The 57671-nt window shown below is 71.3% G+C and carries 43 protein-coding genes and 2 pseudogenes (1 of these 45 running past the window's edge); 22 read left to right on the top strand and 23 right to left on the bottom strand.

Translation table 11 applies throughout. The annotated features are described in order from the left end of the window. Positions 1-152 precede the first annotated feature (152 nt). Positions 153-581, bottom strand: a complete 429-nt coding sequence (locus ACYVOO_RS27710) for a hypothetical protein (protein WP_461018442.1) — start codon at positions 579-581, stop codon at positions 153-155. Between the two features lie 258 nt (positions 582-839). Between ACYVOO_RS27710 and ACYVOO_RS27715 the strand changes: the two genes are divergently transcribed. Beyond that, positions 840-2270, top strand: a complete 1431-nt coding sequence (locus ACYVOO_RS27715) for a hypothetical protein (protein WP_461018443.1) — start codon at positions 840-842, stop codon at positions 2268-2270. Further along, positions 2271-2879 carry a YdcF family protein gene (locus tag ACYVOO_RS27720; protein ID WP_461018444.1) on the top strand — a complete coding sequence of 203 codons (609 nt, stop codon included), beginning with the start codon at positions 2271-2273 and terminating at the stop codon, positions 2877-2879. A 162-nt stretch (positions 2880-3041) separates the two neighbouring features. Here ACYVOO_RS27720 and ACYVOO_RS27725 read toward each other — a convergent pair. Beyond that, a pseudogene (locus tag ACYVOO_RS27725) lies at positions 3042-3944 on the bottom strand (non-reducing end alpha-L-arabinofuranosidase family hydrolase); the annotation flags it as partial. Positions 3945-4643: 699 nt separating this feature from the next. On the opposite strand from ACYVOO_RS27725, the gene ACYVOO_RS27730 reads away from it, so the two are divergent. Beyond that, the gene (locus tag ACYVOO_RS27730) at positions 4644-5663 is read left to right on the top strand and encodes an alpha/beta fold hydrolase (protein ID WP_461018445.1); all 1020 of its coding nucleotides are present in this window, start codon (positions 4644-4646) and stop codon (positions 5661-5663) included. 15 nt (positions 5664-5678) lie between these two features. On the opposite strand, the gene ACYVOO_RS27735 is transcribed toward ACYVOO_RS27730, so the two are convergent. Further along, positions 5679-6263, bottom strand: coding sequence for a dihydrofolate reductase family protein (locus ACYVOO_RS27735; RefSeq protein ID WP_461018446.1), 585 nt, complete (start codon positions 6261-6263; stop codon positions 5679-5681). Positions 6264-6297: 34 nt separating this feature from the next. After that, a complete protein-coding gene (locus ACYVOO_RS27740) occupies positions 6298-6903 on the bottom strand; it encodes a TetR/AcrR family transcriptional regulator (RefSeq protein ID WP_461018447.1) in 606 nt (201 codons plus the stop codon). On the opposite strand from ACYVOO_RS27740, the gene ACYVOO_RS27745 reads away from it, so the two are divergent. Further along, positions 6902-7390 carry an SDR family NAD(P)-dependent oxidoreductase gene (locus tag ACYVOO_RS27745; RefSeq protein WP_461018448.1) on the top strand — a complete coding sequence of 163 codons (489 nt, stop codon included), beginning with the start codon at positions 6902-6904 and terminating at the stop codon, positions 7388-7390. The genes ACYVOO_RS27740 and ACYVOO_RS27745 overlap by 2 nt on opposite strands. Positions 7391-7467: 77 nt before the next feature. Here the strand turns inward: ACYVOO_RS27745 and ACYVOO_RS27750 are convergent, their stop codons facing one another. The 6 genes from ACYVOO_RS27750 to ACYVOO_RS27775 form a co-directional block, all read right to left on the bottom strand. Then, a complete protein-coding gene (locus tag ACYVOO_RS27750; protein ID WP_461018769.1) occupies positions 7468-11703 on the bottom strand; it encodes a discoidin domain-containing protein in 4236 nt (1411 codons plus the stop codon). Positions 11704-11914: 211 nt separating this feature from the next. Further along, positions 11915-13522 (bottom strand): glycoside hydrolase family 13 protein, encoded by a 1608-nt coding sequence (locus tag ACYVOO_RS27755; protein ID WP_461018449.1) that lies wholly within the window; start codon positions 13520-13522, stop codon positions 11915-11917. Between the two features lie 103 nt (positions 13523-13625). Next, positions 13626-14582, bottom strand: coding sequence for a carbohydrate ABC transporter permease (locus ACYVOO_RS27760; protein WP_461018450.1), 957 nt, complete (start codon positions 14580-14582; stop codon positions 13626-13628). Next, positions 14582-15616 (bottom strand): carbohydrate ABC transporter permease, encoded by a 1035-nt coding sequence (locus ACYVOO_RS27765; protein ID WP_461018451.1) that lies wholly within the window; start codon positions 15614-15616, stop codon positions 14582-14584. Before ACYVOO_RS27765 ends, ACYVOO_RS27760 begins: the two co-directional genes overlap by 1 nt. 6 nt (positions 15617-15622) lie before the next feature. Next, entirely contained in the window at positions 15623-16981 is a 1359-nt protein-coding gene (locus ACYVOO_RS27770; RefSeq protein ID WP_461018452.1) for an ABC transporter substrate-binding protein, read from the bottom strand. A gap of 124 nt (positions 16982-17105) precedes the next feature. After that, the gene (locus tag ACYVOO_RS27775) at positions 17106-18149 is read right to left on the bottom strand and encodes a LacI family DNA-binding transcriptional regulator (RefSeq protein ID WP_461018453.1); all 1044 of its coding nucleotides are present in this window, start codon (positions 18147-18149) and stop codon (positions 17106-17108) included. Positions 18150-18274: 125 nt separating this feature from the next. Between ACYVOO_RS27775 and ACYVOO_RS27780 the strand changes: the two genes are divergently transcribed. The 5 genes from ACYVOO_RS27780 to ACYVOO_RS27800 all read left to right on the top strand — a co-directional run bounded on the left by ACYVOO_RS27780 (position 18275) and on the right by ACYVOO_RS27800 (position 26187). Continuing rightward, a complete protein-coding gene (locus ACYVOO_RS27780) occupies positions 18275-18733 on the top strand; it encodes a YchJ family protein (protein WP_461018454.1) in 459 nt (152 codons plus the stop codon). 171 nt (positions 18734-18904) lie between these two features. Further along, the gene (locus ACYVOO_RS27785) at positions 18905-19711 is read left to right on the top strand and encodes an SGNH/GDSL hydrolase family protein (RefSeq protein ID WP_461018455.1); all 807 of its coding nucleotides are present in this window, start codon (positions 18905-18907) and stop codon (positions 19709-19711) included. A gap of 459 nt (positions 19712-20170) precedes the next feature. Further along, positions 20171-21808 carry a DUF6345 domain-containing protein gene (locus ACYVOO_RS27790; RefSeq protein ID WP_461018456.1) on the top strand — a complete coding sequence of 546 codons (1638 nt, stop codon included), beginning with the start codon at positions 20171-20173 and terminating at the stop codon, positions 21806-21808. A 610-nt stretch (positions 21809-22418) separates the two neighbouring features. Beyond that, positions 22419-23915, top strand: coding sequence for an amino acid permease (locus tag ACYVOO_RS27795; protein ID WP_461018457.1), 1497 nt, complete (start codon positions 22419-22421; stop codon positions 23913-23915). Between the two features lie 115 nt (positions 23916-24030). Then, the gene (locus ACYVOO_RS27800; protein WP_461018458.1) at positions 24031-26187 is read left to right on the top strand and encodes a glycosyltransferase family 39 protein; all 2157 of its coding nucleotides are present in this window, start codon (positions 24031-24033) and stop codon (positions 26185-26187) included. A 97-nt stretch (positions 26188-26284) separates the two neighbouring features. Here ACYVOO_RS27800 and ACYVOO_RS27805 read toward each other — a convergent pair whose 3' ends face one another. The 3 genes from ACYVOO_RS27805 to ACYVOO_RS27815 form a co-directional block, all read right to left on the bottom strand. After that, complete coding sequence (locus ACYVOO_RS27805) at positions 26285-29074, bottom strand: glycosyltransferase (RefSeq protein ID WP_461018459.1); 2790 nt, start codon at positions 29072-29074, stop codon at positions 26285-26287. A gap of 196 nt (positions 29075-29270) precedes the next feature. Next, entirely contained in the window at positions 29271-31370 is a 2100-nt protein-coding gene (locus ACYVOO_RS27810) for a neutral/alkaline non-lysosomal ceramidase N-terminal domain-containing protein (protein ID WP_461018460.1), read from the bottom strand. Positions 31371-31616: 246 nt separating this feature from the next. Next, entirely contained in the window at positions 31617-32207 is a 591-nt protein-coding gene (locus tag ACYVOO_RS27815) for a TetR/AcrR family transcriptional regulator (RefSeq protein ID WP_461018461.1), read from the bottom strand. Between the two features lie 122 nt (positions 32208-32329). Here ACYVOO_RS27815 and ACYVOO_RS27820 point away from each other — a divergent pair, with 122 nt between their 5' ends. Beyond that, positions 32330-33298 (top strand): alpha/beta hydrolase family protein, encoded by a 969-nt coding sequence (locus ACYVOO_RS27820; RefSeq protein WP_461018462.1) that lies wholly within the window; start codon positions 32330-32332, stop codon positions 33296-33298. 76 nt (positions 33299-33374) lie between these two features. Here the strand turns inward: ACYVOO_RS27820 and ACYVOO_RS27825 are convergent, their stop codons facing one another. The 5 genes from ACYVOO_RS27825 to ACYVOO_RS27845 form a co-directional block, all read right to left on the bottom strand. Then, on the bottom strand, positions 33375-34316 hold the full coding sequence (locus ACYVOO_RS27825) for a DUF3048 domain-containing protein (protein WP_461018463.1): 942 nt from the start codon (positions 34314-34316) through the stop codon (positions 33375-33377). Between the two features lie 155 nt (positions 34317-34471). Next, a complete protein-coding gene (locus ACYVOO_RS27830) occupies positions 34472-35734 on the bottom strand; it encodes a saccharopine dehydrogenase family protein (protein ID WP_461018464.1) in 1263 nt (420 codons plus the stop codon). 5 nt (positions 35735-35739) lie between these two features. Further along, complete coding sequence (locus tag ACYVOO_RS27835) at positions 35740-36609, bottom strand: Fpg/Nei family DNA glycosylase (RefSeq protein ID WP_461018465.1); 870 nt, start codon at positions 36607-36609, stop codon at positions 35740-35742. Between the two features lie 220 nt (positions 36610-36829). After that, positions 36830-37255, bottom strand: coding sequence for an OsmC family protein (locus tag ACYVOO_RS27840; protein ID WP_461018466.1), 426 nt, complete (start codon positions 37253-37255; stop codon positions 36830-36832). Positions 37256-37493: 238 nt separating this feature from the next. Next, positions 37494-38543, bottom strand: a complete 1050-nt coding sequence (locus tag ACYVOO_RS27845) for an LLM class flavin-dependent oxidoreductase (RefSeq protein ID WP_461018467.1) — start codon at positions 38541-38543, stop codon at positions 37494-37496. A 234-nt stretch (positions 38544-38777) separates the two neighbouring features. On the opposite strand from ACYVOO_RS27845, the gene ACYVOO_RS27850 reads away from it, so the two are divergent. The 5 genes and pseudogenes from ACYVOO_RS27850 (at position 38778) to ACYVOO_RS27870 (ending at position 42770) form a co-directional block, all read left to right on the top strand. After that, a complete protein-coding gene (locus ACYVOO_RS27850; RefSeq protein ID WP_453346114.1) occupies positions 38778-39377 on the top strand; it encodes a glycoside hydrolase family 25 protein in 600 nt (199 codons plus the stop codon). A gap of 176 nt (positions 39378-39553) precedes the next feature. Next, positions 39554-40375, top strand: coding sequence for a GNAT family N-acetyltransferase (locus tag ACYVOO_RS27855; RefSeq protein ID WP_461018468.1), 822 nt, complete (start codon positions 39554-39556; stop codon positions 40373-40375). Between the two features lie 171 nt (positions 40376-40546). Next, positions 40547-41014: pseudogene (locus ACYVOO_RS27860) on the top strand (lysophospholipid acyltransferase family protein); the annotation flags it as partial. Positions 41015-41322: 308 nt separating this feature from the next. Then, complete coding sequence (locus ACYVOO_RS27865) at positions 41323-41814, top strand: hypothetical protein (protein WP_461018469.1); 492 nt, start codon at positions 41323-41325, stop codon at positions 41812-41814. Between the two features lie 47 nt (positions 41815-41861). Next, the gene (locus ACYVOO_RS27870) at positions 41862-42770 is read left to right on the top strand and encodes a DUF1707 SHOCT-like domain-containing protein (protein WP_461018470.1); all 909 of its coding nucleotides are present in this window, start codon (positions 41862-41864) and stop codon (positions 42768-42770) included. A 65-nt stretch (positions 42771-42835) separates the two neighbouring features. Here the strand turns inward: ACYVOO_RS27870 and ACYVOO_RS27875 are convergent, their stop codons facing one another. Then, complete coding sequence (locus ACYVOO_RS27875; RefSeq protein ID WP_461018471.1) at positions 42836-44593, bottom strand: CoA transferase; 1758 nt, start codon at positions 44591-44593, stop codon at positions 42836-42838. Positions 44594-44782: 189 nt separating this feature from the next. Here ACYVOO_RS27875 and ACYVOO_RS27880 point away from each other — a divergent pair, with 189 nt between their 5' ends. From ACYVOO_RS27880 to ACYVOO_RS27895, 4 genes are all read left to right on the top strand, one after another. Continuing rightward, positions 44783-46063, top strand: a complete 1281-nt coding sequence (locus tag ACYVOO_RS27880; RefSeq protein WP_461018472.1) for a WD40/YVTN/BNR-like repeat-containing protein — start codon at positions 44783-44785, stop codon at positions 46061-46063. A gap of 71 nt (positions 46064-46134) precedes the next feature. Next, a complete protein-coding gene (locus ACYVOO_RS27885; protein ID WP_461018473.1) occupies positions 46135-46830 on the top strand; it encodes an endonuclease V in 696 nt (231 codons plus the stop codon). A 191-nt stretch (positions 46831-47021) separates the two neighbouring features. Beyond that, on the top strand, positions 47022-47963 hold the full coding sequence (locus tag ACYVOO_RS27890) for a dihydrodipicolinate synthase family protein (protein WP_461018474.1): 942 nt from the start codon (positions 47022-47024) through the stop codon (positions 47961-47963). A 74-nt stretch (positions 47964-48037) separates the two neighbouring features. After that, positions 48038-49699, top strand: a complete 1662-nt coding sequence (locus ACYVOO_RS27895) for an MFS transporter (protein ID WP_461018770.1) — start codon at positions 48038-48040, stop codon at positions 49697-49699. 130 nt (positions 49700-49829) lie between these two features. On the opposite strand, the gene ACYVOO_RS27900 is transcribed toward ACYVOO_RS27895, so the two are convergent. From ACYVOO_RS27900 to ACYVOO_RS27915, 4 genes are all read right to left on the bottom strand, one after another. Then, on the bottom strand, positions 49830-51383 hold the full coding sequence (locus ACYVOO_RS27900) for an oxidoreductase (RefSeq protein WP_461018475.1): 1554 nt from the start codon (positions 51381-51383) through the stop codon (positions 49830-49832). A gap of 79 nt (positions 51384-51462) precedes the next feature. Next, entirely contained in the window at positions 51463-52260 is a 798-nt protein-coding gene (locus ACYVOO_RS27905) for a DeoR/GlpR family DNA-binding transcription regulator (RefSeq protein ID WP_461018476.1), read from the bottom strand. Between the two features lie 41 nt (positions 52261-52301). Beyond that, positions 52302-53150 (bottom strand): class II fructose-bisphosphate aldolase, encoded by an 849-nt coding sequence (locus ACYVOO_RS27910; RefSeq protein WP_461018477.1) that lies wholly within the window; start codon positions 53148-53150, stop codon positions 52302-52304. 113 nt (positions 53151-53263) lie between these two features. Beyond that, the gene (locus tag ACYVOO_RS27915; protein WP_461018478.1) at positions 53264-54160 is read right to left on the bottom strand and encodes an SIS domain-containing protein; all 897 of its coding nucleotides are present in this window, start codon (positions 54158-54160) and stop codon (positions 53264-53266) included. Positions 54161-54678: 518 nt separating this feature from the next. On the opposite strand from ACYVOO_RS27915, the gene ACYVOO_RS27920 reads away from it, so the two are divergent. The 3 genes from ACYVOO_RS27920 to ACYVOO_RS27930 all read left to right on the top strand — a co-directional run. Continuing rightward, positions 54679-55896, top strand: coding sequence for a CaiB/BaiF CoA transferase family protein (locus ACYVOO_RS27920; RefSeq protein WP_461018771.1), 1218 nt, complete (start codon positions 54679-54681; stop codon positions 55894-55896). After that, complete coding sequence (locus tag ACYVOO_RS27925) at positions 55893-56918, top strand: LLM class F420-dependent oxidoreductase (protein ID WP_453346126.1); 1026 nt, start codon at positions 55893-55895, stop codon at positions 56916-56918. Before ACYVOO_RS27920 ends, ACYVOO_RS27925 begins: the two co-directional genes overlap by 4 nt. A gap of 109 nt (positions 56919-57027) precedes the next feature. Then, positions 57028-57671, top strand: partial view of an acyl-CoA dehydrogenase family protein gene (locus ACYVOO_RS27930; protein ID WP_461018479.1) — the 5' portion only. Its footprint extends 499 nt past the window's final position; only the first 644 of its 1143 coding nucleotides appear in the window; the start codon lies at positions 57028-57030; the stop codon falls past the right edge of the window.

Raw genomic sequence — 57671 nt, forward strand, 5'->3', positions numbered from 1 at the left:
TCAGCTTCACCGCACTGCTGCGACAGCACAGCGGCGAAGGTCTCTCACCTCCACTCGGAAAATCAGCGCCTCACGGCGCACGCGCACCGCGTCCCAGTCGCGTCCGGCGGGCCGCATCTCCCAGCGCATCCGTCCGGGCGGAATCTCCGGCCTCACTGCCCGGCCCCGTCCTCGTTGTCGCGGGGCCCGTGCTCGGCGCGGATGACGGCGTCGAGCACCACGTACAGCAGTCGTGCGTCGGTGAGCCCGTGCTCGGCCCAGCCCCGTACCCAGTGTGTGAAGCCCGATCGCGTGCACCAGCCGGGCGGAACCGTCACGTGCTGCGTAGTGCTGAGCAGTTGCACCCACGAGGTCTCCGGCACCACCCACCCCCGCGTCGCACCGGGCGGCACCAGCCACGTCATCCGGTGCCCGTACGGGTCCCGGATGACCGCCCCCGACTCCCTCCCGAGCCGGACCAGGACCCGGTCCCCCAGATACGCAGGCAACTGGCAGGCGTCCCAGTGGACTCCCGCAGGCTCCAGCTTGGAAGCAACCCCAGAAGGCGGAGCCCACGACGGAGTGCTCGTCACAATGCTCACCGGCCCGCTCCTGCAACAGAGTCGGACGGGGTATTAGCCTTCGGCATGTTGACGCTCCTCAATAGCGTTGGCCACGCCCCCGGACCGATGCCACGGTCGCGGGGGCACCTCGCTGTGATGCGGATGTGTCCTACGAGCATCAGGACGGCCATACCTTGAGAGAACCGCGCACGGGGTACCCCTGGCGCGGTTTTGGGGTACCCCGTGCGGCCAGCGGGGTACGCTTGAGGAATATCACTCCCGCCCTGGTAGGTGGCCATGGACGAACGAGTTGCGCGACGAGACGGCTATCCGCTAACACTTCCTGACGAGTTGCTCAACAGTGAGCCCATGCGGCGCGCTTGTGCCACACAGAACTTTCAGGAAATTTTTCGCCTGGTGAACAGGCGCACAGGCTCAAGTTATGCGGTCATGGCAGCAGCCATTGGAAAGATGACTAGCTCGCGTATCGGTGACGTGATCCGAGGAGTTCGACGTATCCGTAGCCAGGAAGTCATCCAGCGTATCGCTGATGGTTTCGGCATTCCTGGTGCAATGTTGGGGCTACCGGTTCGACCATGGGAGAGTTCCGACTTAAGTGCTGCCGATGCTCCTCTCAACCATTCTTATATGCCGCAAAAAGAGGAGGTGAACTCTGTGGACAGGCGCGGATTCGTCTCTTTCGGCACTGCTGCACTGGCAGCCAGCCAGTTGGGCCGAGGCGAACGTGTCATTGAAGCTTTAGATGTAGTCAATGCCGATAGCCCCAGCGCGCTTGCGGAAAGTCTTGGCGGAATTATCGAACACTACGCCTTGACGGTTTGCGCCACATCCTCGGAAGTTGTGTACGATGAAATTCTCCAGGTCAGGTCGTATGCAAGCGGAATTCTCAACCGTTCAGCAGCTCTTCGGCAGCGCAAAGATATTCACCTAGCTATCGGTTGGTTGTCTTGTCTGCTCGGAATCGCTGCAAGCGACATGGGGGCACACGCAGCGGCACATGTCTGGTGCGCCGACGCTGAGCGCCGGAGCCAGGACGAGGGACACCCGGAGCTGGCCGGATGGGGCATCCTGACGAGGTCCATGATTTCCTTCTACCAGGGGCGACCGCAGCAGTCTGTGATATTGGCTTCTCAGGGGAAGAATTCCACTGAGATGGGCACAGCGGCCCATGCCAAGCTAGCCGCACAGGAAATGCGGGCGGCAGCGATGACGGGTGACGCTCACCGGACGGAAGAGGCCAGGAAGCACGCCGCGAAGGCAATGGCGAAACTTCCTTCTGATAGCAAGACGATTGGTGCTTTCTCGATTCCTCCGGGAGAAGAGCCACCGTACACTGCAACGTCCTTGATGCTGCTCGGTCGTTTTCGAGAGTCTGTTTCTGCGACAGGCCGGGTAATCCAGACCGTCTACCAGTCCGAGGCGCGTCAACGCGGAGAGAATCCGTCCGGCTATTCGCGAGCACTGCTTATTCTTGCGCTCGCGCAAGCCGGAACCGGCAACCTCGATGAAGCAGTTTCTGCTGGCCATGCCGCCCTGGCCGGTAATCCCACATGGCCGACCTTGGCTCTCGCCGACAAACTCAATCAGACACTCGAACGTGACTTCAGCAATGCTTCCCAAGCGCAGGAATTTCACGCCCGGTATCTGGATGTGGCCCACAGTATGATCGGCGGCCATCCTCAGCCAACTCAATCTCCCGAGGGTTAAATGATCGACGAAGACCTCACTAGCGAGCAAATTGATGAGTTCACGGCATTCGTGGATATCGAAGCGCTGCCGCCTGAAGGTGAACCAACCGCGCACCTTATCTTCGGAACCTGCCAGGCTCAGCCCATTGAGATTGTGGCTGCGCGATACCATCAAGGGCTGGCACCCCTGATTATCGCGACCGGCGGCGTCAACCGCCACAACGGGGTTGTAGAAGGGCGAGAATTTCACAGACTGCTCATTGAACGTGGTGTTCCCGACACGGCTATCCGATATGAGGATACGTCTGCCAACACATGGCAGAACGTCGAGTTCTCCCTACCGTTCCTGCGTGAAGCTCTACAGCGCGGGTTGAAGATCACGGCTGTCAGCAAGTGGTACCACCGTCGCACTCTTCATGCCCTCGCAACCCTGCTGCCCGATATTGGTCCGTTCTACGGAGTCTCCTGGGAACCCGTTTATGCGGGCAAGCCAGTTACACGGGCTGATTGGCCATTTATCCCGGACGGCAAGCGCAGGGTTCTCCGCGAACGGGAGGAAGTGTCACGCGGCGTAGACGACGGCAGCTTCCGCGCGGCAAACCGTGTTGCAGGTGCCTGGCGCTGCTGAACTCTCGGGTCGGGCCGAGCGGTACCTCGCTGGCACCGGAGGGCCGTCCCAGCTCCGTGTCGAGGTTCCGTAGGCCTCGGTCTCGGCTGGGCGCGGGCAGCCCGCGCCCAGCCGATGTGCGGTCACCGTGGATCAGGCGTCAGGCGTCAGGCGTCAGACGGATCAGCGTTGCAGGGTGAGGAGGCCAGGGCGCCAGGGGAGTTGGTCGTAGGGGCCCCCGGCCGAGGGGGACTTGCCCTGGTAGAGGAACTGGAGGTTGCAGGGGTCGATGGTCATGGTCTGGTCGGGGTTGTTGCGGACGAGGTCGCCGTGGCTGATGTCGTTGGTCCAGGTGGCGCCGCTGTTGGCCTTGCCCGCGAAGGGGTTGCTCTCGCTCGCGGCCTGCGGGGTCCACGAGCCGTTCAGGCTGGAGGCGGTGAAGGAGCGGAAGTAGCGCCCGTTCGCGCCCATGGCCTCGACGATCATGAGGTACTTGTTCTGGCCCTGGAGCTTGTAGACCTGTACGCCCTCGAAGAGGTTGGCCTTCGTGTCGCTCATGACCGTCGTGTACGAGGAGCCGAAGCTGCCCGGGAAGTTCCCGATGGGCATGCTCGCCCGGTAGATCTTGCCGTTGTCACCGGCGAAGAACAGGTACATGTTCTGGCCGTCGGCGATCAGGGTCTGGTCGATCGGGCCGGTGTCGGAGCCGGAGATGCTGCCGGTGAACAGCGGCTGCGGCGACGACCAGCCGTTGGGGTTGGTGGGGTCGCTCGACGTGCGGTAGATGAACGGCCACGCACCCCACTGGTACGCCAGCACCCAGATGTTCTTGGGCGCGAAGTAGAACAGCGTGGGCGCCACCGCGGCCTGGTTCATTCCGGCCTGGTTGGCCGACGCCATGTCCGACCAGTTGCTGAAGGGGGCGAACCGCATCGAACCGTAGGACGATCCCGACACGTTGGACGCGTAGACCAGGCGTTTGCCGTTGTACATCACACTGGTGAAGTCCTTCAGGGAGACCCACCCGTTCGCGGGCTGCGCCAGCACACCCGTCGACGACCACCTGTACGTCGACGGGAGGGAGCACGCGGTGGTGGACGCCTGGGCCGGATTGTTGGCGACGAGCATCGCGGCTAACGAGACCAGGGCCGTCACCACGGCGGCGAGCACCCCTGGAAGAGCTTTGCGGCGGAGACTTCTTCTGCGCATGAGGACCTCTTGCTTCTTGAGTGAGCGGTTCCGGTCGGCCCTGCCAAAGGCTGTCCGGACTGGCGATGCCGAATTGGACCGTGGCGGTGGGGTCCTTGATGCGGGCGGTGTGAGCCGACGATGCCCTGTTGTGCGGGTGAAGCAACTTCGACACATGTTCGTCATATCGAACATGTGTCGAAGTGTCGAGCAATCTGGATGATAGGGAACCGGCGAACGGCGTCAATGCCTCTCGCGGAATTCGCGGGCGGCGACGCATCGGCGCCCGAGTCCGCCCGAGTCCGCCTGAGCCCGCCCGAGTCCGCCCGAGTCCGACCGCGCCTCCGGGCGCCCGCCTGCGAGGCTTGAGCGCGCGTACGCGGAGTGCCCGTGGCCGTGTTCGCGGTTCGCGACGTGGCACAGGCGTCACCCGTGACCTCCACGGCCCGCCCTTCGCGGCCGTATCCCGGGCGAAACCCGGTGGAAACCCCTCGTGTCCGGACAGCGTCCTACGCTCGGATCAGGGGCGTGTCAGGGGTGTGCCCGGGCGATCAGGCGGCCGGGGAGCCGAGCCGGGAGGCGACCAGAGTGGGGTCCGTGCCGAGAGCGGGGCAACTGCGGCCGGTGGCCGAAGGAGACGTCCGGCTGCGGCACCGGGTGGTGCACGGCTACCGCCGCGCGTACCGCACGGCGGGGGAGGGGCCCGCGATGGTGCTCCTCCACGGCATCGGCGACTCCTCGGCGACCTGGACCGGCGTCATCCCAGGGCTGGCCAGACGGCACACCGTCGTCGCCCCCGACCTGCTGGGGCACGGCGCCTCCGACAAGCCCCGCGCCGACTACTCCGTCGCCGCCTACGCGAACGGGCTCCGCGACCTGCTCGGGGCCCTCGGGATCGACCGCGCGACGCTGGTCGGGCACTCACTGGGCGGCGGTGTCGCGATGCAGTTCGCCTACCAGTTCCCCGAGCGCACCGAGCGGCTGGTGCTCGTCAGTACCGGCGGGGTGGGCGTCGAGGTCAACCCCGCGCTGCGCGCGGTCTCCCTGCCGGGCGCCGATCTGCTGCTGTCGGCACTCACGCTGCCGGGGATGCGCTGGCAGACCCGGGCGTTCGCCTGGCTGACGCGGCTGCTCGACACCGATCTCGGACAGGACGCGCCCGACCTGCTCAACCTCGTGGACGCACTGCCCGACGCCTCGGCGCGCAGCGCCTTCATCCGCACGCTGCGCGCCGTGGTCGACTGGCGCGGGCAGGTCGTGACCATGCTCGACCGCTGCTATCTGGCCGAGGGGATGCCCACGATGCTGCTGTGGGGCTCGCGGGACAGCGTGGTGCCCGTACGTCACGCGTACAGCGCGCACGCGGCGATGCCCGGCAGCAGGCTGGAGATCTTCGACGGGGTGGGCCACTTCCCCTTCCACACCGACCCGGCGGGTTTTCTCGCCCTCGTCGAGGATTTCGTCGATACGACCGACGCCGCCGACTGGAGCGCGGAGCGCTGGCAGGAACTGCTGCGCGCTGGCCGCCCCGGCACGGCGGCGGGGCGGCCCGACGACGCGTACAACCGCGCCGTCGAACGTGATCTGCGCGAGACGAGCGAGCGCAGCGCGACCTGACGGAACCGGGCCCCGTCAGCGCTCCCGCCCGTACGTCCGCACCGTCACACCGTTGCCGAAGGTGCGGACGGAGCCGAGGGTGAAGCGGTCGAGGCGGAAGGGCGAGGTGAACATGGGCAGGCCGGAGCCGAGGATCAGCGGGTAGGTCTTGATGACGAGTTCGTCCACCTCGTCGCGCAGTTCGCCCGCGAGGCGGGAGCCGCCGCACAGGTAGATGCCGAGTTCGCCCTCCTCGGCCTTCAGCTCGCGCACCTTCGCGGCCACGTCACCGGAGACGATCTCCACCGCCGGGTCCGGTGACTCCTTGAGGGTGTGCGAGGCCACGTACTGGCGCAGGTGCGCGTACGGGCTGGTGACGCCGATACCGAGGGCCAGGTCGTAGCTGGCCCGCCCCTGGATGATCGTGTCGAACCGCTTGTTCTCCAGCTCGTCGATGCCCAGTGGCTGCCGTCCGTGAGTGGGCAGGGTCTCCGGATACTCGGAGGTGAGGAACCCGAAGAACTCCTCGTCCACGTACTGGGTGAAGAACTCCGCGTCGCCGTCCGGGTCGCCGATGAACCCGTCGATCGAAGCGGCGATGAAGTAGCTGAGCTTTCGCAAGCCGGGCCCCCTGTGCTGTTGTCGTGGCTCCATATTAGAGAGCTTCGCCTCCGGAGGATGCCGCCTGTCGCCTGCCGCCGGTGTCCGTGACCATGCGGACGAGGGTGTCGACCAGCTCGTCGGGAGTGGTGCGCATCTTGTCGGTGCCGAGGTGGCCGCTCAGCTCCATGTCCGCGATGCCGTGGGCGCCGGCGAGCAGCAGCGCGCCGTAGTGCGGTGCGTTCCGCTCCCCGACGAGGCCGGTGACGATGGCCAGGAACTCGTCCTGGAAGCGCCCGGCCGCGCGGGCGCGGTCCGCGGTCGGGTCGTCCGCCGGGCCGCACAACTGACGGCGGACGCGGCCGAGTCCTTCGCCGAGTTCTTCGGGGCGGTGTCCCGGGCGCCTGAACAGCATCTGGTACAGGTGCGGTTGGTCCCGGCCGACGCCGATGAGGATCCGGAGAGCGCCGCGCAGCCTCTCGGCGGCCGACAGGGCGGTGTCGGCACGCAGGGCGTGGACCTGGTCGGCGATCCGCTCCCAGCTCTCGGTCGCGACGGCTGTCAGCAGGCTGTCCTTGCCCGTGAAGTGCCGGTACGGCGCCCCCCGGCTCACGCCTGCCCGCGCGCCCACCTCGCGCAGGGGCGGCGGCAAGTACGCCATGGCCACATACGGTGCTTACGCGGGCGCGAAGTTCGCCCTGGAGGCCGTCAGCGACTCGCTCCGCCGTGAGGTGGGGCCGCTGGGCGTACAGGTGGTCGTGGTCGAGCCCGGCGGCGTCCGCACGGAGATCGCCGCCCGAGGGGCCGCGACGGCGAACGACCTGGCGGCCCGGATGACACCGGAGCAGCACGAGCGCTACGGCGGTCTGGTCCGGGCGAACAACGAGCTGATGGCCTCGGGCACCGCGTCGGGGCTGACCGCCGACGCCGCAGCGCGGGTCATCGTGAAGGCCGTGACGGCCCGTCGGCCACGCACCCGCTACACCGCGGGCCGGGACGCCGCCCTGATCATGCGCCTGGGCCCGCTGCTGCCCGACCGCGCGCTCGACCGCGTCCTGGCCGCCAACCTGCGCCGCCACTCCCCGAAGGGAGCCTCGGAGCGCCCCGCCTCGCACTCCGCCGCGAACTCCGCCTCGCACCCTCGTTGACCCGGGCGCACACCGCCGCCCGGCCCCTTCGCGGGGACCGGGCGGCGGGGTGCTGTCGTGCGGAGCGCGCTACGTGCTCACGGGTTGATGGTGATTTTGAAGGTGGAGGTGGTGTTCTTGACGTCCTGTGCGTTGCCGCTCATGCGGAGGCCGTTGAAGGTGACCTCGCCCACCGCCGGGCCCTGCCCCGCCTCGGGCATCTCGTTGGCCCAGATGCCGAAGCCGGACTTGGCGTCGTACGCGTCGCCGCTCTTGCGCGCTCCGGTGATGGAGATGTCACTGAACACCGTGTCCTTGACGGGGAACTGCGGTTGCCCTCCCACGTAGTTGGTCTGGAACATGACGCCGTGGTACGTCGGATCGACGATGTCCACGTTGTTGACGCGGATGCCCTGGAACACCTTCGAGGCCGAGAAGCACCAGATCCCGGGGAAGGTCTGGGAGCCCCAGAAATGGCCGCCCGCTCTGACGATCGAGATGTTGTCGAAGGTCGTCGGATCGGTACCGAAGCCGTTCATCGGGTAGCCGAAGTCCAGTGAGCTGATGGTGATTCCGGAGTACACCAGCGTGTCCGCGATATGGATGTTGCGGAAGGTGTTGTTGTAGCCGCCGTAGACGGCCACACCCGCCGCGCGCCAGGTCAGGACCGACGTCAGGTTCTCGTAGACGTTGTCCTTCATGTCGGCCCCTCCCGCGTCGATCGCCGAGAAGAGCGCGAAGCTGTCGTCACCCGTGGCCCGCGCCTCGTTGTTGGAGACGAGGTTGTCGGTGCTGCCGTTCGTCATGTTGATGCCGTCGGCGAACATGTTGCGGATACGGGAGTTCTTGATCGTCACCTTGTCGGTGTTCGCGCCCCAGTAGAGGCACACCATGTGCTCGTTCCACACGTTGTCGATGACGATGTCGGAGACGTTGGAGAAGTCGAAGACCTTCCCCGGGCCGTCGATGCGTGAGGTGTAGTTGCCGAAGTAGGCGAAGTCCGAGAACGAGGACCCCTTCGCCGTGTTGTCGGCGCGGAAGCCGATGTCGGTGTTCTCCTGGCCCGACGGGGCGTGGAAGCGGGTGTACCACGGTCCGGCGCCCACCACCTTCACGGCCTTTCCGTAGACCTGGAACTTGCTGGACGTCTGGTAGTCGCCCGCGGGCAGGTACACCCCGACGAGCTTCCCCGTGGTGTCCATCCGCACCCGGTCCAGCGCGTTCTGCACGTCCTGGTGGCTGAACCCGGCCGGGACCGCGTACGCGGCGGGGTCCGGGTTGGGGTTCTGCGTGGCCTGTTCCAGGCTGACGAAGTCGATCGCGTACTTCGAGGTGTTGGCGCTGTCCTTCTGGAGCTTGATCTTGCTGCCCGCCGGGACGGTTTTGCCCAGCTTGACGTTGGCCTCGTCGTAGATGTGCCGTGCCGGGCCCGCGCTCGGTGAGTTGCCCGGACCGGCCTCGGCCCCGTACAGCCAGGCGTACTTGGAGGTGAGGTCGATGGACTTGAGGAACGTGCCGTCGACGTAGACGTTCAGCGTCGCGTCGATGCCGCCGCCGCCCGGAGCGTCCGGGATGGAGTAGCGGGTGACCAGCGTGTTCGTGGCGGCCTTGGCCGTGAACTCCACCGACTCTCCGGTGTTGTTCAGTGTCACCGCCTTGCGCCCGGACGCCTCGCCCGCGACATCGCCGACGGTGCGGTTGGGCCCGACGACCTTCGCGCCGCCGCCCGTCGCGCCGTCCTCCGCCTCGTATGTGTCGTACGGCATGTCGGCGCCGCGCCCCACGAAGAGGGACTCGGTGCGGGTGTTGTTCTCCCGCTTGACCGGCAGTTCGTTGGCGTCGTCCGCGACGACCGTCTTCACCGAGAACTTGCCGTTGGCCGCCGTCCATGTGCCCAGCCGCACCGGCTCCGTTGTGCTGCCCTCGCCGATCGTGCCCGTGTGGGAGCCGGTGAGGGTGCGCACGCTCTGGCCCTTGTCGTCGAACACCTCCAGGGAGATGCCGTGTGCCCCGTCGGCCGAGGCACGTGTGCCCTGGTTCTTCAGCGCGACGGAGAAGGTGACGGTGTCACCGCTCGACGGCGAACCCGGCGACCAGCTCACCTGGGGGACCAGGTCGGAGCTGGAGACGGGCTTGACGACCAGCGGATCGGGGCTGGTGTAGGTGTTGTTGGTGTCGTTCTGCTCGATGACCTCCTCCGCCTCGTCCACGACGGCGCTCAGCGCGTAACTGCCCGCCTCCCGCTCGCCGATCTCCTTGCTGACGGTCGCCGACGCACCGGCGGCCAGCGCGCCCACCGAAGCGGTGCCGACCTTGGTGTCGCCGAGCCGGAAGGCGACATCGGTCGCCGGGGACGCCTCGGTGCCGCTGTTGCGCACCGTGGCCGACAGGGTCACCTTGTCCGTCTCGACGGGTGCCGAGGGCGAGGCGGTCAGACCGGTGATCTCCAGATCGGGGTTGGGCGCGGCCACGCCGTTGACCTGGAACTCCGCGATCTGCCCTGCCGGTGCCCCGCTGTTCGCGGTGAACTTCAACTGCACGTCGGCGACCCGCGCCCCGACGGGAACCGTAACGGTGTTCCCGCTGGACGGCTTGAACGCGTACTCCCTCGCGGCCACCAGGCCGCTGTACGTGGACGCCTTCTGCTCGCGGCCCAGCACCTGGATCGTCTGGGTGCGGTCGCCCCAGGCACTGTCCGGGTTCAGCTTGAGCACCAGTTCGCTGACGTCCGCGTTGGCGCCCAGCTTCACGGTGAGCGTCTGCGGATAGCTGCCGCCCGCTCCCTCCCAGTACGTCGAGGTGCTGTTGTCGTTCGCGTTCGACGCGACGTAGGTGTGCACGTACGACGACGCCGTGATCGGCTTGCCGACGGCCAGGTTGGAACCCTCGCCTGAGGACCCGGTGCGGGTGACGGTGTTGCTCTCGGGGGAGACGTTGCCCGCCGCGTCCTTGGCGCGCACGTGGTAGGAGACGGTGGTGCCCGCCGGCTGGGTGGTGTCGGTGTACGTCGTCACCTCGCCCGCGACACTCTTGAGCAGTTTGTTGTGCGCGTAGATGTCGTAGCCGGTGACCTTCACGTTGTCGCTCGACGGCTGCCAGCTCAGCTTGATCTGCCCGGCGGCCGGTTCGCTGAGGGTCAGCCCCGAGGGTGCGGTGGGTGCCTGCGTGTCACCGCCCGAGCCCTCGCGGGTGACGGTGTTGCTGTCGGGGGAGACGTTGCCCGCCGCGTCCCTGGCCCGTACGTGGTAGGAGACGGTGGTGCCCTTCGGCTGGGTGTCGGTGTACGTGGTGACATCGCCGCCCACGCTGGTGCGCAGCTCGCCGTTGGCGTAGATGTCGTAGCCCGTGACCTTCACATTGTCGGTGGCGGCCTCCCAGGTGAGCCTGATCTGCCCGTCGGACGGCTCGGTGTACGCCAGCTTCGCGGGCGCGCTGGGCGCCTGGGTGTCGCCGCCCGTCGGGCCGTAGACCTCCAGCTCGGCGAGCTGCCCGGCGTGCTGGACGGTGTTGGCGCTGACCTGCACGCGCACGTAGCGCGTCGTGGTGGTGTCGAAGGGGATCGTCACCGTTCCCTCGTTCGAGGGCTCGAAGGTGTATGCCTTCGAGGCCGACAGATCCGTGAACGTCTCCCCGTTCTGGCTGCCCTGGAGCTTCAGCGTCTGCTCGCGGCTCTCCCAGTGTGCGGGCAGCCGCAGGGTGACGCGGTCCACGCGCACCGAGGCACCGAGGTCGGCCTGGATCCACTGGGGGAGGTCACCGTTCTCGCTCTCCCAGTAGCTCTTCCGGTCGCCGTCGCCCGCGTTGGCCGCCGCATAGGTCTGGGTGACGCTGCTGGCCGTGAGCTTCTTGCCCTCGGCGAGGTTCGCCGTGGACTCCCCGGCCCCGTGCACCTCCAGCTCGGCGAGCTGCCCCGCCTTCCAGCCCGTGTTGGCCGTGATGTTCAGCCGTACGAAGCGGGTCTGGGCCGCGGGGAAGGACACCTTCACGGTATTGGCCGCACCGGGGGTGAAGGAGCGCTCAGCCGAGGCGTCGAGGGTCGTGAAGCTCGTCCCGTCGGCGCTGCCCTGCACGGAGAGGGTCTGCTTCCGCGCCTCCCAGCCCGGCGGGAGCTTGAGGACGACCTCGTCCACGCGGGTGCTACGGGCGAGGTCGGCCTGCACCCACTGCGGGAAGCCGCCGCCCCCGCCCTCCCAGTACGTCGACGGGTCGCCGTCGGTGATGTGCGCGGCGCCGTGTGCGCTCTCGGAGCTGCTCGCCGACGCCTTCTTGCCCGCCGCGAGGTCGGGCCCGCCCACGGCAGAGGCGGTGAGCGCGGGCACGCAGAGCAGGGCCATGCTCAGCGCGACGAGTACGGCAGCCGCCCGCCGCCGTACTCCCGGGGACCGCCGGAGCCGTTCACCCGGCCGTTGTCGTTCCGGGGGAGGTCCGCTCGTTGGTCGTCTTCGCATCTGTCTCTCCTCCTGTTCGCCGTGCGGGAGTGATCCGTGCTGTACGGGGGGCGTCCCGGCGGTCCGGCCGGTCCCGGCGAGTTCCCGGCGGGACGCGTCAGGCGCGGAGCCAGGCCGCCGTGTCCCGGGGGAGGCGGCCGTCCTCGTCCAGGGGGCCGCTCGTGAGCAGAACGCCGGTGTGGCCGGGGAGCGCGGCGGGCTCGTCGGCGAGGTTGACGACGCAGACGAGCCCTTCGGTACGGGTGAAGGAGAGGACGCCCCGCTCGGCGGGGAGCCAGCGCAGCGGCCCGTCCCCGAAGCCCGGTTCCGTGCGCCGGATGCGCAGGGCCGCGCGGTACAGGCTCAGCATCGAGCCGGGGTCGGCGGCCTGCCGGTCGGCGGCGTAGGACGGCCAGTCCTCGGGCTGCGGCAGCCACGGCTCGTCCGTCGAGCCGAACCCGGACCAGGGCGCGCCCTCGTTCCAGGGCAGCGGCACCCGGCAGCCGTCGCGTCCCGGGTCGGTGCCTCCGGTGCGGAAGTGCATCGGGTCCTGGATGCGGTCGCGGGGGATGTCGGCCTCGGGCAGGCCCAGCTCCTCGCCCTGGTAGAGGTAGACGGAGCCGGGGAGGGCGAGGGAGAGCAGCGCCGCCGCACGTGCCCTGCGGGTGCCGAGCGCCAGGTCGGTGGGGGTGCCGAACTCCTTGGCCGCGAAGTCGAAGCCGGTGTCGGCGCGGCCGTAGCGGGTGACGGTGCGTGTCACGTCGTGGTTGCACAGCACCCAGGTGGCCGGGGCGCCGACGGGGGCGTGCTCGGCGAGGGTGTCGTCGATGGCGGCACGCAGCCTCGCCGGGTCCCAAGGGCAGCTCATGAACGCGAAGTTGAAGGCGGTGTGCAGCTCGTCGGGGCGCAGGTAGCGGGCGAAGCGCTCCGCATCGGGCAGCCACACCTCGCCGACGAAGATGCCGCCGAACTCGTCGGCGATGGCACGCCACGAGCGGTAGATGTCGTGCAGTTCGTCGCGGTCTATGTAGGGGTGCGGATCCCTGCCTTCGGTGAAGTCGGGCAGTGCGGGGTCCTTGGCGGGCAGCGCCGCCGAGTCGATACGTACGCCCGCCGCGCCGCGCTCGAACCAGAACCGCAGTACATCCTCGTGCTCCTCGCGCACGGCGGGGTGCGCCCAGTTCAGGTCGGGCTGCTGCGGGGTGAACAGGTGCAGGTACCACTCGCCGTCGGGCACCCGGGTCCACGTCTCGCCGCCGAACTGCGAGGGCCAGTCGTTGGGCGGCAGCTCGCCGTGCTCCCCGCGCCCGGCCCTGAAGTGGAACAGCTCGCGCTCGGGGCTGCCGGGCCCGGCGGTTAGCGCGGCACGGAACCAGGGGTGCTGGTCTGAGACGTGGTTGGGGACGATGTCGACGATGCTGCGGATGCCGAGCTGCCGTGCCTCGGCGATCAGCTTCTCCGCCTCGGCGAGGGTACCGAAGGCGGGGTCGATGGTGCGGTAGTCGGCCACGTCGTAGCCGCCGTCGGCGAGCGGTGAGAGGTACCAGGGCGTGAACCACAGCGCATCGACGCCCAGTTCGGCGAGGTAGGGGAGCTTCGCCCGTACGCCCGCGAGGTCGCCGGTGCCGTCGCCGTCACCGTCGGCAAAGCTGCGGACGTACACCTGGTAGATGGCGGCCGAACGCCACCAGTCGTCGGTGGCCTCTGCCGGACGGTTCGCTGCCACGTGTGGGTCCTTTCGGGCGTGGGCGGTGGGCCCCGCGGCCTGTGCTCGCCGGGGGAGGGTGGGACGTGCGGTGTGGAGCGGGACGGTGCGACGGGGGAAGGGCTCAGCCCTTGGTGGCTCCGGCGCCGATGCCCGCGATGATGTGCCGCTGGAAGACGAGGAACAGCGTGACCATCGGGACGCTGGCGATGACCATGGCGGCGATGAGCTGGCTGAGCGGCATGGCCTGCGCCTGCTGGACGAGCGCGACGCTGATCGGCAGCTTGGTGGTGTCGGAGAAGACCATCAGCGGCCAGAGGAAGTCCTGCCAGACCGCGACCAGCGCGAAGATGGACACCACGCCGAGCACGGGGCGCGACATGGGCAGCACGATCGACCAGAGCGTCCGCAGTCTGCCCGCGCCGTCGATCTCGGCGGCCTCCAGCACATCGCGGGGCAACTGGTCGAAGAAGCGCTTGAGCAGGTAGAGGTTGAAGGCGTTGGCGACGGCGGGCAGCCAGATCGCCAGCGGGTCGTTGAGCAGGTTGGTGTGGATGAGCGGCAGCTCGGCGACCGTCAGATACTTCGGTACGACCAGCGCCTGGGCCGGAACCATCAGCGTGGCCAGGATGCCGCCGAGGATGACCTTGGAGAAGGCGGGCTTCAGCCTGGAGAGCGCGTAGGCGGCGGCCGTGCAGAAGACGAGCTGGAGCAGCCACGCGCCCGACGCCTGGAACACCGTGTTGGTGAGGTGCCTGGCCAGGCCCATGCTGGCCCACGCGTCCGCGTAGTTGGCGGGGTCGAACTTCTCCGGGAACAGCGTCGGCGGCGTGCGCACCAGCTCGTCCGGGTGCTTCGTCGCGCCGGAGACCATCCAGTAGACGGGGAAGAGGAAGGCCAGCCCGAAGGCGAGGACGACGCCGCTGAACACGCTCCAGTAGGCGGCCCTGCCCCGGCGGCTCGCGAGGGCGAGCGGCGAGACGAGGGTGCGCACGGCACGGGCCCGGTCCTGGGCGCTGGTTCCGGTTCTGGTTCCTGCTCCGGTTCTGGTTCTGGTTGCGACTCTGGTTCTGGCACTCATCAGTCCGGGTCTCCTGATCTGGTGAACCGCAGATAGAGCGCGGAGAAGGCGCTGAGCAGGGCGAGCAGCAGCACGCTGAGCGCGCAGGCGCCGCCGAAGTCGTTGTAGAGGAAGGCGTACTTGTAGATGAGGTAGAGCACGGTGACCGTCGAGTTCTCCGGGCCGCCGCCCGTGATCACGAACGGCTCGGTGAAGATCTGCATCGTCGCGATGATCTGAAGCAGCATCAGCATGAGGATGATGAAGCGGGTCTGCGGGACGGTGACGTGCCGTATGCGCTGCCAGATGTTCGCACCGTCCAGCTCGGCCGCCTCGTACAGCTCCCCTGGTATGCCCTGGAGCGCGGCGAGGTAGATGAGGACGGTGCCGCCCATGTTGGCCCACGTCGCGACGATGACGAGGGAGACGAGCGCGGTGTCGGCGCCGTTGGACCAGTTCGACGTCGGCAGGTGCAGGAAGCGCAGCGCCTCGTTGGCCAGCCCCGCACCCGGATCGTAGAACCACTTCCACAGCAGCGCGCTGACCACGGGCGGGATCATGACGGGCAGATAGACCACGACGCGGAAGAACGCCCTGGCGTGCCGCAGTTCGTTGAGCACCAGCGCCATGAGGAACGGCACGGCGAACCCGATCAGCAGCGCGAGCAGCGTGAAGGTGAGGGTGTTGCGCCAGGCGGCGGCGAACTCGGGGTCCTGGAAGACGCGGGTGAAGTTGGCGGTGCCGACCCACTCGGGGGCCGCGCCCGGGGTGTACTTCTGGAAGGCGATGACCACGGCGCGGATCGCCGGGTACCAGGAGAACAGCGCGAAGCAGAGCAGGCCGCCCGCCAGGAAGGCGTACGCCCTGGCCTGGTCGCCGAGCCTGCGGCGCAGCCGCGCGCGTCGCCCGCCGGGGCCGGTTCCGGGACGGTGCCGGTGGCTGTTCGCGGGCCCGCCCCCGTGGCCTGCGCGCGGGGCGGCCGGGGCACCGGACAGCGGGGACGTCGACGGGGCCGTGGAGGCGGGCGACGCCGCCCCTCTCTGGACGGTCCTCATCCGGCCTCAGCCCCTGGCCAGCACGCCGTCGATCTTGCTGTCCGCTTCTTTGAGCAGCGCGTCGATGTCCGCGTCCTCCTTGGTGAGGACAGCGGAGACGGCGCCGTCGAGGACGGAGTAGATCTGCTGTGCCTTGGGCGGCTCGATCTTCATCGTCAGGTCCTGGTTGCCCTCGGTGAACGAGCGGTAGTTGCCGACCGGCACGTTGGCGTACTTCTTCTTGATCTCCTGGTCCTTGGCGTCGCTCTCGCCGGTCCACAGCCGCGGCTCGGGCAGGCCGACGGGCGTCTTGAGCTTCGCGGCACGCTCGTAGTCACCGAGGAAGCCCTGTCCGGGGGTCAGGAACATGTGGTCGAGCCACTTCAGGCCCGCGCGGATCTGCTCCGGGCTGGCTTTCTTGTTGAACATGTAGCCGTCGCCGCCGATGAGCGTGCCCTCACCGCCGGGCATGGGCGCCAGCGCCAGGTCCTTGTACGAGCCCTTGAACTGCTTGACGATCAGTGGGATGTTGTCGGGCGCCGCGAGGTACATGCCGAGCTTGCCCGAGCCCATCATCTGCTGGACGTCGTTGATGATGAGCAACTGCTTGCTGCCCATGGAGTCGTCGCGCCAGCGCATGTCCTTGAGGTTCTGGAGCCACGCCTTGCCCTCGGGGGTGTTGACGGTGGCCTTCTTGCCGTCCTCGCTGACGACGTCGCCGCCCTGTGCGTAGACCCCCGCCGTGAAGTGCCAGCCGCCCTGGTTCTGGGCGCTGTAGTCGGCGTAGCCGACGTAGTCCTCGCCGAGCGCCGCGATCTTCTTGGCGGCCGCCCTGACCTCTTCCCAGGTGGCGGGGGGCTCGTCGGGGTCGAGCCCGGCCTTCTCGAACAGCTCGCGGTTGTAGAGCAGGCCCATCGAGTAGTTGGTGCGGGGGATGCCGTAGACCTTGCCGTCGACCGTGTAGATGTCCTTGAGCTGCCGCTGGATGTCCTCGTACCCCTTCAGCTCCTTGAGGTACGGGGTCAGATCGGCGGCCTGGTTGATGTCCACGACGTGCTCGGCGTCGGTGAAGTACGTGTAGAAGACGTCCTCCATCTGCCCGCCGGACAGCTTCGCCTCGAAGGTCTTGGGGTCCTGGCAGGGGAAGGCGTCGTGGACGGTGACGTCGATGTCCGGGTTCAGCTTCTCGAACCGCGCGACGTCCTGCTCGAAGATCTTCCGGTCGGTCTTGGCGCTCTTGGGCGGCATGCAGTTGGCGGTGATACGGGTCTTGCCCCCTGCCGCGTCGTCACCGCCGGCGCCGCACCCGGCGAGGGCCAGCACCAGCGCGGACGCGGTCAGCGGGACGAGGGCGATACGCGTACGGCCGAACCCGGAGCTTCTCATCGGTGGACCCCTCTTGGGCAGGAGCGTGGGAAGCCCACAGCCCAACGCTGTGTGGCGGGCCACACTCAAGCACCGCCCACAGAGGAGCGCAAGATGTCGCGCGAGAAGTGAAATTGCCTGACAACTACCTGAGAGAGTTCCGCGAGACCTGTGCCGTAGAGCCGCGCACCACCAGTTCCGGCTCGAAGAGCAGCTCGCCCGGCGGCACCGAACCGCCCTGGATCTGCGCCGTCAGCATCTCCACCGCGGCCCGTCCCATCGCCTCGATGGGCTGGTGCACGGTGGTCAGCGGCGGCTCGGTGCAGCTCATGAAGGCCGAGTCGTCATAGCCGACGACCGACACGTCACCCGGCACGTCAAGACCCCGCCGCCGCGCGGCGCGCACCGCGCCCAGCGCGAGCGGGTCGCTGGCGCACACCAGGCCCGTCACGCCGCGCGCGAGCAGCCGTGATGCCGCGGCCTGGCCGCCTTCGAGGGAGAACAGGGCCCGCTCCACGTACTCGTCGGGCAGCTCCCCGGCCGCCGTGCCCGCGCCCGTGGCTGTTCCCGCGCTCGCGCACGCGCGAGCCGCGGCCAGCTTGCGCTGCGAGGGCACATGGTCGGACGGGCCGAGCACCAGGCCGATGCGCTCGTGCCCGAGCGAGACCAGGTGCCGCCACGCCTGCTCGACGGCCACCGCGTCGTCGCAGGCCACACAGGGGAAGTCGAGGTGCTCGATGGCCGCGTTGATGAGGACGGCAGGGATCTTGCGCTCGGCCAACTGCTGGTAGTGGCCGTGCGGCGCGCTCGCCTGCGCGAACAGCCCGCCAGCGAACACCACGCCCGACACCTGCTGCTGGAGCAGCAGTTCCACGTAGTCCGCCTCGGAGACGCCGCCCTTGGTCTGGGTGCACAGCACGGGGGTGAGGCCCTGCTGCGCGAGTGCTGCGCCGATCACCTCGGCGAAGGCGGGGAAGATCGGGTTCTGCAACTCGGGGAGGACGAGGCCGACGAGCCGGGCCCGTTCGCCGCGCAACTGCGTCGGCCGCTCGTACCCGAGCACGTCCAGCGCCGACAGTACGGCCTGCCGCGTCGCGTCGGAGACCCCCGGCTTGCCATTGAGGACCCGGCTGACCGTGGCCTCGCTGACCCCGACCTTCTTCGCCACCTGAGCAAGTCGTCGCGTCATGAACGCAAGAATAACGCAAACGATGCAAGCGGCTTAAGTGGCTTGAGTAAGTGGCACAAGCCGCCGCGCGACGGTTCCACGGGGGTGTGGGGGAGTGGTCCGTCCCGGTGCCGCATCATGAGGCCATGTCCAGGAAGAACCCCCGCAGGTCCCGGCGTCCCGACCGCACAGCCGCCCCCGCCTCCGCCCCCGCCCTCGCCCCCGAGGCGCCGTGCCCCTGCGGGCTGCCCGCCGCGTACGGGGAGTGCTGCGGACGGTGGCACGCGGGACCGGCCGCGGCGCCGACGGCCGAGGCGCTGATGCGCTCCCGGTACGCCGCGTTCGCCGTGCGCGACGAGCCGTATCTGCTGCGCACCTGGCACCCGAGCACCCGCCCCGGACACCTCGGCCTGGACCCCGCCATGCGGTGGACGGGCCTGGAGATCCTGGAGACCACGGGCGGCAGCGCCTTCCATACCGAGGGCACCGTCACCTTCCGTGCCCGCTTCACCGCCGGTGGCGAGGCCGGGTCCCTCCACGAGTGCAGCCGCTTCGTACGGCACGAGGGCGCGTGGGTGTACCTGGACGCGGTCTTCGCCGAGTAGCGCGCGGCCCGTTCGCCCCGCACCCCGCCCTCCCCGGCACCTTCTGAGCCCGACTTGCGTGTGGCGCGGGCGAGTTGGGGCTACGCGTGTTGCGTGATGTGACATGAACACGTCTCGCGATGGGTATTTGGACTTCCAACTACCCCCCCCACAACACCCATACGAGGTGCCATGAAGCCGCAAAGATGGACGGCTGTGGCCGCAGCCGCAGCCGCGTTCTTCGGACTCACCCTCACCGCGGGCGCCGCACCCGCCAGTGCCCAGGAGGCGGCCCCCGCCTACGTCGCACTCGGCGACTCCTACTCCTCCGGAGTCGGCGCGGGCGACTACGACCCCGACAGTGGCGACTGCAAACGCAGCGCCAACGCCTACCCCCAGCTCTGGAGCGCGGCGAACGCGCCCTCCTCCTTCGACTTCGTCGCCTGCTCGGGTGCCACGACCGACGATGTGCTCTCCGGCCAGCTCGATGCGCTGAGCGACGCGACGGGCGTGGTCAGCATCAGCATCGGCGGCAACGACGTCGGCTTCGCCGACACCATGACCACCTGCGCGCTCAACGGTGAGGCCGCCTGCCTGGAGCGGGTGGCCGAGGCCCGCGCGTATGTGACCGACACCCTTCCCGCACGCCTCGACGGTGTCTACGACGCCATCAAGGCCAAGGCGCCCTCGGCGAAGGTCGTCGTCCTGGGCTACCCGCGCTTCTACCAGCTCGAAGGGTCGTGCAACGCGGGCCTGAGCGAGGCGTCGCGGGCCGCCATCAACTCCGCCGCCGACGACCTCAGCACCGTGACCCAGGACCGCGCCACCAGTCACGGGTTCAGCTACGGCGACCTGCGCCCGGCCTTCACCGGGCACGAGATCTGCTCGTCGGACTGGTGGCTCCACAGCGTCAGCGTCCCCGACGTCGGCCAGTCCTACCACCCCACGGAAGAGGGCCAGTCCGGCGGCTACTACACCGTCATGGAGGGTCTGGTCTAGGGGCCGTACGGGGGCGCCCGGGATCCCTGCGGGCGCCTTCTCCGGTCACCCGGCCTTCGGGTTCCGTGCCGCCGTAACGGGCCGTCGGGGACAGCGGCCGTGACCGTCGTCCCCGGCGGCTCCGGCGTTCCGGAAACCGGCCATCCGGCCGGAAGTTGCCCGTCGGCCGAAGTGGACCCGTGGCAGAGGCCACGCGTCCGACGGGCCGGACGCGCCCCGTCTCGGCTCCTTCACGCGGACGCGCCCCGGCGTTCGCGGAACCGGCGCCTCCGCCCCCTGTGACGGTCGCTTCGCCAGTACCCGCGCGATGCCTGAGATACCGCTCCGACCAGCCGGAACACACCCTTGTGACCCCCTTGCCCCGGTGACATGCTGCGCCCCCGCCCCGGCAAGTGACCGGGTGGACTTCCGATGCCCGGCGGGTGACCGGCCGGGGCATGTCCCGGAGGGGGAGACACCATGCGCATGATCTACTCCGACAGGGGTCCTTCGCCGCTCGACGTGCAGAAGCCGGCGGGGGAGCGGGACTCCACCGCGGGGAAGTGGGGCGCGTTCAGCATCGAGACCTTCGCGAGTGCGAGTTCGCTGCGCCTGACGCACGAGGACGCGACGGGCTTCCTCGCCTACCTGTTGCAGTTCAGCGACCGCAACTTCTGGTTCGCCGACGCGGGCGTCGCCGTGTGGGCCTACGAGGAAACGTACGACAACTGGCAGGACCGCTACGGCATGGACGCCGTCATGGCCGCCTACCACTCGGGCCACGGCACGATGCTCGGCGACGGCACCTTCGTCGCACCGATGGGCGCGAAGTGGGACAACCGCACCGACGCACGCTCGAACACGATGAAGCTGGGCAACGAGAAGGTCAACTACGTCTTCTGGTCGACCTGTCTCTCGTGCCGTGTCCTCGACGGACACAGCCCCGTCCGCACCTGGGGAGGCCCCAACCTCGGCTTCCGGATGCTCTTCGGCTTCGAGACCGTCAGCATCGACAACGCCAACTACGGCAAGTTCTTCTGGGAGGAGTGGCGGAAGAACAAGACGTTCGCGCAGGCATGGCTGGACGCGAGCTGGCGCATCTACACGCGCCAGGCACCCTCCGTCACCGCGTGCGGCGCCACCCGCGACGAGGCCGTCAACAGGCTCAACACCGAACGGCTGCTCTCCGCCGACCACGTGCACGACGACTGGTACGCGTGGCGCTGGTACAACGCGAGCACCAGCGCGCGGGAGGCGACGCTCGACGTGCCGTCGCAGCCCTCGGTCGTCGAACTGGCGCCGCGCAGCCCCAGCGAGGAACTGGCGGCGCTCGGACAGCGCGCCGACTTCGGGCAGCGGTCGCTCGCCGAGGTGGAGATCGACCGGCTCGGCGTCGCGAGCGCCACCGAGGGCGAACGGCAGATCGCCACGGGCCCGCAGGGCAACCGCTGGCTCAAGCTCGCCGACGCGAACCTCGCGAACCGCGAGGCCATCGACGAGGAGCGCGCCATCGACATCGCCCGTGACTTCGCGCGGCGGCAGCACGAGCAGGGACTGGGACAGGGAGCGGGACAGGACAGCGACCTCGTCCTCGACGGCGTCCACCACCTGATGCAGTGCTGCGGCAGCAAGGACGGCAAGATCGAGAAGCCGCAGCGCCTGGAGACGCTGGTGACGTTCCGGCAGACGTTCGACGGCATCCCCGTCGTCACGCCAGGCCGCGGCGAGATACGGGTCTCCGTCGACAACGACGGCACGATCGTCTCCGCGCAGCTCTCCACCCGCGAGGCGGTCCGCACCAGCGGGCGGCTGAAGACGGCGGCTACCGAGCCGTCGCCCCAGGGCGCGAAGCTCCCCAGCGGCTCGACGCCGCCCCTCACCCCGCCCGAGGAGGCGCTCGACGCGGCCCAGGCGCGACTGATCGCCGAACTGGACATCCGCACCCCGGCGGACGGCGGCATCGGGCGCGGCGAGCCGGTCGAGGTGCCCGGCAGCAAGGAGGTCGGCTACGAGATCGAGGGCAACGAGGCGTATCTCGCGGCCCGCAAGCTCGTCGAGTTCACCGACGACAACGGCTACGTATCCCGCCACTGGGTCGTGGCTCCGCTGGCCCGGTAGCGGGCGCCCCGGGCCCGGCGCCGGACGCCGGCCCGGCCGCGGAACCGGAGGCCGCACGGGCTGGGCGTGCGGCCTCCTCTCCTGCGCGGGCGTGCCGCGGCGCCGGGGCGGCAGGGGCGGCCCGTCCCGGACCGGCCACCGGCCCGCCCTGGCGTCGGGTGCGGGGGCGTCCGGGGGTGCGCGGGCCCTGGTGTCCGGTACTCGGCGCCGTCTCGGGTCCCTTGCTCGGGTCCCGCCCTGGAGTCGTTCCGGTGTCGGGTGCGGGGGCGTCCGGGGGCGCGCGGGCGCCTGGTGTCCGGTACCCGGCGCCGTCTCGGGCCCCTTGCTCCGGAGCGGCGCCCGGGTCCGCCCCGGCGGCGCTCCGCAACGAATCCACGGTCCCGCGCCCGTCGGCGCAATGATCATCCGGCGATGCGCAAGGGTGGTGCGTTACCCGCGCGGAGTCCCAGCTCATAGGGTCGTGCGCTGTACGTGGAGTGGCGGGGACCGTCGGCTCGGCGGTTCCCCAGCGCGCTTCGTCCGCCGAGGCGCGCGGGCCGCCGTGCGCTGCGCGCCGTGTGGCGTGAGGCGGTCCGCGCCGCCCGACCGGCAGCGATGAAGGAGCCCCCGCGTGTTGGACCACAGCGCCACGCCGCCCGCCCGAGACGACACCGGAGGCGAGGGGTCCGGCGGCGCGCCGGGCCCCGCCCGCCCCGGGCCCCTCGCGCGGGTCATGCGGCGCAAGCCCGTCGAGGTGCTGATCGCCGACGGCGGCAAGGGCGAGGGCGGCACCCTGCGCCGCTCCCTCGGCATGTGGCAGCTCACGATGATCAGCATCGGCGCGACGCTGGGCACCGGCATCTTCGTCGTCCTGGGCGAGGCCGTGCCCGACGCGGGCCCCGCCGTCACGCTCTCCTTCGTCATCGCGGGGCTCACCGCGCTCTTCTCCGCGCTCTCCTACGCCGAGCTGGCGGGCACCATCCCGGTCTCCGGCTCCTCCTACTCGTACGCCTACGCCACCCTCGGCGAACTCGTCGCCTGGATCTGCGGCTGGTGTCTGATCCTGGAGTACGGGGTCTCCGTCGCCGCCGTGGCCGTCGGCTGGGGCGACTACCTCAACGAACTCCTGCGCGGCACCCTCGGCGTCACCATCCCCACCGCGCTCGCCGCGCCCCCGGGCGACGGCGGCGTCTTCAACCTGCCCGCGCTGCTCGTCGTCCTCCTCGCGATGGCCTTTCTCCTCGGCGGTGCCCGCGAGAGCGCCCGTGCCAACACCGTCATGGTCGTCGTGAAGATCCTCGCGCTGCTGCTGTTCTGCGCGGTGGCCTTCGCGGGCGTACGCGCAGGCAACTACACGCCCTTCATGCCGCTCGGCATGGCCGGGGTCAGCGCGGCCGGTGCCACCCTCTTCTTCTCGTACATCGGCTTCGACGCCGCCTCGACGGCGGGCGAGGAGGCCACGAACCCGCAGCGTGACCTGCCCCGCGCGATCATCCTCTCCCTCGTCATCGTGACCGCGCTCTACGTCCTCGTCGCCGCCGTCGCCGTCGGCGCGCACCCGTGGCGGGACTTCGAGGGCTCGGAGGCCGCGCTCGCCGGAATCCTCACCTCCGTCACCGGGCACGAGTTCTGGGCGGTGCTGCTCGCGGCCGGAGCCGTCGTGGCCATCGCCAGCGTCGTGCTCACCGTGCTCTACGGGCAGACCCGCGTCCTCTTCGCGATGTCGCGCGACGGGCTCGTGCCCGCCTTCCTGTCCAGGGTCCATCCGCGCACGGGCGCGCCGCGCGCCAACACCGTCGTCGTCTCGCTCTTCTGCGGCGCGCTCGCCGCCGCCGTGCCGCTCGGGCGGCTGGCCGACGCCACCAGCATCGGCACCCTCTTCGCCTTCGCGCTCGTCAACATCGCCGTGCTGGTGCTGCGCCGTACCCGCCCGTCGATGCCCCGCGCCTTCCGTGCCCCGCTGGCCCCGCTCACCCCGCTGCTGGGGCTCGGGCTGTGCCTGTGGATGATGGGCAGCCTCGACGAGGCGACGTGGGTGGTCTTCGGCGTGTGGATGGCCGCAGGGCTCGCGCTGTACTTCGGGTACGGGGTGCGCAGGTCCAGGCTGGCGGCGACGACGGAGAAGTGATCGGGGCCGGGGTCCGGGGGCCGGGACTGTGCGCGAGCTGTGAATCCGCTGTCTCTCATGCGGGGGAAAGCTCCGGCACAGCGCCCTGACAGGGAAGAACGCGAGTCTTCCTGGCATGGCACACGCGACACAGTCCTCACCGCCCGCCACTCCGGGGCGCACGAGAAGGCTCCTCCTGGGGCATCCCAACGATCCACGGTGGGCCCGGCCCGCGCTGTGGGCGGTCCTCGCCCTCGCCGCGGTCCTCTACCTGTGGAACCTGTCCTCGGTCGGACAGGCGAACTCCTTCTACACCGCCGCCGTCTACAGCGGCACCCAGAGCTGGAAGGCGTTCTTCTTCGGAGCCCTCGACGCGGGCAGCTTCATCACGGTGGACAAGCCACCGTTCGCGCTGTGGGTGATGGGGCTCTCGTGCCGCGTCCTCGGCTTCGGCACCTGGCAGATGATGCTGCCCATGGCGGCGGCCGGAGTGGCGTCGGTGGCCCTGCTGTACCGCATGGTGCGCAGCGGCTTCGGACATGTCGCGGCGACCGTCGCCGCGCTCGTCCTGGCCCTGACGCCCATGACGGTGGCGATCACCCGCGACAACAACCCGGACCCGGTCCTGGTGCTGCTCATGCTCATCGGCGCCGCGGGCACGCTGCGGGCGATCCGGCGCGGCACGCTGCTGCCGCTGGTGTGGGCCGCGGTGGCCATCGGCTTCGCCTTCAACACCAAGATGCTCCAGGCGTACATCGTGCTGCCCGCCTTCTTCCTCGCCTACGTGGTGGCGGCCCGCGTCTCCCTGGGCAGGCGGGTGCGCAACTTGGCGGTCGCGGCGGTCGCGCTCGTGGTCTCCAGCGGCTGGTGGATGTTCGTCGTCGACCGGGTCCCGGCCGACAGCCGCCCGTACATCGGCGGCAGCACGGACAACACGGTCTGGGACCTGGTCATCGGCTACAACGGCCTCGGCCGCGTCTTCGGCGAGAGCGGCGGCCAGGGCGGCGGTGGCGGAGGCGGTGGCGGAGGCGGTGGTCAGGGCGGCGGTTTCGGCGGACAGGCCGGGATCGGACGGCTCTTCAACGAGATCGTGGGCGGCCAGATCTCCTGGCTGATCCCCTTCGCCGCCGTCGCCCTGGTGGCCGCGCTGATCCTGCGCGGGCGAAGCGCGCGCACCGACGTCCAGCGTGCGTCGCTGCTCCTGTGGGGCGGCTGGTTCGTCCTGCACTACCTCGTCTTCAGCCTCTCCGAGGGCACCTTCCACCCGTACTACGTGACGGCCATGGCCCCCGGCATCGCGGCGCTGTGCGGAGCGGGCGGGGTGGCGCTGTACCGCGCCTTCCGGCACCGGGGCACGCGGTGGGCGTGGGTGCTGCCCGCCGCTGTCGCGGGGACGGCGGCGTGGGCGATCGTGCTGCTGGCCCGTACGGACGGCTGGAACGCGTGGCTGATGCCCGCCATCGGCGTCGCCGGGGCGGTCGCGGTGGCTGTGCTGCTGGTCTCGCGCTTCGGGCGCGGCGGCGGCAGGGGGGTGCGGCGGCGCAGGCTGATGACGGTCGCCGTGCTCGCCTCACTGGTGGCGATGCTGGCGGGGCCGACCGCGTACGCGGTCTCCACCACAGCGTCCTCGGGCGGCGGCATGAACGGCACCAACCCGACGGCCGGGCCCAGCACGGGCGGCGGCACGGGCGGTCCCGGCGGCGGCATGGGCGGTCCCGGTGGCAAGGCGGGCCTGAGCGGTGGTCCTGGCGGCGGCTCGGGCGGTGCGCCCTCCGGGGGTGCGCCGGGTAAGGGGCAGCAGAGCGGGGGCGTGGGCCAGCCCCCTTCGGGCCGCGAGGGGAGCAAGGGGAGTAAGAGCGGCGGCGGAATGGGCGGTCCCGGTGGTGACGTCAGCTCCGCGATGCTCTCGTACCTCAAGAAGCACCAGGACGGCGCCACCTGGCTGGTGGCCGTGTCCAACGACCAGTCGGCCTCGTCCATCATCCTGTCGAGCGGCCGGCCCGCCCTCTCCATGGGCGGCTGGACCGGCAGCGACAAGGCCATGACGCTCACCAAGCTGAAGGAGCTGGTGAAGGCGGGCAAGCTGCACTACATCATGCTGGGCAGCAGCGGAGGCGGCCCCGGCGGCGGCACCGACACCGAGGTGAGCGACTGGGTCGAGAAGCACGGCTCGAAGGTGTCCTCCGACGCGTACAGCGGCTCCAGCGACTCCGGTTCCGGTTCCAGCTCGGAGAAGTCCGGTTCCTCGTCGAGCGGCTCCCTCTACCGGCTGGACGCCTCCGACGTGAACTGACCCCGCCCGACGCACCGACGCACCGACGCACCGACGCACCGACGCACCGACGCACCGACGCACCGACGCGCCGCCGCACGGCGCGGGCCCGTACCGCTCAGGAGGACAGGAAGCGGTTCAGGACCTGCGCCGTGCGGCGGCCGTCGTGGTGTGCGCGGGCGAAGTCGGCGGCGGCGGTGCCCAGCCTGGCGGCCTCCTCGCGGTCGTCGAGCAGGGACTCCAGGGCCGGACGCAGCTCCTCGGCCGTCGTGTTGACGACGGGCACCTCGCTGCCGACGGCCTTGGCGACCGCCTCGCTCAGGAACGCCACCACCGGCTTGCCCGCGGCCATCCCCTCGCAGCCGAACGTCCCGTAGCTGCCGACGGCGAACTGGTCCACGACGATGTCCGCATCCCGCACCATGTCCCGCATCCTCGGCCAGGGCACGCCCTCCGCCAGCCGGAAGTCGATCGCACCGCGCTCGTGCAGGTCCTGGAGCACAGGGAGCACGCGCTCGGTGCCCTTCGTCCAGCGCTTGGAGGGCGCGTGCAGGACGACGGGACGCCTGCGCCGCAGCACCGGGCGGTCGCACGCCCAGGCGTTCACGTCGATGACGAGCGGCGCCCACACGGCCCACGGGGGAAGGTCGTCCAGCAGGTCCGGGGTGGTCGCGAAGAGGGGGAGGCCGCTCTGCTCGGCCACGTCGCGGTTGCGCTCGGCCTTCTTGACGAGCGCCTCCGTCAGCCCCTCGGGCGCGTCGTGGAAGAGCGAGTGCGGATGCTGCTCCATGTGCCGCAGCGGATGCCGCACCTCGCTGCCGTGCGCGAGGAGCGCGACCTTGATCCCGGCGCGGCGCAGCGCGGGCAGGTCCCCGGCGATGTGGTTGCCGTTGAGCGTGCCGAGTACGGGGCGGAAGGCGTCGGCGAGCAGATGGGTGTAGCCGCCGAGCACCCGCCGGACCTGGTCGAGCTGGACGTCGAGCCGGTTCAGACGGCGGTTGTCGAGCAGTACGTCGGAGGGGTAGCCGAAGGAGTCGGACGACGTGGCCGTGAACACCTCGGCGGACACGTCGGGCCGCGCGTCGCACACCGCCCTGGCGAACGAGGCGAGCTGGCCAGCGTAGTTGGCGGGGCCGAGTCCGAGGCGTACCGGCGTGCTGCTGAGCTTGGCCCAGCCGCGCGGCGCTGCGGGGGAGGGAACGGCCTCGGACGTGGCCGCGGCAGCGGCGTCCAAGGTCGCCGTTTCGGGCTTCCGGTCCGCCGTTTCGGGCTCCGGTACGGGCTCGGAGACGGGCGTCGGTACGGGTTCGTGTCCTGTGATCTCGCGGTAGAGGTCCAGCAGACCGGCCGCCTGGTGCCCCCAGGAAAGCTCCTCGCGCACCGGCTCCGTGATCCGCCGCATCAGCACACCCAGCGAAGCCGTCGCCTCGCGTACGGCTTCGGCCAGGGAGCCGGTCTCCTCGGGGTCGAAGACGACGCCCGCCCCGTGCGCCGCCACGTGCTCCCGTGCCGTGCGCACCTCGCCGACCACCAGGGGGAGGCCCGCGCGCAGATACGCGGCGCACTCGTCCGGCAGCGTCAGCTCGCGCTGCGATGTGCGCCGGGCGCAGACCAGGCCGAGGTCGGCGGAGGCGAGAAAGCGCGGGTCGTGCGGGTGCGTGCCGTCCTCGCCGGTACGCGGCACGGTGTGCACCCGGTCGCGTACGCCCAGGGACCCGGCCAGGGCCAGCAGTTCCTCCCACCCGGCGTCTCCCGCGCCCCCGGCGTCCTCCGCCTCCCCGCTCCCGTCGTGCACGAGCGCGAGGTGGTGCTCGGGGAGGCCGGGCAGCGCGCCGACGACCGTGTCGAGCCCGTTCCCAGGGCCGGCGTCGCCCGCGTGGACGAGAAGGGGCACCCCGGCCCGCAGTCCGCACACCTCGCGAACGGATACATCGGGTCCGTCGGGTCCGTCGGGTCCGACGGACCCGGCCGTGGACGCCTCGACGCGCGGCATGTCCCGTACCACCAGCGGCTCCAGCCCGAGCCCGTGATCCGTGTGCAGGGTCTCCGCGATCTCGGGCGAGGGCGCGATCACCCCGTGCGCGCGACGAATGAACTCGCGCTCGGCCGACCTGCCCGCGCTCCAGCGGTGCGCGTCCGTCCACGCGGCGCCCCGCGCGTAGTCGTGGGCGTCGTACACCCAGGCGCAACGGCGCCCGCGTGCCCTCAGCCGTGCCGCGCTCAGCGCGGCGGTGGCGAGCACGGGCGCCCCGGCGGCGTGGATGAGGTCGGGCTCGGTCTCCTCGATGGCGGGGCCGAACGCGAGGTCCAGGTCCAGGAGTTCCGGGCAGTCCTCGCGCCAGTGGCCGCTGGGGCGTGCCCGTCCCGGAGCGTGCCGCTCCTCCCAGTGGTAGGCGCGCATCCGCATCCGGTGGGCGCCGTCCCGTACCCGTACGCGCGACGTGTGCAGACACCTCACCGCCGCTGCCGCCACGCGCAGCATCTTCCCGTCCGCGAGGCCGCGCGCGGGCTCTTCGGCGTCCTGCGCCGCGTACGTCCAGCCCACCCGTGCGGTGTTCTCCCGTACCCACGCCGCGTGCACCGCGCGGCGGCGCGCCAGTTCCACGGCCGTGCGCAGCCCCGGCTGGGTGAGCCTGCGGCGCAGGCGGCGGCGCTGCTGGGCCGCCTCGGCCCTGGCGCGCATCGTGTCCCCGACGGGGACCCGGACCAGGGAGACGGGCCCGAGCGCGGAGCGCGTCGGCGCATCCCCCGTGCCCCCACCCGTACCCGTATCCGTCGCCCGTGCGAACAGGGTGACGTCCCAGCCGCCGGCGGCGGCGCTGAGCGCGGTCTTGTGGGCCCGGGACCCTTCGGCGAAGCCGTCGGCCACGATGACGGCCAGCCGCGGCCGGGACTCGGAGAGCGTCATACGGGAACTCCCTGGTTCTGTCGGCTCGCCGAAGACTTAGCAGGGGAATCCGTGTGGACGCCGCCTGTGTGCCCCCGTTCGGCCCCGCGGCCCCGGGAAATTCACCTTCTGGGCGGAAAGACCGGTCTGTGACGGCCCGGTCGTACGGTCCGCGAACCGGCGGCGCGCTGAAGCCGCTCGCCGCGCCCAAGGCCCGTCACCCCACCGTGAACGCCCTCGTCGTCCCGGAGATGGCGCGGACCGTGCCCACCAGGGGCTTGGCGTCGCCGTGGTAGCTGATCCGGTACGTCCCCGGCTCCGTGCCCTCGGGGATGTCCCAGGACACGGTCACCTTCGAGGCGGCGACGCCCTCGCGGGCCCAGCGGAAGGTGGTCGCCCAGTCCCCGTCGTCGGCGACCGTCCGCCAGGTGCCGTCCCCGCCGCCCCCGCCGCTCCCGCCGTCCTGGCGCTCCACGCGCAGATAGGTGCCGCCCCGGTGCGTGTCGTTTCCCGGGTGGGCGCCGGCGAAGACGGCGGTGACCCGCTCGCCGGGGCGGTAGGCGGTGCGGGGCTCGGTGAGGACGTCGCCGAACTTCCGGCCCAGGGGCGGCGCGTCGAGCACGACGGGCGGTTGCAGGGCCAGCGCCTTGTCCGCGATGTCGGGCGCGACGGGCCCGGCGGGCAGCTCCTCCCCGTCCCGCACGGCCCGCGCCAGCCGGGCGGCCGTCTGCTGGAGCGCGGGCAACTGCCACCGCCCGAAGAGGGTGCTGCCGCCCTCGTACTGCTGCGCGTCGTACTCCTCGGGCGTGGTCAGGTAGTGGAAGTACGCGTTGGCGTAACCGGCGACGAGCACGTCCCGCAGCTCGGCCCCCACGATCTCCGCGACGGTGCGCCGCAGCCGCAGCCCCGCCGCGATGGTCACCTCGCCCGGCACGCCGATCAGATGGAGCCGCCCGACGCGCAGCAACTGCACCGGGACCTGCTCCTGCACCCACGGGTAGATGTGGTTCAGCTCGCCGATGGGCACGAAGATGCCCTTCGGTGCCTGGGCCTCGCGCAGTTCTGGCGAGGCGTTGTACACGATCGAGTCGGAGATGGTGTCCCAGAGCGGGTTCTCGCCCTCCGTGAACCCGGGGAAGGCCGGGCCGTCCTCCAGGCTGCCCGCCGCCATGGACGCGCCGATGGCGGGCTTCGCCGTCTTGTGTGTCTTGCCGTCCCCGGTGAACTCCGGCTCGACGGTGACGTCGGACAGGTCGATATAGACGAGCCGTGCGTCCACCCCGCCCTCGACCTCGGTACCGCGCTGGTCGAGCTGCTGCGCCGCCGCGCCGTACTGGCGCAGCCCGCTGGCCCTGGTGTGCGCGAAGTCCTCGGGGGTGGTCGGGGGAGTCAGGGAGAGGTTCGGGGACATGTCGCCCGCGTTGGTCTGCGCGAAGGCGGCGACGAAGCCGGGCGTGCCGTCGCCGGTGTAGTCCTCGAGATAGTCGCCGTGCTCGACCTCGCGCTCCCAGTGCAGGGCCGCGTAGCCCTTGTTGTCGGAGCTGATCAGCCTGTTGTCCCCGGACATGCTGGTGCCGTGCGTGGCGAACCAGTTGACGGCGCCCACGGCGCGCCCCTCGCGCTCGACGCGCAGCAGCGTGGTCTGCGGGTCGATGGCGTCCGGGAAGTGCCGCTTCACCTCGGCGGGGTTGCGCTCGAACGCCTCGCGGGACCGGTTGACGCTGGAGTCCTTCAGCTCGCCGTGTGTCAGCGTCAGCCGGGAGGGCGCGAGGTCCTCGTGCGCGCGCACGACGGCCTCGACGATGCCGTCCGTGACCGCGTCGAAGGTCTTCTTGTGGAAGCCCAGGGTGGTGAGGTTGTAGAGGAGGTGGTGGGAGTAGCCGCCGGGGCCCGCGTGGGTGTGCGTGGCCGTCAGCATCACGTTGGCGAGGGTGTAGAGATCGCCGTAGCGCTCGGCCAGCCGCCGCAGCACGGCCTGGTGCACGCTCTCGAAGATCATGGGCGAGTCGACGACCACGAGGGCGACGCGGGAATCCGGTTCAGCGGCCTCCGCGACGACGAAGGCGCGGGCGCGCAGGCGGGTGTGCAGCCCCTCGGCCTGCTGGTCGACGCGGCCGTAGCCCATCATGCCGACCTCGGCGACCTCACCCGTCGCGTCGGCGACACCCCGTCCGACGAGGTACGGGGTGGTCTCGCCGGCCGCCGTGGCCGCGTCCGCGGGGGTGGTGGCGTGGCGCGCTTCGGCGTGCGCGGGCGCCGCGTGGGCACCGGCGAGTCCGAGACCGCCCGCCGCAGCCCCCGCTCCGGCCCACAGCACGCTCCGGCGCGGCGGCGCCCCTGGCCTCCCTGTCCCTGTCCGCTTTCCCGTCCCTGTCCGCGTTCCCGTTCTCGGCTCCGGCTCCGGCTGCTGGGGGGTGGCTTCTCGCACGGGCGCTCCTCGGCTACTTCCCGGTAAAGGCGAAGAGAGGATGTCAGCCATGACCCCGGCTGACAATGAGTCAGCAGCGCTTTTCCGTCGACGTGTCCGACCGGTTGACGGCGCACGCGCCGGCCGCCCCGGCCCTCAGTCCCGCGTTCGGCCCAGTCCCGCGACGAGGACGCCGACCAGGCGCCGGGTGTCGTAGCGCCGGTTGTTCCCGGCGCCCGCGCACAGGCCGCCGACGCCGCGCATCAGCTCGTAGGGGTCCATGTCGGCGCGGATCTCGCCAGCGCCGGCCGCCGCGTCGAGCAGTTCTCCGCACACGGGCACGAGCCGTTCCAGGAAGAAGGAGTGCAGGGGGTCGTAGCAGGGGTCGTCGGACTGGAGCACGGTGGCGAGCCCCTGTTTGGTGACCACGAAGTCGACGAAGAGATCCATCCACTGCCCCAGCGCGGCATAGGGCGTCGCGCTGGTCTCCAGCAGCCGCGGACCGGCCTCGGCGAGCGTCTCGACCTGGTGCCGGTAGACGGCCACGATGAGGTCGGCGCGGGTGGGGAAGTGGCGGTAGATCGTCGCCGTACCGACACCGGCCTTCGCCGCGATGTCGCGGATCGGCGCCTCCACGCCCGACGCGACGAAGACCGCGGCGGCCGAGTCGAGCAGCACCTGTTCGTTGCGCCGCGCGTCCGCCCTTTTGGGCCGTGCACGCGCCGCACCCTGCTCGCTGCCGCTCATCGCACCGTTCCCTTCGTCGCCGACGTGGCCAGGTGGCCCTGGCTAAACGGGACACTGTCCCGTATGTTTGATCCGGGACACCGTCCCGCTTTCTTATGGTGACACAGAAGGAAGGCCCTTCCATGACCGCGTCAGACACGACGGCGACCGGCACGACGCCGCACACCCCCGTACCAGCCCCCACCGTCCCGCCCGCGCCCGTCGTCTCGGTGAAGCCCGCGGTGCTGGAGGCACCGGGCCGGGGTGAGGATCTGCGGGTGCGGATCTCCGCGCCGGTGACCGGGAGCGGGCTGCCGGTCGTGCTCCTCTCGCACGGCTTCGGCTCGTCGCTGGACGGCTACGGCCCCCTTGCCGATTTCTGGGCCGCGCACGGCTTCGTGGTCGTCCAGCCCACCCACCTCGACTCCAGGACGGTCGGCCTGCCCCAGGACGACCCCCGCACACCGCGGATCTGGCGGTACCGCGTCGAGGACATGAAGCGGATCCTCGACCGGCTCGACGTGCTGGAGGCCGCCGTACCCGGACTCGCCGGCCGCCTCGACCGCGCCCGTATCGCCGCCGCCGGACACTCCTTCGGCGGCCAGACGGCGGGCAACCTGCTGGGCCTGCGCGTCCTCGACCCGATGAGCGGAGAGGGGGAGGACCTGTCCGACGCGCGGATCACCGCGGGCGTGCTGATCGCCACGGCGGGGAAGGGCGGAGCGGATCTGACGCCGTTCGCGGCCGAGCACTTCCCGTTCATGAACCCGGACTTCACGCACATGACCACACCGGCGCTCGTGATCGCCGGGGACAAGGACGACCTGCCGTTCACCGACAGGGGGCCGGAGTGGATCACCGACCCGTACCACTTGAGCCCGGGTGCCGAGAGCCTGCTCACGCTCTTCGACGCCGAGCACTCGCTCGGCGGGATCACCGGATACGACTCCCGCGAGACGACGGACGAGAACCCCGCGCGCGTCGCCCTGGTCCAGCGGGCCACCTGGGCCTATCTGCGGCACGCGCTCGGCGTCGAGGACGGGAGCTGGGCGGCGGTGCGGCGCGCGCTGTCGGAGAGCGCCGCGCCCATGGCCCGTATCGAGTCGAAGTGAGGGGCCGAGATCCCGCACGGGCTCAGACCCCGTGAGGGGTCCCGTCAGCGGTCCCGTGAACAAGTCCCCTGAGCGCTCACGGTTCGGGCGCGAGTGCCACCCACACCGGGCCGCGCGCGAAGGAGATCCCGTTCCCCTCGTCGTCGGTGAACGACGTGCCGCCGCTCGCAGACGACCGCTCCCAGCGCCCCGCGTACTCCTTGCCGTCCCGCAGCACCAGCGCCTTCCCCGAGCCCACCGTCTCGGAGTACGGCGTGACGCTGCCCGCGCTGTCGCTCAGCCGGGAGTCGCGGATCGTCACGTACTGCACGACGACCGTCGCCGCGCTCAGCCGCTTGCCCCCGTCCGTCCGGGCGGGGGAGCCGTCCATCGACACCAGCCAGCGGCGCCGCTCCGCCGACCAGGTGTAGGTGAAGCGCGCGCCGGGATAGCGCACCGTGTGCTCCTCGGCGGCGCGGCCACCCTCGGGCGCCGCGCCGAAGCGGAAGCCGATGCTGTCGGGCGCCGACGCGTCGCCGCCCTTGCGCAGGGCCCTGGCCGGTTTCAGATAGAGGTTGTGCGGTGCGGCCCTGTCCTGACCGCGTACGTACGCGTCGCCGACGGCACTCGGCGGCAGCGGAGTCAGCGGAGCGGCCTCCAGCGCGGGCAGCAGCTTCGACTGCGCGCCGGAGTAGGCGAGGGCCGGATGGCCGAACTGGCGCAGCAGCTCCAGGTCGGACTCCCGGGCGCTGCGCACCGGGCCGACGGTGGCGGGGAGACGGGAGGCGAACACGGCGAGGAGACGGCTCAGGCCCGCCTCGACCTGTTCGGTGTAGACGATGTCGGCGTCGTCGAGCCCGGTGTGCGGCCTGGCCGCAGGGACGTTGTCGATCTTCACCGCCAGCACCTTGTCGCCCGCGCCCTGCTCGCCGGTGAAGGGTGACCTCCCGTCCTCGTCGTCGTTCGGCTGACAGCCCGCCGCCAGCAGCGACATGCCCGCCGCCGCCAGCACGGCCCGCCGCGACCCGCTCCACGCCATGGGGTACCGCCTCTCACTCGCCGGTTCCCTTCCCCCTACCCCTTTCCCGCCAGTTTTCCGTCTGTCCGCGCCGACCTCCGCCTCAGCGGGTGAGGCGGAGGGGGTCGGAGACGGGGTGGATGCGGGCCGGACGTGGGCCGGAAGGGGGCGGTGTGTCAGCCCGTCGCCCCCTCCCGCAGCACCCGGAAGCCCAGCCCCGCGCGCGTCAGCCGCTCCGTGAGCGGTCCGCCCATGGCCGCTGCCGGGGTGACCTGGCCCGAGGTCGCGGGGAGGTCGTCGTGGGCGAGGCACAGCGTGGCCTCGGCCAGGATCTTCGCGGTCTCGTCGTAGCCGGGGTCGCCGCCGGAGACCTCGGTCACCACCCGACGGCCACCGCCCTCGCCGACGAACCGCACCCTGAACCAGCTCCGCGCGCGCCGCGCCTCGTCGGGCCCCTCGCCCGGCGCGAGGCGTGAGGAGAGCAGGCGGCGCGTCGTCGGATGCTGTGCGAGCGCGAAGGCGACGCCGACCGCCGCCAGTCCGCCCGCGACGACAGGGAAGCGCTTCACGGCGGCGTAGTGGCGATAGCGGAAGTCAGGGCCGTAGCGCTCCAGCGCCGCGGCCGAACGGCCGATGATCTGCGGGTCGATGGTCGGCAGCGGCACCGCCCAGGCGTCCACCTCCGGCACGCGGCGGTCGCGGTCCAGCGGGGTGTGCACCGCGCGGCCCTCGGGGCGCGGCTCGGCGCGGCGGCGCTCGCGGGCCGTACGCGTCATGCGGTCGAAGCGCGAGAACGCGGTCAGCGTGCTCGCGAAGGTGCCCTCGGAGAACCTGGCGTTGGTCCGCACATAGCCGTCCACCCGCAGCGGCACACCCTCGGGCAGCTGCTCGACGGTGAAGCGCGCGCCCAGGTCGTGTGGCACCGAGTCGAAGCCGCAGGCGTGCACGAGCCGGGCCCCGGTCTCGCGGGCGCGGTCGTGGTGGCGCAGATACATCAGGTCGGCGAACTCCGGCTCGCCGGAGAGGTCCAGATAGTCGGTGCCCTCCTCGGCGCAGGCGGCGACGAGCGGTGTGCCGTAGCGGATGTACGGGCCGACGGTCGTGGCCACCACCCTGGCCTCGGCCGCGATGGCGCGCAGCGAGGCGGGGTCCGTGGCGTCGGCGGTCAGCAGCGGCAGCTTTCCGAGCCCGGGACGGAGGTGCGCCAGGCGCTCGCGGAGCTGCTTCAGCTTCTCCGTGTTGCGGCCCGCCAGCGCCCAGCGGCAGTCGTCGGGCGCGTGCTCGGCGAGATAGCGGGCGGTCAGCTCGCCCGCGAACCCTGTCGCGCCGAACAGCACGATGTCGTACGGACGGTCGCCCTTCCGGGTCCGGGAGACGTCGGTGTCCCCGGTGTTCCGGGTGCTCTCGGGGTTCTTGGCGTTCCTGGGGGTGTCAGCCATGCGGGCTATTTGAGCAGACGTGACATCCGCCGGTCGGCGAGGGGCTTGCCCCCGGTCTGGCAGGTGGGGCAGTACTGGAGCGAGGAGTCGGCGAAGGACACCTCGCGGATGGTGTCGCCGCAGACGGGACAGGGCTCGCCCGTGCGGCCGTGCACCCGCAGCCCGCTCTTCTTCTCGGACTTGAGCTTCCCCGCCGCCACCCCGCGCGAGCGCTCGACGGCCTCGCGCAGCGTGCTGCCGATGGCCGCGTGGAGCGCGGCGATCCGCTTCTCGTCCAGTTCGGAGGCGAGCTTGTACGGGGACATCCTGGCCACGTGCAGGATCTCGTCCGAGTACGCGTTGCCGATACCCGCGATGACGCCCTGGTCCCTGAGCAGCCCCTTGATCCGGTGCCGTTGGCCGCGCAGCAGGCCAGCCAGGACCTCGGGTGTGAAGTCCTCGGCGAGGGGGTCGGGGCCGAGGCGGGCGATGCCGGGGACCTCGGAGGGGTCCCGCACGACGTACACGGCGAGCCGCTTCTGCGTGCCCGCCTCCGTCAGGTCGAAGCCGTCGCCCTCGGGGCCCGCGAGGTACAGCCGCAGTGCCAGCGGCCCCTTGCCCGCGCGGGGCGGCGCGTCGGGAAGGCTGTCCTGCCAGCGCAGCCACCCCGCCCTGGCGAGGTGGACGACGAGATGGAGGCCGCCGTCGGTGGCCAGGTCCAGGAACTTGCCGTGCCGGGCGGCGCCGGTGAAGGTCTGGCCGTGCAGTGCGTCCAGCGGCGGATCGTAGGTCTTGAGCACGCTCACCGCCACGGGCAGCACACGTGCGACGGTGTGCCCGGTGAGGCGTTCGTCCAGGAAGCCTCGCAGTGCCTCGACCTCCGGTAGTTCCGGCACGGTCTCTCCTTCCCCGTTCCCGCAGCTTGCCCTCGCACCTTCCAGGGTGCGGGACCCTGCGCGTGTGCGCATGTACGGGGTGCGGAGATGCGCCGGGCGTGTCCGCCGTACGTCTGCCGGGCGTGTCCGGTGCGCCGGACGTGGCCGCGTGTCGAGCGGGCTGCGCGGGTCCGGCGCACCGGGGGTGCCCGGCGCGGGGCACCGGGCTCCGGGTGGCGGGTCAGGCCAGCTTCGCGTCCAGCGTGATGGTGGTGCCCGTCAGCGCCTGGCTGACCGGGCAGTTCGCCTTCGCGTCCTCGGCCGCCGCCGTGAAGCCCGCCTGGTCGAGGCCGGGGACCTCGCCCTCCACGGTGATGTGGATGCCGGTGATACCGGTGCCGGGCTGGAGGGTGACGTCGGCCTTGGTGGTCAGGCGGGTGGGCGTGTGGCCCGAGGAGCCGAGCCCGTTCGACAGCGCCATGGAGAAGCAGCTCGAATGCGCGGCGGCGATCAGCTCCTCGGGGCTGGTCTTGCCGTTGGCCTCCTCCGCGCGCGCTGGCCAGGAGACGGCGTAGTCGCCGATGCCCGAGGAGTCGAAGGAGACGGTGCCGTGCCCGTCCTTCAGCGCGCCGGTCCAGACGGTGTGGGCGGTACGTGTGGTGGCCATGGTGGGTGAACCTCTCTCGACGTGTGTGGTGGTGGTGGGTGACGGGTGCGGCTGGTGTGCCGCCGTTTCCCCACCGTACGACTGCACTGTAGGGCGGCCCTCACACCCTCCGCGTGAGATCTTCCCGCCGTCCTCCGAACGGTGTGCGGGACGGTGTGCGGACGCGGCCCGGGACCGACCGGGTCCGACCGGTTCCGACCGGGACCGGCCCCGGGCCGCGGCTCACCTGACGGGCGGCTCAGGCGAAGGCGGGCATGATCCGGTCGTGGATCAGCCGCAACTGGGTGTCCACGTCGGCGACCCCGTCCAGTTCCCTGCCCGTGAACGCCTTCACCAGGCCGCTGTCGGTGAGGGCGCAGATCATGTGGTTGACGCCGCTCGGCGCGATCTCGTCGCGGATCTTCTCCGCGCACTCCTCGGGCGTCCCCGCGACGGACAGCCGCTCGGCGACCTCCGGGCTGGTCAGCTCGATGCCACGGGCCAGATCCCCCGCGCCGATCGCCTCGATGACCGGCTTCAGCTCGCCCGGGTCCACGCCATTGCGCACCAGCTGCTCCTCGGGCATGGACGAGGCGTAGATGCCGACCATGCTGCGGGCCGCCTCCTTCGCCCGCGCCCCGTCCGGGCCCGTCGCGAAGACGACCCACGCGCCGATGTCGAGCGCCCGCCAGTCCTTGCCCGCGCGCTCGGCGCCCGCGCGGATGTGGTGCACCGCGTAGTCGTACGCCTCGCGCGTGTAGCTGAGCGCGTGGTGGCAGCCGTCGGACAGCTCGCCCGCGGCCTCGAAGGACTTCGGCCCGCGCATCGCGCCGAGCTTCAGCGGCAGCCGTTCCTGGACGGGGCGCGCGAAGGTGAACAGGCCGTTGTACGAGTAGAACTCGCCGTCGCGTGTGATCGTGCCCTCGTCGAGCAGGGTGCGTATCACGGCGAGCGCTTCCTTGGTGCGCGACAGGGGCTTGGTGCGTGCCCAGTCGATGCCGTACTGCGCCAGCAGGCCGAAGTTGCCGCTGGAGAGCACGCCTTCGGCGCGTCCTTCCGACAGCTCGTCCAGCGTCGCGAGCGCCTGCGCGACGAGGCTGGGCTCCCGCAGGGTGACGGGGGTGACGCTGGGGCCGAGGCGTATGGAGCTGGTCTGTCCCGCCGCGGCGGCGAACAGGAGCCACATGTCCTTGTGCCAGGTCTCGTCGGCCGCGTAGCAGGCGTGGAAGCCGAGTTCGTCGGCGAGCCTGATGGAGGCCAGGGACTCCTGGAGCGGATAGTCGGGGAGCATGGCGTAGCTGAACCTCACGGTTGCCACCTTCCTGCCTGTAGGGGCCTGTGTGGGGTGGAACTCGGGGTGGATCAGGGCCGGACGCCGGTCCGTGGGCGGATTCTGCCAACTCCCGCGCCGTGAAGGGAGGGTGCGGCGTGCACGTAACGTTCACATATGTTCACGCACGGTACAGGGGGTTGTGTACCGGGTATCGGACCGGTATCCAGACGCGGTCATCCGCACGGGCACGACAGGAAGAAGTGGTTCGCTGTGATCAAAGGCGTCGATGTCGCCTCGTACCAGTCCGAGAACTACAGCACAAAGGGTCTAGATTTCGTCTTCATCAAGATCACCGAGGGTAGGTCGTACACCAACCCCAAGTGGGTAGCGCAGCGCAAGACGGCGCGGGACGCCGGACTGGTCACCGGCTTCTACCACTTCGGGAGGTCGGGCAGCATCAAGGGCCAGGCCGACTATTTCCTCTCGAAGATCAACCTGGTCGCCGGTGACATGCTCGTCCTCGACTGGGAGGACTCGGCGGTCACCAACTCGGAGAAGGACACCTGGATCAAGTACGTCCAGGAGAAGGCTCCCGGCCACAAGGTGCTGCTGTACTGCAACGTCAACTTCTGGCTGAACCACGACACGACGTCCTTCGCGGGCGACGGCCTGTGGATCGCGCACTACAACGGGAAGCCGGGCAAGCCCGGCATCAAGCACCCGTGGCGCTTCCACCAGTACACGAGCAGTCCCATCGACACGAACCTCGGCGACTTCGCCAGCCGCGCCGCGCTGCGTGAGTGGGCGGGCGGCACCGGCTCGACGACGGAGGACCGGCGGCAGGTGGAGGAGGAGCTGGCGGAGGGCTGAGCGGGACGGACCGGTGGACGGGCTGGCGGGTCGCTGCGGGGGACGGGCCGGAGAGGTCGCGGGGCTGGTGTTCAGGGAGCGCACATCCGGGCTCCCCGACATGGACACGTCCAGTCCAGTCCGCGCGGTCAAGAAGGAGGGGAACGGTCCGTCCCCGCAGTACAGGAGAGCACACCGTGTCCCCGTCGTACGCTTCCGCTCCGGCTTCCGCTCCGGCCGCACCGCCCGTCCCCGCTACGGCAACCGCTCCCGGGCCCGCTCCCGCGCCCGCCAGGTACGAGGTCTCCCTCGCCCGCGAGGAGGCGGAGGTGCGCGCGGCCCAGCGGCTGCGGCACACCGTCTTCGCCGACGGCATGGGAGCCCGCCTCACCACACCCGAGCCCGGCCTCGACATCGACCCCTTCGACGCCTACTGCGACCACCTCCTCGTGACCGAGACGGCCTCCGGCGAGGTCGTCGGCACCTACCGGCTGCTGCCGCCCGAGCGGGCCGCCGTCGCCGGACGGCTCTACGCGGACGGCGAGTTCGCCCTCGACCGCCTCGCGCCCCTGCGGGACGACCTGGTCGAGGTCGGCCGCTCCTGCGTGCACCCCGAGCACAGGGACGGCGCGGTCATCGCCCTGATGTGGGCGGGCATCGCCCGCTACCTCACCCGTACGGGACACAACTGGCTCGCGGGCTGCTGCTCCGTACCCCTCGACGACGGCGGACGGCTCGCCGCCGGGGTGCGGCGGACCCTGAACGAGGCACACCTGACGCCCGAGGAGCACCGCGTGACTCCCCGGCTGCCCTGGTGTCCCCCGTCCGACGACATCCCCGCTCTGGCACGCCGCGCCCTGCCGCCGCTGCTGCGCGGCTATCTGAGGCTCGGCGCGCGTGTGTGCGGGGAGCCCGCGCACGACCCCGAGTTCGGGGTCGCCGACTTCTACGTCCTCCTGTCGCTCCGCGACGCCGATCCCCGCTATCTGCGCCACTTCCTGTCCCTCGTCCCGGCGTGAACGGCCGTGAGCGACGGTGAGAAGCCGCTTCCCGCTCTGCCTGCCCCTTCTGCCCACGCGTGGATGCCCACCGCACCCTGTACGACGGCGGACTGCGTGCCCGAGGGCGCGCCCACCGTCGGCACGGCGCGGCGGGCGGCGCGCGGCGCCGCCCTCCTGGCGGTGCTGCTCATGGGCATCGTGGCCGCGCCAGTGGTGCGGCTGCTGCCGGGGCGTCCGACACGCGCTGCGGTACGGGGGTGGTCGCGCGCGCTGGTGCGGGCGGCGGGGGTGCGGTTGCGGATACGGGTACGGGGGACGCCGCCGGGTCAGGGCCCGAGTGCGGGCGGTGACGTGGGTGCGGGGCCGTTCGGGGTGCGGCGCGTGCCCGAACTCGTCGTCGCCAACCATGTCTCCTGGCTCGACGTCCCCCTCGTCGCCGCCGTGCGCCCCGGCCGGATGCTGGCCAAGGCCGAGGTCGGCGCGTATCCGGTGCTCGGCGCGCTGGCCGCCCGCGCCGGAACCCTCTTCATCGACCGGGCGCGGCTGCGCTCACTGACGGACACGGTCGCCGAGGCCGCGGCGGCGCTGCGGGCCGGTTCGACGGTCGTCGTCTTCCCCGAGGGCAGCACCTGGTGCGGCACGGAAGCGGGCATGTTCCGTCCCGCGCTCTTCCAGGCCGCGCTGGACGCGGGGGTGCCCGTGCGGCCCGTTGCGGTGCGCTATCTGACCCGGCACGGGGCCGCCCTCCACCCCACGACCGTGGCCGCTTTCGTGGGCGAGGACACGCTGTTCGCCTCGCTGCGACGGGTGACGGCTGCCCGCGGCCTCGTGGCCGAGGTGACCGTGCTGCCGCCCCTCTCCGTGCGCGACCACACCTGCCGCCGGGCCCTGGCCAGGGCGGCTCACGGGTCCGTAATGACGGGCGCGGCCGACAATCGTTGGCGTGGGCAGATAATGTCCCCGTCATGCCGGAAGCCAACTCTGCCCCGAAACCCGACACCGACGCCGCCCCCGGGTCCGACGCCGAAACCCGTACGGGTACCGGCGCGGACACCGGGGAGGACGCCGCCCCCGACACCAAGCCCGACCCCGAGCCCCGCCCCACGCCCGACGAGGGCGCGTACGACGACGAGCCCGGCGAGGACGGACACGAGGGAGAGGGAGAGGGAGAGGGAGAGCCCGAGGGTGAGAGAGCGGGGCTCACCCCGCGCCAGGCACGGCGCATACGAATAGTCCTCTCCGCCGCCGTCATGATCGCCGTGGCCGTCGCCCTGGTGATCCGTCTCAACAGCGCCCCGTCTGTCCTGACCGTCGGCTTCTACGGCATCGCGCTCATCCTCTCCGGCACCGCCATCGTCCTCAGCCGCCGCGGCCGTACCCGGGTGGCGACGGGCGTACTGGCACTCGGCTTCGGCGCGGTCCTTCTCGCGGAGAAGCTGCTGTCGGCCACGGAGTAGCCGCGAGCCACGGCGACGGCCGAACTCCCGGGCGTACTCTGCTTCGTATGACGGAGGAACTGCCCGAGATGCGGGCCTCGGACGCGGAGCGCGAGCGGATCGCCGACGTGCTGAAGGAGGCCGTGGCCGAGGGGCGGCTCGGGGTCGACGAGTTCCAGGAACGCCTCGACTCCGCCTACCGGGCCCGTACGCGCGGGGAGTTGGAGCCGCTCGTACGCGATCTGCCCACGCCGGGGGCCACTTCTCTCGTCAAGGGGCACGGGTACGGATACGGGCAGGTGGCGGGTTCGCGCGCCCCGGCCCCGCGCAGGCCCGGCGCCGCCGAGCGGATCGGCGGGCGGGGCACGTCGAGTTGGGGCGTCGGCATCCTGGGCGGCTTCGGCCGCAAGGGCAACTGGACGGTGCCGCGCGCCTTCACGGGCGTCGCGATCATGGGCGGCGGCGAACTGGACCTGCGCGAGGCCCGCTTCGAGGAGCGCGAGGTCGTCATCCGGTGCTTCGTCTTCATGGGAGGCATCGACGTGGTGGTCCCGTCGGACGTCGAGGTCGAGGTGCGCGGCATCGGCATCATGGGCGGCTTCGACTCGAGCGCGAGCGGCGAGCACACCGGTGGTCCGGACGCGCCCCGCGTGGTCGTCACCGGCCTCGCCGTATGGGGCGGGGTCGGGACGGAGCGCAAGCTGACCCGCGAGGAGAAGCGGCAGCGTCGCGAGGACAAGCTGCGAGGGCGCGAGGAGCGCAGGAAGCAGCGCGAGCTGGACCGTCGTGAGCGCCGGGAGTCCCGTCGCGAACGCGACAACCGGCACGGGCTGGGGTCCGGGCACGGGCCCGCACTCGGGCCCGGACGCGGGCACGGCCACGGCCGTGGACGGGGGGCCTACGGGGAACCGGACGCGCCGGACCGTGCCGATCGCGCAGATCGGGCCGACGGCTCCGGGCCCGCCCCCGCGGAGTGACACACGGGGCCGGGCGACCGGGACAGGGGCCGGAGGACGAGGGACCGGGGAGGAAGTAGCGCGGCTCAGTGCCAGGCCGGGGCGTCCGTGCCGGGTTCGCCGGGCGGACGTGACCAGTCGGCGGGGCCGCCCTCGTAGCCGACGGGGGACAGCGCGTACCGCAGTCGTCCCAGCGGCCCGGAGCACTCGGAGAGCCAGGGCGAGGGATCATGCGCTGGCCCGTGGGTGCCCGCCGCCTCCGCCCCGCTACCGGTACCGGACCCCGTCCCCGACGTGTGGGCCGCGTCGCCCAGCAGCCAGGAAGCCGTCCGCGCCAGCGCCAGCCGCACCACGCGGGAGCCGCTCGCGCCACGCCGCTGCTCCGTGAGGGAGCGCAGCACGGCAGCCGCCAGCAGATAGCCGCTCCCGTGGTCGAGGGCCTGCGCCGGGAGAACGCCGGGCGCGCCGTCGGGCCCCGCCTCGACGGCCGCGATGCCGCTCGCGGCCTGTACGAGGCTGTCGAACCCGCGCCGTCTGTGCCACGGGCCGTGCGCGCCCCACGCGCTGAGCTGCCCCACCACCAGCCCCGGCCGCCGGTCGGCCAGCGACTCCGGCGCGAGGCCGAAGCGGTCGAGGGCACCGGGACGGTACCCGGTGAGGACGACATGCGCCGAGGACAGCAGCTCCTCGAAGGTGGCCTGCCCGGCGCGGTCGCTCAGGTCGAGCAGCGCGGACCGTTTGCCGAAGCCGCTGTCCGCGTGCGCGTCCCGCCTCTCGGGGAGCTGCGGCGCGTCGATGCGCAGGACGTTCGCGCCCAGCAGCGCGAGCGTCCGGCTGGCGACGGGGCCCGCGATGACCCGGGTCAGGTCCAGCACGCGTACGCCGTCGAGGGGGCGGCCGGACGGGCCCTGCGCGCCGTCCCCGGACGTCGCGCAGGGGGCTGCGAAGGGGAGGACCGGGGCGCGGTCGAGGCGCTTCGCGGACAGCAGCGGCTGCCGCGTCAGCGCCGCGCCCTGCGGATGCCGCGCCCAGTCGTGCGGGGTGCGTACGGCGACGGCCAGGCCGCCCGCCGCGTACACCTCGGTCTCGACCTCCACCGCCTTCCGCTCGGCCAGCACGGCGGCGACCCGCTCGGCGAGCGCGGCCTCCGTGGCCCTTTCCGTGGTCTCTGCCGTTGCCTCTTCTGCGCCGTCCTGGAGGCCGAGCGCCGTGAGGAGCCGGGCGCGGTGGTGCGGGTAGTTCGCGTGGGTGCGCAGCCAGCCGTCGGCCGTGCGCCAGAAGCGGGAGAGCGGTGCGAAGTTCGCAGGTTCGCGGCCGTCGACGCGCAGCTGGCGCTCGCTGACGAAGGCGGTGGCGACGGCGCCGTCGTCGACCCGTACGGACGGCACGTCGGCCGCCTCGGGCCCCTCGCCGTCCGCGCCGCTCGTGCCGCCTGTCTCGCCCGTGCCGCCCGTGCCGTGGGCCCTTACCGACGCCAGTTCGGCCGCTGCGAGCGAGCACACCGCCACCGTCGAACGCGCCAGCTCCAGCACCGGCAGCCTGGAGGGGAGCAGCCGGGGGCGGCGTACGAGCGAGACGCGGTCCAGCAGCGCGGGGTCTCCGCCGAGCGCTGCCCAGGCGTGTGCCGTGGCGTCGTCCGTACGGGCAGGTACGGGGGGTTCCGGCTGCGCGGGCCCGGCGGGTGCGGGAACGGGAACCGGGACAGGCGTCGTGAGGGGCGCCTCGGGGGCGGCGTCCGTGCTGCCCGTCTCGCTCATGCCGTCCTCGGCGCCGCTCCTCCGGGGTGTGGGGCCCGCTTCGACATCGCGGGTCGTGCTGGTCACCGCTGCTGAAGATCGCTCCATATCGGGCATTGTGACACCTTGCCCAGGTGAGAGGTATCAGCCGCGAGTGGCGGTGTCTCCACGGATGGCGGTGCCGTGGGGCGCGGCTGACGGTGGCTCAGGAGCTGTCGGCGATCGGGGCCGGAGCGGTGGGAGTCGTGACGGGTCCGCGTCAGTCGGCTAGGTTCCTGCGCCATGAGGGGCGAGGGGATGACGATGACGGTGAGACGACTGGTGGTGGCGGCCCTGTGCGGGGCTGCCGTGTGTGCCGCGCTCGGAAGCGGTCAGGCGGCGGCGGGTGCGGCAGGCGCGTCGAGTCCGTCGGGGGCGTCCGGCGCGTCCGGCGGCGGGGTGGATTCTGTCGCGTGGGACGGCCAGCGCGGTCTGCGCGGCCAGGGCGGCCGGGACAGTCGGGGCGGCTGGGGCTGGTCGCTCAAGGACAGCGGGAGCGAGGCCCGTTTCCGCGGACTCGCCGCCGTCAGCCGCTCGACGGCCTGGCTCGCGGGCAGCGGGGGAACGGTCCTGCGGACCCGTGACGGCGGTACGCGCTGGACGGACGTGTCGCCGCCCGGGGCGGAAGACCTGGAGTTCCGCGACGTGGAGGCGTTCGGCCCGGACCGGGCCGTCGTTCTCGCCATCGGGGAGGGCGAGGCGTCGCGCGTGTTCCGTACGGACGACGGCGGCGCCACCTGGAAGGAGACTTTCCGTAACGACGAACCGTCCGCCTTCTACAACTGCCTCACCTTCTTCGACCGGTCCCACGGCCTGGCCGTCAGCGATCCGGTCGACGGCGCGTTCCGTGTCCTCGGTACGCGGGACGGCGGCCGGAGCTGGCGGGTGCTGCCCTCCGACGGGATGCCCGAAGCGCTGCCCGGAGAGGCCAACTTCGCGGCGAGCGGCCAGTGCCTCGTCACGGCGGAGGGCGCGCGGGGCGAGGGGCGCGGTACCCGTTCGGGTGATGACGTGTGGATGGCGAGCGGCGGCGGTGCCACCGCGCGGATCTACCACTCGGCCGACCGCGGCAGGAACTGGACCGCGTCCGAGGCGCCCGTGCCAGCGGGCCACTCCGCGCGCGGCGTCTTCGGCCTCGCCTTCACGGGCCAGGGGCACGGGCATGGGCACGGGCACGGGGGCGCCGGGCAGGTGCGGGGCCTGGCCGTCGGCGGTGACTACCGCGCCGGTGAGCGCTCGCCCGACGCCTCGGCCGTGAGCCGTGACGGCGGCGCCACATGGCGGGCGAGCGACCGCCCGGTCCCCGCGTACCGCTCGGGGGTCGCCTGGCTGCCCGGCACCCGCTCGGCCGCCCTCGCGGTCGGCCCCACCGGCACCGACCTCAGCCTCGACGCCGGACGCACCTGGCACACGGTGGACGGCGGTTCCTACGACACGGTCGACTGCGCGGACGCGGCCCGCGCCTGCTGGGCGGCGGGGGAGAAGGGGCGCGTGGCCCGCCTGGAGCCGGGAGCGTCGGGAGCGCCGTCACAGGGCTGACGGCGGCGGAAGGCGCTGACGGCGTCGACGGCCGGGCGCGATGATCATCATTGCGGTAGCGTGACGCCCCCATGAGCGGCTCCCAGGACTGGCCCCGTACCGAGGCCGAAGCGCTAGCAGTGCAGGACTCCCTGCGTACCCAGGTCGAGGAGACCGACCAGTCCCCGGCCCCCGGCGCAGCGGGAACGATCGCGGTCGGTCTGGACGTCGCGTACGACGACGCGCGGGACGTGGTCGCCGCTGCCGCCGTCGCCCTCGACGCGGCGACCTTGGAGGTCGTCGAAGAGGCCACCGCCACCGGCCGGGTGGCCTTCCCGTATGTGCCGGGGCTGCTCGCCTTCCGGGAGATCCCCGCGCTGCGGGACGCGCTCGACGAGCTGGGCCGACGGCTCGGGCGCGCACCCGACCTCCTCGTGTGCGACGGCTACGGACGCGCCCACCCGCGCCGTTTCGGTCTCGCCAGCCACCTGGGCGTGCTCACGGGGCTGCCGGTGATCGGCGTCGCGAAGAACCCGTTCGTGTTCCGGCACGGCGTGGTCGGCCCGGACCGTGGCGACAGCGCCGCGCTGCTCGACGGGACGGAAGAGGTCGGGCGCGCGCTGCGCACGAGGCGCGGTGTGAAGCCGGTCTTCGTCTCGGTCGGCCACCGCGTCAGCCTGGACAGCGCCTGCGCGCACACGCTGAGCCTGGCCCCCGACTACCGGCTCCCTGAGACCACGCGCCGCGCAGACGCGCTGTGCCGACGCGCCCTGCGCGAGAGCGCCTGAGCCCTCCGGGCACTGAGGGTTCTGAGTGCCTGGGCGTTTGGGCGTCTGACCACGGTCCGAACAGATGGGAAGTGGCGCCTGTCTGAACGGGCGTCAAACCTTGACACCCGCCGCCTGGCGGAGGACATTCAGCGATGACATGGGACGTCCCATGTCCAATTTAGCCGCAGTCATCCTGTGTTGGAGCCGCGATGTCGTGTCCGCTTCCCGTGCCGCTCACCGGGATCGTCCCGCCGCTGTGCACTCCGCTGACGCACGAAGGCGAGATCGACACGGCGGGTCTGCGCGCACTGGCCCAGCGGCTGGTCAGGGCGGGCGCGCGGGCGCTGTTCGCCCTCGGCTCCAGCGGCGAGACCGCGTATCTGAGCGACGTACAACGCGACACCGTCCTGCGTACCGTGGTCGAAGCGGCCGACGGCGAGGTACCCGTACTCGCGGGGGTCATCGACATGACCACGCCCCGCGTGCTCGATCAGGCACGCAGGGCCGTGGACGCGGGCGCCGACGCGCTCGTCGCCACCGCGCCCTTCTACACGCGCACCCACCCCGTCGAGGTCGCCGGGCACTTCCGCCGCATCCGCGCCGCCGTCCCGCTCCCGCTGTTCGCGTACGACATCCCGGTGGCCGTGCACCACAAGCTCGCCGCCGCCACCGTTCTCGAACTCGCCGAGGACGGCACCCTGGCCGGGCTGAAGGACAGCAGCGGCGACGACGGAGCTCTACGACGGCTCCTCGTCAGCCTGCGGCAACGCGGCCTGCTGGAGCGCTTCTCCGTGCTCACCGGCTCCGAACTCGCCGTCGACGGCGCGCTGCTGGCCGGTGCGCACGGGGTCGTTCCCGGCCTCGGCAACCTGGACCCGGACGGCTACGCGCGGCTCTACGCCCACGCCCGCGCCGGACGCTGGCGCGAGGCCGCCGAGGAACAGGACAGGCTCGCCGCGCTGTTCGCCCTCACCGACGTGGGCCCCGAGGACACCATGGGCCGCAACTCGTCCGCGATCGGCGCCTTCAAGGCCGGGCTGCGGCTGCTGGGCGTCATCGACTGCGCGGCCACCGCCCCTCCCCAGGTCCCCCTGGACGCGACGGCCGTGAAGCGGGTCGGCGCGCTGCTGGAGGAGGCGGGGCTGCTGTGACCGGGTCTCCCGCCTCCCGTACACCCGCCGCGCTGCCTTGGTACCGCGAGGTCTCCCGTACGCAATGGAAGTCGATGTTCGCCGCCTGGCTCGGCTATCTCCTCGACGGCTTCGACTTCGTCCTCATCACACTCGTCCTCACCGAGATAGCCGACGAGTTCGGACTGAGCACGGTGGAGGCGGCGAGCCTGGTGTCGGGTGCCTTCATCACCCGGTGGCTCGGCGGCGCGCTGCTCGGCGGCATGGGCGACCGCTACGGGCGCAAGCCCGCGATGATCGCCAGCATCCTGCTCTACTCGCTGGGCACTTTCGCCTGCGGCTTCGCCTGGAACTACCACAGCCTCTTCGCCGCCCGCCTCGCCATCGGGATGGGCATGGCGGGGGAGTACAGCGCCAGCGCCACGTATGTGCTGGAGAGCTGGCCCGTCCGCATGCGCAACCGCGCCTCCGGCTTCCTCATCTCCGGCTACGCGGCGGGCACCGTCCTCGCCGCCGAGGTCTACAAGTGGGTCGTCCCCAGCCTCGGCTGGCGCTGGATGTTCTGGATAGGCGTGCTGCCGATCGTGGTGGCGCTGTGGGTGCGCCGGGCGCTCCCCGAAGCGGGCGACTGGCAGGCGGAGGTCCACGGCACGGGTACCCGTACCGGCACCGTCCCCGGAGGCGAAGCGCCGGGCGCAGGCGAACCGGCCGGGCCCGGCACCTTCGACGGGCAGGACAAGCTGGACGCACCACCCTCGCCACCGACAGCAGCACCGGCACCAACAGCCGAGACACCGGCACAGGCACAGGCACAGGCACCGGCACAGGAACCGGCACCGGTACCGGCACCGGCCGCGACCCCTGGCACGGGCGAGAGCGGACCGGCCACGGCAGCGGTCCGGGGCGGCCCGCCACGGCGCCCCAACCCCTTCCGCCCCCTCTTCGGCGACCCGCGCCGCGCGGTGGCCAACTCCGTGCTCGCGATCCTGGCGACCGTCGCCCTCTTCCTCGTCTTCACCCCACTGGCCGCGGGACTCACCTGGCCGCTGGCGCTGGTCGCCGCCGGGTGCCTGATCGCCTTCGCCGTCCAGCTCGGAGGCCGTCGGAGCTGGGTGGTCTACGTGGCCCTGATGGTGACCGTCTTCTGCGCCTTCCTCTACTCCTGGCCCATACAGTCACTCCTCCCGACCTATCTGAAGACCGAACTGGGCTACGGCGCCGACGAGGTCACCGACGTCATGTACTACGCGGGGTTCGGCACCATGCTGGGCTGCTGGCTCGCCGGATTCGTCGGCGACTGGCTGGGCACCCGCCGCGCCTACGCCCTCACCCTCCTCGCCTCCCTCGCCTTCGTCTTTCCCGTGTTCGCGGTGCAGAACAGCCTGGTGGGGCTGGGCGTGCTGCTCTTCGGGCTGCTCGCACTGAGCCAGGGCATCTCGGGGCTGCTGCCGAAGTACATCGCGGGTCACTTCCCGGTCGAGACCCGCGCTGCCTCGCTGGGGTTCGTCTACAACGTGGGCGCTCTCGGCGGCGCCGTCGCCCCCGTGATGGGCGCCGAACTGGCCGAGGGCATGACGCTGGCGCAGTCGCTCGCCATCCTGACCTTCGGGCTGACGACACTCGTCATCGTGCTCGTCGGTCTCAACGTGCCCTATCGCCTCAACCGCTACCTGCTCCGCCGCACCGGCCACCACGACGTCACCGAGGACCACCTCGCCGCGGTGACGGCGACTCAGAAACCCAGGCCGGCGGACTGACCGCCCGCGCCCCTCGCGGGCGCTGACCGAGTCGCCGTTGCCCAGGGCCGAGCGTCGGCCCCGGTACCCGGGACCCGGTACCCGGGACGCGAGCGGCATCCGGACCGGCTCCGAGTTCAGTTGCCGGCCGTTAGTTCTTCTGCAAGGCGCGGGTGACGCCCGCGATGACGGCGGTCGTCAGCAGCCAGCCGAAGGCGATCAGCAGGTAGGCCAGCCACTGGAGACCGCCGTCCGTCCAGTACCAGGCAGTGCGCTGCCCCAGGCCGCCGATGGGGATCAAGAGGTCGAGTGTGTAGACGAGGGGGTGGAACGGGGCGCCCTCGCCCTGTTTGACCGGGTGCGGGGAGTGGGCGCCGAAGGACAGCGTGCCCAGCAAGGTCAGCGCGAGGAGCCAGACGCCGGCCAGCCACGGGCGGTAGCCATAGCCGACCGTCGCGTCGAGCAGGTGCCCGCACACACGCGCCGCCGGGGACAGGGTCCGACGCCGATGGCGCTGCTTGGCCAGGAGAACGCGGCGGGCGTCGTCGTCATGGCCGTCCTTCCGGTACCAGCTCGCCAACTGCTCATAGGGCTGGGGGTTGTAGCCCGGGCTGCGCCGTATCCACGCCACACGGTGGGCCACGAAGTCCCGCCGCCCCACCGCCTCCCGCCGCTCGCCCGCCTCGACCGCCTTGACGGAGCCGTAGACGAAGCCGTCCAGCTCCACCACGTCCGGCCAGCTGTTGCGGCTGTCGTGGAGATGAGACACCTGCGCGCCCCGCAGATCCACGGTGCCCGACGGAGGCTGGGCAGGGGTGAAGTCGAGGTCGACGGCCTGCATCCGCAGGGCGACCAAGGACGGGCCATCGCCGGGCGGCCCGTTCAGAACGGCTCCTTCGAAGGTCAGATTGTCCGAGATACGGGCGCCCCGCAGTCGTACGGTCCCGTTCGCGGTGAACCCGTCGGAGAAGTCGAGCGTTGAGGCCACGGCGTTGTCCAGGGCGAGCGCCGTCCCGTGTGGCCCGGGGCTCACCAGGTGCGCACCCTGCATGAACAGTCCGCCCGGCAACTGCGCGCCCAGCAGCCGCACTTCGCCACGCGCGACGAACCCGCCCCGGCAGGTCACGCCTCCTTCCATGACCAGGCCGCCTGCGGCCACGGCCCATCCTCCGGGCGCGCTGACCTCGGTCCCGTTCAGGAGCATGCCGCCGGTCACCAGGGCATCGCTCAGGGACAGTGCGGTGCTCACATGGTTGAAGGGCGAGGAGGCGAGGCTTTCCACCACGGAGTGCCGCAGGTCGAGCGTGCCCTCGAGGCGGGCCGAATAGGCTTCGATGCCCGGTACGCGGCTGCCCGTGATCACGAGCGTCTGTGTCGACGCCCCCAGCAGGTCCACCGACTCCTCGAGCCAGCAGCCCTTGAGCCAGAGGGCATAAGCGATCTGCGCCCCGGCCAGATCGAGGCGCCCGGTTATCCGTGCCCCGGCGAGCCGCAAGCACGCTACGGCGCCTGGCTGCGCGGTGTTCGCGCCGAGGAGCAGCTCTGCGATCACCGCGGCCCGAACCGTCCGCTCAGGGCCCCACCGCCCACCCTCGGCGACCCGGTTGTCCTCTGGTGCACCTGTGCGCAGGTCCACGCGGCGTCCCTCGGGGAACGCGTCCCACAACGCACGCTCCGGTGAAGTCAACTCGTCGTATGAGAGCACTCGTGCAGAGTAGTGATCTCCCTTCGCGCTCCACTCGCCCACCGCGTGGACCGGAGGCGGCCCAACCTGTTGGGGGTTCTTACTCCTCCGGCCTGGCCGTCACCACACGCAACCCGTGCTCGGTGAACTCGCGACGTACCCCCTCCTTCACTCCCGCGTCCGTGATGAACGTGTCGAAGACGTCGGCGCCGCCGATCCTGGCGAAGCACCGCTCGCCGACCTTGAGGGAGTCGGCCACCACCACAGCCCGTGACGCCCTCTCGGCCATCAGACGGTTGACCCTGGCCTCGGCCTCGTCGTGAACCGTCGCCCCCATCACCGGGTCCACCCCGTTGGCGCCGATGAAGGCGATGTCCAGGGAGATCTGCTGAAGCACCAGCTCGCTGAACGGCCCGATCAGTTCGAAGGAGCGGGAGTGTGCGACCCCGCCGGTCAGCACGATCTTGATCTGGGGGCGGACCGCCAGTTCGTTGGCGATGTTGAGCGAGTTGGTGACGACGGTCAGATGCGGCTGCGGTCCCGGCTCGGAGAACTCCGGACGGGTGGCCAGTGTCCGGGCGATCTCCGTCGTGGTGGTGCCGCCGCTGAGGCCGACCACATTGCCTCGCTCGACCAGCTTCGCCGCCGCCTGCGCCACGGCCTGCTTCCCCGAGGCGTGATGGCCCCGCTTGTAGCGGATGGGCAGGTCGTAGGCGACGGAGCTGAGCACCGCCCCGCCCCTGGTCCGGGTCAGCAGTTGCTGGTCGGCCAGGGTGTCCATGTCACGCCGCATCGTCGCCGCCGACACCTCCAGCGCGGTGGCGGCCTCCTCGACATCGACACGGCCGCGCTCCCCGAGCAGCTCAAGCAGGGCGTTCATCCGCTCATGGCGCTTCACTGGTTCTTCTTCTCCCGCGTCGGTCGGTTGCGTCGGCGAGCCTATCCGGCCACCGCGGGAGCCCCGAGAAGGCGCAGCAGCCGCGCGGCCTCCCTCGCCACCGCCTCACGGGCGGGGCCCACATACTTCCGCGAATCGACGAGCGTGGGGTCCTGGGCCAGCACACTCCGCACCTCCCCGGTGAAGACCGACACCAGATGCGTGGATATGTTGATCTTCGTCATGCCCGCCGCTATCGCGGCCCGCAGCTCCTCGTCCGGCACACCCGACGAACCGTGCAGCACCAACGGCACCGGCAGTGTCTCCCGCAGCGACCGGATCAGCTCCTTGTCGAGGACGGTGGTCCGCTCCCGCATGGCGTGCGAGGAGCCGACCGCCACGGCGAGGGCATCCACACCCGTGGCACCCACGAAGGCCAGCGCCTCGGCCGGATCCGTACGGGCCCCAGGGGCGTGCACCCCGTCCTTGCCGCCCACCTCGCCCAGCTCCGCCTCGACATAGGCACCGCGCTCATGGCACCAGGCCGTCAGCTCCGCCGTCACCGCGACGTTCTCCTCATAGGGGAGGGCCGAGGCGTCCACCATCACCGAGCCCACTCCGGCCCCGATGCCCTCGTGCACCAGGGCGGGATCGGTGATGTGGTCCAAGTGCACGGAGACATCGGCTTCGGCCGCCTCGGCGAGGGCCAGCGTGGCGCGGGTGAGCGGCAGCAGGCCACCGTGGTAGCGGACGCAGTTCTCGCTGATCTGGAGGATGAGGGGTATCCCGGTGCGCTCGGCCGCGGAGACGAGGGCCTCGGCCGTTTCCAGATGGATGACGTTGAACGCGGCGGCACCGGCTCCCGAGGCGCGGGCCGCGTCGACGACGGACGCGGTGGAGACGAGGGGCATGGGCGTGAACTTCCCTTGTGTGGCGGACGGAGGGGAGGGCGAAGGCCAGGGCGGGACCGGACGGGGGCAGGAGACCTCGGCCGGGCCGCGGGCCGGGGCGCGCCGACGTTCGGTCAGGAACCGTCGAGCATCACGGAGCGGGTCAGGCTGCGCGGGTTGTCCGGATCCAGCCCGCGAGCGCGCGCCCGCTCCAGGGCGACACGCTGCACCAGCACCAGATCGGCCATCGGATCGCGGCCGTGGGACACGAACCGGGCACCGGTGCGTGCCACCTCCGACTCCAGCCCCGCCGGTGAGGGGCCGAAGAGCCAGGTGACGCGTCCCGGTGCCGCGATGGATATCGGCCCGTGCCGGTACTCCATGGCGGGATAGGACTCCGTCCAGCTCTGGGACGCCTCGCGCATCTTCAGCGCCGCCTCGTTGGCCAGGCCGACGGTCCAGCCGGTGCCGAGGAAGGAGAACTGCTCGGCGTCCACCCACTCCTCCTCGACGGGGCAGGCCAGCGCTTCCTCGGCGTCGCCCACCGAGGCCGTCAGGTCCTCGCCCAGGTGGGCGCGGAGCAGGGCGAGGGCGGTCGTCGCGAAACGGGTCTGGACGACGGACCTCTCATCCGCGAAGGGCAGGGCGACGACCTCGTCGGACAGTTCCGTCGCGGGAGTGTCCTGGTCCCCCAGCACGGTCACCGTCGGGATGCGTCCCTTGACCGATTCGAGCAGCCTCAGGACCTCGGTCGTGGTGCCGGAACGGGTGATCGCCACCAGTGCGTCATAACCGCGGTCGGTGCCGAGGAAAGCCTCGGACGCGGCGAACGCGTCCGTCACCCCCAGCCCCGCCGCCTCGCGCAGCGACGCGTACGACTGGGCCATGAACCATGAGGTGCCGCATCCCACGACCGCGACACGCTGACCCTCCTTCGGCAACGGCGGCCTGGACGCTCCGATACGCGCGGCCTCCCGCCAGGTCTCCGGCTGACTCCGCAGTTCCCGTTCCATGTGCACGGACTCACTCATGAGCTGCCCCGCCCCTCTTGATGCGAATTGATTGTTCAAGCCTTGCTGCAATCAATATTAAGCATCGGCAGTGCGCGGATTCCATCCCTCGTGCGGGTGAACTGGCGAGCGAATCGGCGCCGAAGACCCGTCATGTTCCGCGCCTGACAGGCGCTTTGTCGCAGGTGAGCGGCCGGATGAGTCCGCGCGAGAGGGGTGTTGACAGTTGCGCGAAGCGGGTCGAATAGTGACGTCATCCATCACGCAGTTTCCGAGCAGCTTCGCGCTCCACCGACCGAAAGGCCCGCTATGTCCACAACGATGCTTTCTGTGAGCCCGGCGCCGACGAGGGGTGCGCGAGGGCTTCGCCGGGCGGGCCCGCGCCGGGGCGGAGCCAAGTGGGCGGGCCTCGTGGGGTGTTGTGGTGTACGCCACTGCGCCGGGGTCCACGCGGGGGGCCTGAGAGGGCTTGTGGAAAGTGAAACGCGTTCTTAGCATCGCTGGTGTTACATCACTTGTGTCATACGGCTGGGGGCTTGATGGCAGTGTCGGCGTCAGCGGCGGGAGAGAACGGCGGCGGTCCTCTCAAGGGCGTGCGCGTGGTGGAGCTGGCGGGCATCGGCCCCGGCCCCTTCGCCGGGATGGTGCTCGCCGACCTGGGGGCCGATGTCGTACGGGTGGACCGTCCCGGCGGCGCCGCCCTGGGCATCGACCCCGCGTACGACATCACGAACCGCAACAAGCGCTCCGTGGTGCTCGACCTCAAGTCGGAGGCGGGGAGAGCGGCGGTGCTGGACATGGTGGAGCGCGCCGACATCCTGATCGAGGGCAACCGGCCGGGAGTCGCCGAGCGGCTCGGCGTCGGCCCCGACGCCTGCCTGGCCCGCAACCCCCGGCTCGTCTACGGACGGATGACCGGCTGGGGCCAGGACGGCCCCCTCGCCCAGCGCGCGGGCCACGACATCGGCTACATCGCCCTCACCGGAGCCCTCGGCATCACCGGCCCTGCCGACGGACCGCCCTACGCGCCCGCGAACCTGCTGGGCGACTACGCGGGCGGTTCCCTCTACCTCGTCATCGGCGTGCTCGCCGCGCTCCAGCACGCGCGGAGCGAGGGCGGTGAGGGACAGATCGTCGACGCCGCGATCGTGGACGGCACCAGCCACCTCTCCTCGATGATCCACGGCATGATGGCCGCCGGAGGCTGGCAGGACAGGCGCGGAGTCAACCTGCTCGACGGCGGCAGCCCGTTCTACGGCACCTACGAGACCTCCGACGGCGGCCACATGGCGGTCGGGGCGCTGGAACCGCAGTTCTACGAGGAGTTCATCGGCCTCCTCGGACTCACCGACGAGGCACCCAACCGTAGGGACCTCGGGTCCTGGGGCGTGCTCCGCGAGGCCATCGCCAAGCGCTTCAAGACCCGTACGCGCGAGGAGTGGACGGCGGTCTTCCAGGACTCGGACGCCTGCGTGGCACCCGTGCTCTCCCTCGCCGAAGCACCGTCGCACCCCCACCTCGCCGCGCGCGGAACGTTCGTGGAGCACAGCGGCATCACCCAGCCCGCACCGGCACCCCGCTTCTCCGTCACGCCCGGCTCCGTCACCCGGTCACCCGCCCTGCCGGGGGCCGACGGAGCGGAGGTCGCCCAGGACTGGGGCCTCCCCTCCCTGGCCCCTCCGGACCCCTCGGCTGCCCCGTCCGCCCCTGTACCGCCCGCCTCTTCGACCCCCTCAGCCAAGGACGGTGACGCGTGAAGATCGCTACCTCGCTCCAGTACGCCGACAACCCCCGCCAGGCCGCAGACGACGTCGCGAGGCTGGAGGCCGCGGGGCTCGACGCGGTGTGGGTCGCCGAAGCCTACGGCTTCGACTCGCCCACCGTGATGGGCTATCTGGCCGCCCGCACGGAGCGGATGCTCATCGGCGCCGCCATCCTCAACGTCTACTCGCGCACCCCAGCGCTCATCGCCCAGACAGGCGCCGGGCTCGACGCGCTGTCCGACGGGCGGGCGCTCATCGGGCTCGGTGCGTCGGGACCGCAGGTGGTTGAGGGGTGGCACGGCAAGCCGTACGACAAGCCGCTCGGCCGCACCCGCGAGACGGTCGAGCTGTGCCGCCGCATCTGGCGCCGCGAGGTCATCGACCACCACGGCATCACCGACATGCCCCTGCCGCCCGAGAAGGGCGGCAAGCTCGGCAAGCCGCTGAAGATCCTCACCAGGCCCGTCCGGGAGGAGATCCCGCTCTACGTGGCGGCGCTCGGCCCGGCCAACGTCCGGATGACGGCCGAGGTCGCCGACGGCTGGCTGCCCCACCTCTTCGTGCCCGAGAAGGCCGCGAACGTCTGGGGCGAGGCCCTGGCCGAGGGCACCGCCAAGCGCGATCCCGCACGCGGGCCGCTGGAGACCGTCGCGGGCACGGTGCTCGCTGTGGGGGAGGGGGCCGAGGCCGTACGCGAGACGCTGCGCCCCCTCATCGCCCTCTACATCGGCGGCATGGGTGCCAAGGGCAAGAACTTCTACAACGACGTGGCCCGCGCCTACGGATACGAAGAGGCGGCGGAGAAGGTCCAGGACCTCTATCTCGCGGGTAAGAAGAAGGAGGCGGAGGCGGCCGTTCCTGACGAGTTCTGCGAACTCGTCTCCCTCTGCGGTCCCGAGGGCTATGTGCGCGACAGGCTCGAAGCCTTCCGGGAGGCGGGCGTGACCATGCTCAACGTCGTCCCCGTCGGCCCGGACCCCGCAGGACTGATCGAGCAGGTCAAGGGCTGGCTCTGACCACGGTCCGGCCCGCGCGTCGCCGCCCCGGCCCCGCGAACCGAACCCCCTCCACTGACCCCCTCCACTGAACCCCTCCGCCACGGCTCGAAGGAGAGCACCCACCACCATGAAGCGGCAGATCTTCACCGAGGACCACGAGGCGTTCCGCCAGACCGTACGGACCTTCCTCAGCAAGGAAGTGGAGCCGCACTACGAGCAGTGGGAGAAGGACGGCATCACCTCCCGCGACGCCTGGCTGGCGGCGGGGCGGCAGGGGCTGCTCGGTCTTGCCGTGCCCGAGGAGTACGGGGGCGGGGGCACCGAGGACTTCCGGTACGCCGTGGTGCTCGCCGAGGAGTTCACGCGCGCGGGCGCCGCCGGTCTCGCGGTCGGCCTGCACAACGACGTCATCGGGCCCTACCTCACCTCGCTCGCCACCGAGGAGCAGAAGCGCCGCTGGCTGCCGGGCTTCTGTAGCGGCGAGAAGATCTCCGCCATCGCCATGACCGAGCCGGGAGCCGGATCCGACCTCCAGGGCATCCGCACCACGGCCGAGGACAAGGGGGACCACTGGGTCCTCAACGGTTCCAAGACCTTCATCTCCAACGGCATCCTCGCCGACCTCGTCATCGTCGTCGCGAAGACGACCCCCGAGGGCGGCGCCAAGGGCCTGAGCCTGCTGGTCGTGGAGCGCGGCATGGAGGGCTTCGAGCGCGGGCGCAACCTGGACAAGATCGGCCAGAAGGCCCAGGACACGGCTGAGCTGTTCTT

The sequence above is a fragment of the Streptomyces daliensis genome (genome assembly GCF_054782395.1).

Coding starts and splice junctions, on each gene's coding strand:
- ACYVOO_RS27715 (WP_461018443.1), top strand. CDS start 840: ATGGACGAACGAGTTGCGCGACGAGACGGCTATCCGCTAACACTTCCT.
- ACYVOO_RS27720 (WP_461018444.1), top strand. CDS start 2,271: ATGATCGACGAAGACCTCACTAGCGAGCAAATTGATGAGTTCACGGCA.
- ACYVOO_RS27745 (WP_461018448.1), top strand. CDS start 6,902: ATGGCCACATACGGTGCTTACGCGGGCGCGAAGTTCGCCCTGGAGGCC.
- ACYVOO_RS27740 (WP_461018447.1), bottom strand. CDS start 6,903: ATGGCGTACTTGCCGCCGCCCCTGCGCGAGGTGGGCGCGCGGGCAGGC.
- ACYVOO_RS27750 (WP_461018769.1), bottom strand. CDS start 11,703: ATGGCCCTGCTCTGCGTGCCCGCGCTCACCGCCTCTGCCGTGGGCGGG.
- ACYVOO_RS27760 (WP_461018450.1), bottom strand. CDS start 14,582: ATGAGTGCCAGAACCAGAGTCGCAACCAGAACCAGAACCGGAGCAGGA.
- ACYVOO_RS27765 (WP_461018451.1), bottom strand. CDS start 15,616: ATGAGGACCGTCCAGAGAGGGGCGGCGTCGCCCGCCTCCACGGCCCCG.
- ACYVOO_RS27770 (WP_461018452.1), bottom strand. CDS start 16,981: ATGAGAAGCTCCGGGTTCGGCCGTACGCGTATCGCCCTCGTCCCGCTG.
- ACYVOO_RS27775 (WP_461018453.1), bottom strand. CDS start 18,149: ATGACGCGACGACTTGCTCAGGTGGCGAAGAAGGTCGGGGTCAGCGAG.
- ACYVOO_RS27780 (WP_461018454.1), top strand. CDS start 18,275: ATGTCCAGGAAGAACCCCCGCAGGTCCCGGCGTCCCGACCGCACAGCC.
- ACYVOO_RS27785 (WP_461018455.1), top strand. CDS start 18,905: ATGAAGCCGCAAAGATGGACGGCTGTGGCCGCAGCCGCAGCCGCGTTC.
- ACYVOO_RS27790 (WP_461018456.1), top strand. CDS start 20,171: ATGCGCATGATCTACTCCGACAGGGGTCCTTCGCCGCTCGACGTGCAG.
- ACYVOO_RS27800 (WP_461018458.1), top strand. CDS start 24,031: ATGGCACACGCGACACAGTCCTCACCGCCCGCCACTCCGGGGCGCACG.
- ACYVOO_RS27805 (WP_461018459.1), bottom strand. CDS start 29,074: ATGACGCTCTCCGAGTCCCGGCCGCGGCTGGCCGTCATCGTGGCCGAC.
- ACYVOO_RS27815 (WP_461018461.1), bottom strand. CDS start 32,207: ATGAGCGGCAGCGAGCAGGGTGCGGCGCGTGCACGGCCCAAAAGGGCG.
- ACYVOO_RS27820 (WP_461018462.1), top strand. CDS start 32,330: ATGACCGCGTCAGACACGACGGCGACCGGCACGACGCCGCACACCCCC.
- ACYVOO_RS27825 (WP_461018463.1), bottom strand. CDS start 34,316: ATGGCGTGGAGCGGGTCGCGGCGGGCCGTGCTGGCGGCGGCGGGCATG.
- ACYVOO_RS27830 (WP_461018464.1), bottom strand. CDS start 35,734: ATGGCTGACACCCCCAGGAACGCCAAGAACCCCGAGAGCACCCGGAAC.
- ACYVOO_RS27840 (WP_461018466.1), bottom strand. CDS start 37,255: ATGGCCACCACACGTACCGCCCACACCGTCTGGACCGGCGCGCTGAAG.
- ACYVOO_RS27865 (WP_461018469.1), top strand. CDS start 41,323: ATGCCGGAAGCCAACTCTGCCCCGAAACCCGACACCGACGCCGCCCCC.
- ACYVOO_RS27870 (WP_461018470.1), top strand. CDS start 41,862: ATGACGGAGGAACTGCCCGAGATGCGGGCCTCGGACGCGGAGCGCGAG.
- ACYVOO_RS27875 (WP_461018471.1), bottom strand. CDS start 44,593: ATGGAGCGATCTTCAGCAGCGGTGACCAGCACGACCCGCGATGTCGAA.
- ACYVOO_RS27880 (WP_461018472.1), top strand. CDS start 44,783: ATGACGATGACGGTGAGACGACTGGTGGTGGCGGCCCTGTGCGGGGCT.
- ACYVOO_RS27885 (WP_461018473.1), top strand. CDS start 46,135: ATGAGCGGCTCCCAGGACTGGCCCCGTACCGAGGCCGAAGCGCTAGCA.
- ACYVOO_RS27890 (WP_461018474.1), top strand. CDS start 47,022: ATGTCGTGTCCGCTTCCCGTGCCGCTCACCGGGATCGTCCCGCCGCTG.
- ACYVOO_RS27895 (WP_461018770.1), top strand. CDS start 48,038: ATGTTCGCCGCCTGGCTCGGCTATCTCCTCGACGGCTTCGACTTCGTC.
- ACYVOO_RS27910 (WP_461018477.1), bottom strand. CDS start 53,150: ATGCCCCTCGTCTCCACCGCGTCCGTCGTCGACGCGGCCCGCGCCTCG.
- ACYVOO_RS27915 (WP_461018478.1), bottom strand. CDS start 54,160: ATGAGTGAGTCCGTGCACATGGAACGGGAACTGCGGAGTCAGCCGGAG.
- ACYVOO_RS27920 (WP_461018771.1), top strand. CDS start 54,679: ATGGCAGTGTCGGCGTCAGCGGCGGGAGAGAACGGCGGCGGTCCTCTC.